The sequence below is a fragment of the Mycobacterium sp. 94-17 genome, assembly GCF_035617725.1.
Classification (GTDB): Bacteria; Actinomycetota; Actinomycetes; order Mycobacteriales; family Mycobacteriaceae; genus Mycobacterium.
Genome location: NZ_JAPIYN010000030.1, coordinates 1 through 57,364, shown reverse-complemented (window position 1 = coordinate 57,364; position 57,364 = coordinate 1). Strand labels below are relative to the sequence as shown.

The window sequence follows — 57,364 nt, the reverse complement described above, 5'->3', positions numbered from 1 at the left end:
TGATCGCCGGCAATGCGTTTTTGGGACTGTCGGGCCAGGTATGCGTTTGCCAGTCACGTGTCCTGGTACACCGTGATGTCTACGACGAGGTGGTCGCTACGCTCGTCGGATTCGCGTCGGCAGCGACATTTGGCAATCCGTTCGACCCGGGCGTCTCGGCAGCCCCGATGATCAGCACGCAACATATGGAACGCGTATTGGGGCACATCGAAGCTGCGATCAAGAACGGTGTTCAGGTGGCGACCGGCGGCGGCCGCGCGGACGGTGCGCCGTCTAGTGGCAACTTTGTGGCGCCGACAGTGCTGGTGGATGTCGACAACTCGATGGCCGTGGCGCAAAACGAAATCTTCGGGCCGGTGTTGTGCGTGATCAAGTTCGACGACGAAGAGGAGGCCATACGGCTGGCGAATGACACCCCGTACGGTTTGGCAGCCGCGGTTTACACCCGCGACGTGACTCGGGCGGTGCGGGTTAGCCGCGCCATCCGGGCGGGAAACGTCGGTGTGAACACGTGGACATTGCAGGCGCATGCCCCGTTCGGCGGCATGAAGCAGTCGGGGCTGGGCCGCGAGAATGGCCGTGCCGGCATCTTGGAGTACCTCGACACCAAAACCACTTTCCTCGGCTGACACCGGGAGTACAAAAGTGACGCCGCGGACGTCGAGCTGTAACAGCGCGACATCGAGTGTCAAGTAGCATAAGGACAACAAGTGTGGCGATCAGGCACCTAAGGAGTGAGATGTCGACTGCCCGAGCCGCTAGCGAAGTTGAGACCGCCGACGAGTTCGATCGGCGCGAACAGATTCTGGATGCCGCCAACGAATGCTTCACACAGTTGGGTATCCAGCGCACAAGCGTTCAAGACGTGGCGCGGATGGCCAGGGTCTCTCGAGGCACGATCTATCGCTACTTCGTCGACCGCGATGTGCTCATTGAGGCCGCCATCGAGCATGGGGCTCAACGCTTCTACAGCGAAGTCGCAGTCGCAATGGAAAACAGATCCACCCTCGCCGAGCAGCTCGGCGCGATGGCCGAGACACACGCGACAATCTTGCTCGACCACCGCACACGCAACCGATTGATGGCCGATGATGCCGAGTTGATGCGCCACATGATCGCCGACGGCGACGCCGCCGTCAGGCGTACAACGAAGTTCTTGGAGCCGTATGTGCGCGATGCGCAAAAGCGAGGCGAGGTGGGTGCCCGGCTCGATGTCACCGCCGCCAGCGAGTGGCTGGCCCGTATCGTTTATTCCTTCTCGACGGTCAATCAAGGCCTGAGCTTCGACATGGCGAAGCCTGAAACGGTACGCAAGTATGTCGAGAAGTTTGCGATCAACGGCCTACGGTAAGACGGGCGCGGACGCGGTTTCCTGATAGATAGCACACGTATCCGACGGCGAGTGACCTCGGATAGCTGCGCGTCAAGGGGTCCGCCGTGATCAAACCGAGTGCCGTCTCGAAGCCCCCCATTGTGCAAGTTTAAAGTCGCGGCCGCTCGGGGAACGCCAGCTGGTTAACTGGATCGAAGCGGAAATGCGAAGTGCACCAAGGCGACGGGTGCAACGGCCAGGCCTACAACGAGCCGGCGATGCTCATTGACTTGATCGCGGGACGTCAACCAAAGCACCTCTTCGGCAACATGTTTCGTAAAGACACGCGCGTCACGCGGGCGTTAGCCGGACGGGCAGCCGCGTAGGACCGCGGAGCGAACTGTTGGTCGACCACGTTGTTTCTCCGTCCAAGTTGATCGCGGAGACGTTCTGGACCAGTTCGCGCAGAACGGCCTGGGCTTCCAGTCGGGCAAGCGGAGCCCCTAGACACATGTGTGCTCCATAGCCAAATGCGACATGCATGCGCGGATTGCGATCGGCGCGAAATTCGTCAGGACTGTCGTACACCAAGGGGTCGCGGTTGGCCGCACCGAACGAGAGCATGACACGCGAACCGTTGGGGATCGTGACGTCGCCAACCGTGTAGTCGGCGACGGTGTACCGGTAAAGATTCTGGATCGGAGTGGAGAACCGCAGCTGCTCTTCGACAGCCATGGGGATAAGGTCGGGGTTCTCGCGAATCAACTCGTACTGTCCAGGATTGCGCGCCAGCGTGTCGAACATGCCGCCCAGCAGGTTGGTTGTCGTCTCGTTGCCCGCTATCAGCAATAGCAACGCGATGAAGAACAGGTCGTCGTCGCTCATCGCACCGTCAGTATTCGCGTCGACCAGTCGCCCGAGTGCCGTGTTGGAACCCTTCATCCCTCCGGCGGCGAACTGATCCATGAAGTAACGCCGCAAAGCCATCACTGCGGCCGTAGCTTTGATCGACCTTTTCGCGGCTTCGACATTCGGCTCGAAGTCGAGGATGCGGATAGCCGCTTCCGACCATTGCCGGAAGCGGTCGACATCCGCGTCAGGAATGCCGAGAACGTGGGCGATCATCCTGATCGGCATCGGAACGGCAAGCTTCTGCACTGCGTCGCAACCCGGGTTTTTCAGCACGTCGGCGACGAGATCGCGGGCGAGTCCGTCGATCATCAGGGTCCAGTTGTCAAGCGCGCGCTTGGTAAATGCCGGCTGCACCTTCCTGCGAAGTTGTGAATGTTGCTCACCGTCGGTCATCACAAGTACGGGCATGGAGAACTTCATGCGGGTGACGCCCTGCGTGCTGTTGATCTTGTCCGTATCCGTTAGCGCCGCACGGACATCGGCGTGCCTAGCGAGGATCCAGGTCTTCCGCTTCGGGCTGTAGTGAACTCGGCCGGTGGAGTGCAGCATCCGGTAAGCGCCGTACGGCTGCGCTGAGATGGAGGGATCCAACGGGTCATAATCGGTGATGTGAGCCCCGATGTAGGCATTGACGTCGAGATGTCGCACCCGGACCGCATCAGCAAGGCCGAGCCCTGCCGAAACTATCAAAGGCTTGATGACCGATCCGGCGGCCCGGGCATGACGGGAGACAGCGTCTGTCGCGGCCATGCCGTAATAGTACACTAAGACAGCTGTTGTTCTTCTGTTCTGTCGCCAGACTTTGGCAAAACCATCACATCGCCGTCCGACTGTCATGGCCCATCCGGTCCGGAGCAGCCGCGAAATCGCGGACCATCGCCTGGACCGTGTATGAGGCCGCCAAACGGCCCTCGCGCGTGAAGACGCGGCCGTCGCCTTGCACCAAACCGCGTCCGGACCAGAAGGCGTGATTGGCATAGAGGAGCCAGTCAGTGACGTCAACATCATCATGAAAGGCAATGGTGGCCTTCATGATTCCCGTCGAAATGGTTACATGTGCGCGGGCCTCACCCAGACCTCGGTGCGGCAGCATACCCGCGGCAATGCTCCAATGCGTCGTCGACTGCGCCAGCAGTGCAGCCTGCAAATACGGCTCCGGTGGTGCGTCACGAAATCGGACCCATGCATTGATGACCGGAGGCCCAACGCGATCAGGGTCTGGGTCGTACGCCCCATCGACCACCCGGATGTCACGGCCGGTCATCCCAAAGCCCGCAAATGGCACCGCAACATCCGGTCCCGGGACCTCCGGCATCTGTTCAACATCGCGCATCACATCTCCGGCCCCAGAGTCCGCCAAGACGACACCTGCACTACGAAGCACGCCATGCTGGCTCACCCGCACCTCGGCCGAGGAGAAAGTTCTGCCCCGACGCAGCACGTCGACGTCAACATCGACGGGAGCCTCGAATGACGCCGCCTTGACGAAAATCATCGATGCCGACGTGACTCGCTGGCCCGGAAACACTTTCGAGGCCGCCACGATAGCCTCGCCCAAGAGTTGTCCGCCTTCGACGACATTGCGACGAGTTGGTCCATGAGCAGGCCCGATGAAACGGCCGTCGCCTGACTCCTGGACGTCGATAAGCCTGCGTAGTTCATCGGCGTCGCCCCAGACCGGAAAGGTTGCTGGAATAGTGGAGCCGTCGGGCCAGACTTCGACGACGACCACACGAAGGAGCTCGTGGTAGAAGGAAACGTGTCCCGCGATCGCGGCGACTTCCGGCAATGGGGTGGGGTATGTCCAGACCACGTCGCGGATGGCCGGCTCGGCACCGGTCAGTGTCCAATAAGTCGCGCGTCCCTTGAATGGGCACACGGTGCTGTGCTCCGACGGCACAAAGAGTTCCCAATGCACGTCAGACATCGGGAAGTAGAGCCGGTCGTCGTGGTCGGTCTCGCTGACCAGCAGGCAGTGTTCGCTCTCAGCCAGCAGCACATCGCCGAACCAGACCTGGCCACGGTATGGGCATGGAGTCGCCTCGATGCGGTAGTCCGGATGGTCGGGCCACGCCGACTTGACTTGCGCCGTCATTGGGTCCTCACTCACGCCGTCTGGACTCCGCGTATGGATGAGGGTGGACGCAGGACAAGCTGTTCGAGCCCAACGATGGGACAGCTCAACGCACTAGCAAAAGCTCCGGCCAGTACGTCGGCCACGTCGTCCGGCGACATCATGGTCTCCTGCAACAAACCGCGCGCGATCCAGTCCGGAACGACGGCACCTAGTAGATCAGGGTCGAAAGCAGCCGTGAACTCCGTCGGCACAGTTCCACCCACGGTTACGCAGCAGAACCGGACGGCCGGGTGCTCAGTGCGCCAAGCGTTGAGGCTTTCCGAAAGCGCGGCTTTGCTCGAGGAGTAGGCACCCAGCGCGGTCCGCGGTTGACCGACCGTTTCGGACGACAGCGCGCTCACGATCGCGGCCGGCGCCAGCACCGGCAGGCAGGATCTGATCACCTGATGCACGCTAACAACATTGGTCTGCATCACGTCGAGCCAGTCCGCCCCAGAGGTCTCCGCGAACCTGCGTAAGGGGGCGTACCCCACCGAGATGAAAAGTAAGTCCAGGCCACCCAGGCGATCGTGGACAACGTCGGCTATCCGAGCGCAATCGTCCGCGTCTCGGACATCCGCGGTCACGGCCGTGCCGCAGCCGGCCTCAGCGGCGACTTCGCCCAGGCGGTCCCGTCGGCGCGCCGCGATGAGCAGGTCCGCTCCTTCTTTGCCTGCACGCACTGCGAACGCGCGCCCGATTCCCGCCGAGGCGCCTATCACGGCGACGCGTTTTCCGGCCAACGTCCGTTCACTCATCTGCTGCCTTTGATCGTCGACCCAGCTTGGGTATGGGGAACAATAGTACATATATTGTCTAGTTGAATCAGAGAAAGGATGCGCAGTGGATCTCGGCATCACGGACCGCAACTTCATCGTGATCGGGGGCAGCACCGGGATGGGGTTCGCCGCCGCCGAACAACTCGCGGCCAACGGCGGCAATGTCGCGCTGCTGGCCCGCGACGGCGATCGCGCCCGGGATCGTGCACACCGGCTGACCACTGAGTATGGGGTACGCGCGATCGGCATCTCGGTCGATGCTGCTGCCGCCGGCGACGGCATCGATCGCGCCGTCGACCAGGCGGCCGAGAACCTCGGTCCGCTGCGAGGCCTCGCGGTCACCGCCGGACCGATGAACCAGCAGGGCCCGTTTCTCGAGCACGGCGACGAGTCCTGGGACTGGTATTACCAGCTGATTCTGATGGGCACGGTCCGCTCCTGCCGCGCCGTGATACCGCATCTGCAACGCAACGGCGGCGGGACGATCGTGACGACGGCCGCGTACTCTGTACGGGCACCCAAGATTCTCATTCCGCCGTACAACGCGCTCAAGGCCGCCGTGCTGACGCTATCGAAGATACTGGCCAAAACGCACGGACCCGACGGCATCAGGGTGAACACCGTGTGCCCGGGGCTGTTCGATACCGAAGTGAACGACTTCGTCCGCGCCCGACGCGCAGCCGAATATGCTGTGCCCCTAGAGGATGCGATCTATACGCATTTGGCGAGCAATCCGGACTGGAATATGCGCGTCGCTCTGGGCCGGGGCGGAAGGCCGGCCGAAGCAGGCGAGCTGATCGCGTTCCTACTCGGTGAAAGGGCAGCCTTCATGACGGGTGCGGCCATCAACATCGATGGCGGCACCGATTTCTGAGCTTCCCTGCATCAGAGCCCGATCCGGTCGGCCAGCAGGCCGCGGTGGAAGGTGGCGTCACCCAGCAGGTGTCCCGAGGACCGTGCTCGCTTGAAGTACAAATGCGCCGGATGCTCCCAGGTGAACCCGATCCCTCCGTGAATCTGGACGTTGGCCGTCGCGGCGTGCACGTATGCATCCGAACTGTGGGCCTTGGCCAACGACGCCGCGGCGGGTAATTCCTCCGCCAGTTCGGCGGCCGCGCCCACGGCGTAATAGGCTGCACCTCGCGCACATTCGATGTCGAGAAAGACATCGGCGCACTTGTGCCGGATAGCTTGGAACGATCCGATGGGCTTACCGAATTGTCTGCGCGCCTTGGCATAATCGACGGCCATCTCGAGGCAGCGCTGCGCCCCACCGATCTGCTCGGCGGCCAGCGCGGCAGAGCCCAGCGCAAAGACACGCATCAGCAACGGCCATGCCTCGCCGTCACGACCGACCAAAGTCGCCGGGGCATTGTTGAATTCGATGCGGGCCTGCTTGCGGGTCTGATCCAATGTCGACAGCGGCCGGCGCGTGACTCGATCGAACTCATCGACCGCAAACAGAGATATCCCCGCTCCGGTCCGGGCGACCACCAACAGCACACCGGCGCTGCACCCGTCAAGCACATAAGACTTGGCCCCGTTCAGAACCCACTCGCCACCCGCGTCGTGAGCTTGCAGATCGATTGCACCGGATTCCCAGCGGCCCGACGCTTCGGTGACCGCCAGCGTCGCCAGGGTGGCACCGGAGGCGATACCCGGCAGGTAGCGCTTCTGGGCAGCGTCGTCGCCACAGTGCAGAAGTACGTTGGCCGCCAGTACGATGGACGCGAAATAGGGTGCGGGAAGCAGTGCTCTGCCCATTTCCTCAACGACGATGCCGAGTTCGACGAACGTGAAACCCTGGCCGCCGAATTTCTCGGGGATGGCCAGTCCGGTCAGCCCGAGCTGGTCGGATAGCTGACCCCACACCGCCGGGTCATAACCTTGCGGAGATTCCATTTGTCTGCGCACCTGCGCCTCATCGGCCTTGCCCGCCAAAAAAGAACGCACAGTGTGACGGAGTTCGAGTTGTTCGTCGGTGAGATTGAAACCGGTTGCGGTGCTTGCCACGTCAGGGTGCCTCAGTCGCGCGACCCGTGGGGCTGACTCGCGGCACATCGTCGCCCCGGCGCAACGTACGCAGCCACTCACCGACACCCGCGGGTGCCGGAACTGGTGCATCGAAACGCCCTGGATCGGCGGCCCAGAACGACGCCCATGAGGGGAACGCATCATGGAATGTGCCGTCGTGGTGTTCGACCCCTGGCCAGCGGAGTTTGTTGGCGCCGACGGGAGGGTCCGTGATGTCGCTTTGAAACCAGAAAAGTGGTGTGCGGCGCACAAAGTACCAATGCCCGTTGCGGCGCTGATAGCTGTCGAGGTAAGCCAACAGCTCGATGACCCACGTCGACTCGGTCTCCAAATCGTTGCGCGAGTACACCAGTCCGCTGGCGTGGTCCGCGTCATGGACATCGATCACGTGGCCGAGGACGCCGTGGGCACTGCCCAACAGCGACCGACGGATCTCCGCGTCGTACCACTGTCGCAGCGCGGCACGTCCCTGGCGCTTGCCCGGTACGCCGACATCATCAACAAAAAGGTTTGCCAGAGCGTCGAAGTCGCGCATGTCCAGTGCTACGGCATATTTGGCGGCCAGTTGCCGGATCTCGTCGAGGGCCTCCAGCCGTGCGACACGCGTGGCGAGGTCCGCCGATTGCTCGGTCACGCCAGCTCTCCCGCCGTGAGCAGCTTGACCAACAGATTCTTGTCAATCTTGTTGGTGGTGGTGTAAGGCAGCGCATCGGCGTCAGACAGGATCGTCCACCGCTTCGGAACCTTATAGGCGGCAAGTTCATTTCGACAGGCGGCGATGAGCTCCTGCTGCGACACTTGCCGCGCCTCGTCGAGCACAACGACCGCGCAGACCAGCGCTCCCTTGTCGGTGTCCGGAACACCGACAACGTAAGCGACCCGCACTCCGTCGACCAGTCCGAGCACTGCTTCGATCTCGACGGGCGCGACGTTGGCTCCCGCGGTCTTGATCATGTCGTCGATGCGCCCCGTGAAGTACAGGTGACCGTCGTCGTCTCGGTATCCGGCATCCTTGGTGTGATACCAGCCGTCGGCGTCGAACAGCTCGCCGCGCTGCCGGCCGACCATCCCGCGCATCATTGCCACACCGCGGACGCAGATCTCCCCCGCGACGCCGTCGGGCACGTCGACGCCGAATTCGTCGACTATCCGGTGCTCGTATCCGGGTGCGGACACACCGAGCGATCCCCGTTTACTCTGGGGCACCGATTCGTGGGGCGGCCACCATGTGTGCGAACTGCAAGTCTCCGTCATCCCGAGCTGAGTCACCCGCAGCGAGGGGTCGGCTGCGCGTAGATCAGGTCGCAAGAGTGCCTGGTGGTATCCGGCACGCAGGCACGACAGATCCGTCGATGCGAAATCCGGGTGATTCGTCAATGCCGGTCCGATATGAGGGAAACCTGTTGCATAAGTTGCCCGTTCGGACTCAAGCAGGCGCAGTACGTCGCCGGGCTCGAACCGGTGCTCGGTTAAGATCGTCACCCCTGTCTGCATTGGCCCCAGGAGACCGAAGACGAGGCCGCCCACCCAGAAGAACGCCATGGGAACGTAGACCCGGTCGCATGGTTTCCACTCGTGCTGCGTGGCGATGAACCGAGAGTGTGTGATCGCAGTGGCATGCGTGTGGATGATCCCTTTGGGATCTGATGTACTGCCCGACGTGTAGATAACGACCAAGTCGTCCGCGCCGCGAACGGTCGATTCACACGCTCGCAGGAGCGCCTGCGGTACCGGTCGCGGCCACGTGCTCGGCCAGGTTCGGTCGGTGTTACCGAGTGGAAAAACGTTGCGCAGCTGCGGGAGTCGCTCAACGACCAAGTGTCCATCGAAGATGGGAAACCCTTTGGCGGTTTCGGCGACTCGTGCCAGCATGTCCTTGCCCAGCATGCTGTCGACCGACAGCAGCGTGTGGATGTCGGCGTCGCGCAGCACCCAGCGCAGTTCCTGCGGCTGGAAAAAGGTGTTGATGGGCACCGCCACCGCGCCGATGCGGGTGGCGGCAAGAAATCCGACGGCGAAGTCGGGACCATTGGGCGCCATGATCCCGACACGCACTCCTTTGGTGACCCCTGCCGCGATCAGCCGACGGGCCATCTCTGCGGACTGAGCATCGGCCTGCGCGTAAGTGATCCGCTCGACAGTTCCTCCCCCGACCGAAGAGACGACGAAGTCGTTGTCTCCATAGTCCGAGACCAGGCCGCTCAGCATCGCCGAAACCACCGGCGCGTATGGCAGCGGGTCGTAAGCGAATCTCCGCACGGACCCGCTCATACCAGACTCACTCCACCACCCACTGAGGTTCGCGCTTTTCAGCGAACGCCAGCATCCCTTCCCGGTAGTCGGGGTGTGTCAGCTGGTGTTGCAACACGTACCGGTAGGCGACGTCATTAGCCGCGTGCAGCCCCACGTCCAGGCTGGTCCACATGGCCTTGATCGACGCCTGGACCGTCGCCGGTGAAAGTTTCGCGATATCCAGTGCGATCTCCCGCGCCCGTTGCTGCAGCTGAACCGCGGGCACGACCTCGTTGATCAATCCAATCTCATAGCCTCGTTGCGCGCTGATGCGGCCTTGCTTGGTCATCAATCCCAGTTGCATGACCATCGACAGCGGCATTCTTCGCAGTAGAACGGCGGGTTCCAGCGCGAAGACGTTGCCGACCTTCAGATGCGTGTCGATCAGCTCCGCGTGTTCGGCCGCGATGATCAGGTCGGCGTCGGCGACCTGATGTAGTCCGCCTCCGACGACCATCCCGTTGAGGGCGCAGATGACCGGCTTCCACACGTTGTGGTGCAGCCGCGAGCCCGGGACCTTGTTGCGGATGCCGCCCTCAGCGGTGGCCCGGATGTCCTGGCCCGCAGAGAATGCCCGATCGCCGGCCCCGGTGATGATGGCAACCCGGATGTTCGGATCATCACGAACACGTCCCCAGGCGATGCCCAGTTCGGTCCGGGTCAGGTCATCGGTGGCGTTGAGCCGTTCCGGACGGTTGATCGTGATCGTGGCGATGTGCTCACTGACCTCGAACAGGATCCTCTTGAGCTCCACGACATCCCCTGGCATCGTTCCGTAGCAACTAAACACTGTAGCAGATATTGTCTTACCGTCCCGTCTTGTTCATGGCATCCATTGTCCACCCGACACCGAAATCAGCTGTCCGGTGATGTGTTTGGCGGCCGGCGAACACAAGAATGCGACGGTAGTCGAGACATCACCAGGGTCACCGATTCGTCCCGTCAGCGTCGTCGAACGCATCTGCTGCAGCTCGCCTTCGCTCTTGCGGCTCAGCAACCAAGGGGTCGCCGTGGTCCCTACCACCACCGTGTTGACGCGGACACCGTGCTCGCCCAACTGGACGGCCATTGCCCGGCTCAGCCCCTCCACACCCGCCTTGGCCGCCGCATACGCCGGCGGCCCGGTCCGCACTCCGTGTGCCGATACCGAACTGATGTTCACGATCGCTCCATCCCGTCGCGCCACCATCTGGCGAGCGGCAACCTGTGACATCACGAACGTGCCCTTGAGGTTGACGTCGACGATGCGATCCCAGTCCTCGTCGGTCTGGTCGAGAAAAGAGCCGGGCAGGGTCATCCCGGCGTTGTTGACCAATGCGCGAACCGCCCCGTGGGCATCGGCCAAATCGCTCAGAGCATGCTCGACCGCGTCACGATCGGTGATGGAGATGAGGACGGGGATAAGTAGACCTTGCCGAGCTGCGTCCGAATCACCAATCTTTTCAATCGCTTTGGCATTCACGTCGATGGCGGCCACCCGGTGGCCAGTGGATATCAACTCGGTGACGATGGCTGCACCGATACCGCGCCCGCCGCCGGTGACGATCGCGAGCGGATGCGACTCAGCCGACACGCCGACCGCCTCTGCTGCCGGCGGTGTGCTCGATCGCGGCGATGGAGGGCCGCACCAGCTGCACGGACTCGTCCATCAATTCCAGCAGATTGCCCAGACCTCCGCCGCCCACCCAAACATCGATGGCCGCGCGATTGGCGCTGTTGATCAGCGTCGCGGCCAGCCGGGGCCGTACGTCTGAGTCCACATCCGTGTTCAGCCACCGCGCGACTTCCGTCGTGAGCTGATCGATCCAATCTTCGTTTATCCGAAGCATCGTCGCGCGTAGGGCCGGCACGCTGTGGTACATCCTGGCGCGGGCGAGGAAAATCTCGGGTTGTTCGACGATTGCCAGCGCTACCGCTGACGAGGTCTCGGCGAGCGCTTCCCACAACGAGTCCGACTGAGCGGCGCGGAACCGCCTCGTGGCTTCCTGCAGCCGGTCGGCATAGCCGTCGAACAAGATGTCGTCCTTGGTGGCGAAGTGATGGAAAAACGTGCGAGGCGCCACGCCCGCAGCCGTGGAGATCTCTTCGAGAGTGGTCTCCTCGTAGCCGCGGGCCGTGAACAGCTCGATCGCCGCATGAATCAGAGCCTGCCGGGTGCGCACTCCCCTTGCCCGTCGTTGATCCATCAAAAGCCTCCCAGCGTCGCCTGGCCCGAACTCAACGCGACGACATTGCCCTGCAACGTCCGGAACCGCACGGCATCGCCCATCCGCCACATCTCGGTACGAATCGGGGCCCCGAGTCGCACCGGCTTGGCGAATCGGCAGCTCAGGGACCTCAACGATTGCGGCTCTCCCTGACCGGCCTTGTTGATCACCGCCCTGGCCGCGAATCCTAGGGTGCACAATCCGTGCAAGAACACGTCGTCGAAGCCGAACTTGCGCGCCGCCGCAGGGTCAATGTGGAGCTGGTTGCGGTCGCCGGACAGTCGGTAGATCGCGGCCTGTTCCGGCCGGATCGTATCGTCGGACACGTCATCCGGCTGGCCGTCCGGGTCCGGGTCGGCCGCGGGTCCGCGCTGGCCGCCAAAGCCGCCGGCACCGAGGACCATAGTCTGAGATCGGGCGATGAACACGGGGCCTGCCGCATCGGCGCCGCGGCTGGTCACTTCGACGGCACCGTGCTTGCCCTTGTCCCACACCGCCGAAACCTGGGCCGCGACGCTGAGTTCCCCGTTCGAACCGATCGGCCTGAGCAACTCGAGCGACTGCGCCGCGTGCACGATCGGATATGCGCCCAGGCCTAGCACGCTGCGCAGGTCCTTGACGGCCCACCAGTTGGCGATGAGCGCAAACGTCGGAAGTACCGCGGGACCGCACGCCTCGTTGAGCAACGCCAGCTCCGCCGGCGGACGCGCGCCAACCCCCAGCGCGTACAGAATCACATCGGTTTGATCCCACTGAAAGGTCGTCGGCCTCAGCGCTATTCCGACCACGGAGTCGGATAGGACCACGGCACCTCCTCGACTAAACGAATTGACGATATCTGTTCTATCGTGCAATATAGTGGCAGTTACTGCAACTAGTTTATGCGGACGGGAAGGACCGACATGAAGTTCGGCGTGTTCATCCTTGGCGACAAGCCCAACCACCTCAGCGGGCAGGAGGTACTGGCCAACGTGCTGCAGGAGGCGCGCTGGGCAGAAGAACTCGGCTATGACGAGGTCTGGCTGGCCGAGCACCACTTCTCGCCATACGGCATGCTCCCGGACCTGCCCCAGGTCGCCACCGCGATCGCCGCGCAAACGGAGCGCATTCGCATCGGAACCGCATGCATGGTCGCGCCCTTTCATGATCCGATCCAGTTGGCCGAACGTATCGCCATGGTCGACGTGGTGTCGGGCGGACGGTTCGACGCCGGCTTCGGCCGCGGCTACCAGGCGCACGAGTTCAAAGGCTTCGGCATCTCGATGGACGAGGCAACTGGCCGCTACCAGGAGTGTGTGGAGATCGTCAACCGCCTCCTGACCGAAGAAAATGTCAGCTATCAGGGCAAGTACTTCGACCTCGAGGACGTCACCATTTACCCGCGGCCCGCACAGCAGACGATTCCGGTGTGGGGCACTGTGATGAAGACACCGTCGAGCTTCGAGTGGCTCGCCGAGAAGGGCTTCGGCGCGATAATCGGCAACCCCTACCAGGTGGATCCGGATCTACAAGGAGCCTTGGACATTTACTTGGACGTGCAGGCGAAAAAGGGGCTCGAGGCGGCGACCGGGAACGTCTGGGCGCTGCTCAACGCGTTCTGCCACCAGGACGACGCTTTCGCCCGCAGCTATCCGCGTGAGAGTGTCGAGCTGTCTATCCAGACCCACCGCAAGTATTCCAACCCATTTGAACGTGGCGGTGAGATTCCGGCCGATTACAAGGCCTACTCGGATTGGTTCGACAAGCATGACAAGCAGAGCTACGAACAGGTGCTGAATTCACACCTGACACTGATGGGAGACCCCGACCGGATCGTGGAGAAGATGCGCACCGTCATCGACATGGGTTGGCGCAACATCATATTGCGGATGTCTCGGGGCGGCGCGATGGACCGCTCGAAGGTTTACGAGTCGATGAAACTATTCGCCCAAGAGGTGATCCCGGCGGCCTCCGAACTCGCGGCAGCAGCGGCTTGAGTCAGCATCTGGCCGAGCGTATCCGCGCGGTACTGGCGCTCGACCCGCAAGCACCTGCGATCGAGCACCAGGGCGTGTGGACCAATTGGCATGCACTGGCGGACATCGCTAAGGCAGTCGAAAGTCAGCTCACGGCGAGCGGTTTGGGCAGCGGGTGCCCCGTAGGATTGGTACTTCGCAATCATCCGGCGATTGTCGGCGCGATGCTTGGCGTGCTGCAAGCCGACGCTTGCATCGTCACGATCAATCCGTCCCATGGAGATGCCGGATTGGCATCCGATATCGGTGATCTGAGATGCCCTGTGCTGGTCGCACTGGACACCGACTGGCGGCGCCCCGGTGTCATGGAGGCCGCCGCCGGGTCGCTGGGACTGCAAGTCGGGACCGCCCCGGCGAGCGCAACAGTGGTGACCGGGCTGGAAAGGCCCGGAGCGGCTCCGTTCCGCGAAGTATCCGGCGGCATCGCCGTCGAGATGCTGACCAGCGGCACGACTGGCCCACCGAAGCGAGTGCCACTGGCCTACACCTCTTTCGAACGCACGATCAAAGCGGCAGGCGCGCACTATGGCTCCGTTGACGAGCAGGACACAAGACTGCGTTCGGGTGTCGCGATCGTCTCCGCACCGCTCGTCCATATGTCCGGCCTGTTTCGCACCCTGCTCAACATCTGCGAAGGCAGAAAGGTCGCGCTGATGGAGCGATTCCGGGTCGCAGAGTTCGTGGATCTGGTGGTACGACACCAGCCGCGTGCGGTGAGCCTGGTTCCCTCGGCGCTCGCTATGGTGCTCGATGCCGGGGTGCCGCCGGAGGTACTCGCCAGCGTCCAAGTGGTGACCTCGGGCACCGCGCATCTGCCCGCTGATCTCCAGGCCGCGTTCGAGGAGCGTTACGGCGTTGCGGTGCTGCCATCTTACGGCGCAACGGAATTCGCAGGTGGAGTGGCGGGTTGGAATCTCGCCCTGCACCGTCAGTGGGCGGATACCAAGCGTGGCAGCGTGGGACGGCCGCAGCAGGGTCGCGAGATCCGTGTGACATCCACGCACGACGGCACCGTGCTGCCCGCCGGGGCTCAGGGCCGCATCGAGGTGCGCACAGCCGGTGGGGACTGGGTGTCGACGACGGACCTCGGCCGTGTCGATGCCGATGGGTTTGTATTCGTCGATGGCCGCACGGACGATGTCATCGTCCGCGGGGGGTTCAAGATCACACCTGCCGACATCGTGGATGTCCTGCGCAGCCATCCTGCGGTCCGCGATGCCGGTGTCACCGGTCTGCCCGATGAACGACTCGGCCAATTGCCGGTCGCGGCGGTTGAATTGGCGGCCGACGCGGTGGCCACTCCGGAGGAGCTCTTGGCTTATGTGCGCGAGCGAATGAGCCGTTATCAGGTTCCGGTCCGACTGCTCGTGGTCGAGGAATTGCCTCGCACGCCTTCGCTCAAGGTGAGCCAGCCGGGACTGCGCAAGCTGTTCGAAGAGGTACATCAATGACATCCGCGACATCTCTGACAACCGACATCCGAGGTGCGGCCGCCATCGTCGGTGTGGCCGACGAGGTTTCACCGACTGGCGTCATCGATGTTCCATTGCGGGAGCTCGAGGCCCGGGTCATCACCACCGCACTGGCCGATGCGGGGTTGTCCCTGAGCGATGTCGACGGGCTGTGCACCTGCACCGGCGGCACCTTGATGCACTCGGTCGAGCTCGCCGAATACCTGGGAATAGCTCCGCGATTCACCGACGCGACGCAGACAGGGGGCTCGAGCTACGGTCTTTACGTCGAGCACGCGGCGGCGGCGATCGCGGCAGGTGCGGCAGAGACCGTGGTGATCGTCTATGCATCGACACCGCGGGCCGCGCGCAAACGCGGTGAAAAGGGCCTCGGCATCTTCGCGACTCCGGAGCGCCTGGAATGGGAGACGCCATTCGGGGTGATGCTCCCGATCAGTGCGTACGCGCTGGCAGCCAACCGCCACATGGCGACGTACGGGACCACCGCGACCCAGCTCGCTCAAATCGCCGTCGACACCCGACGCTGGGCGGCGATGAATCCTCGCGCGCACCTGCGCGAGGAGATCACCGTGGACGAAGTCCTGGAGTCGGGCTTCATCGCCGAGCCGCTACACAAGTTGGAGTGCTGCCTTGTCACCGACGGCGCGGCGGCGCTCGTGATCACCAGCGCCGAGCGTGCCCGAAACCTGGCCGGTCGCTCTGCCTTCGTACTTGGCGCCGCATCGGCGGCGTCTCACGCGATGATCTCCCAGATGCCAGATCTCACAGTCACTCCCGCCGCAGTCTCCGGTCCGGCGGCCTTCAAGGCCGCGCAGCTCAACCCGAGCGACATCGATGTGGTGCAGCTGTACGACTCGTTCACCATCACGGTGCTCCTGGCACTCGAAGACCTAGGCTTCTGCCCCAAGGGCGACGGCGGGCCATTCGTCGGCGACGGGGCGCTCGGTCCCGGCGGAATCCTGCCCGGTCAGACGACCGGCGGCGGCCTTGCCTACACCCATCCGGGGGCATTCGGCGCTTTTCTGCTTGTCGAGGCCACCCGGCAATTGCGTGGGGAATGCGCCGACCGTCAGGTGCCCGGCGCCCAGACTGCCGTGGCACACGGAACCGGTGGGGTGTTGTCGGCGACGTCCACGGTGATCCTGGGAACGGAGGCCACCCTGTGACTGAGACCCTGCCGGTGCCCCAACCCAGTGCCGTGTCAGCCCCTTTTTGGGAAGCAACTCGCCGACGTGAGTTGACAATTCAACGATGCGAAGCGTGTAGCCAGCTCGTCTGGTATCCGCGGTTTGTCTGCCCGCATTGTGGTGGGCAGGCACTGCGCTGGGAACGGCTCAGCGGAAACGGCACCGTGTACGCGGTCAGCGTGCATCACCGCGCGGCACTGCCGGCTCTGGCCGAAAGGGTGCCCTATTCGGTCGTGCTGGTGGATCTGGTCGAAGGAGTTCGACTGATGTCCAACGTTTTCGGCCCAGCTCCCTCAGTCGGCGACCGGGTTGTCGTGACCTGGGAACCACTCGACGACGGCCGCAACCTCCCGGTCTTCGAGGCCACGTGAGTGGCCCTGCAACTGACCCGCGAGGACTTGGTGATGAGACACATCGCCGCCGAGAATGCACGCGACTTGGACGCAGCGATGGCCACGTTCACCTATCCGCGTTACGAAATCATACCCACCGCAATGATTTTCGATGGCGACGAAGCCGTGCGCGCGATGCTACTTCAGCAGTGGGCGGAGCTGCCGTTGCTGCAGTATTCCGCTGCGGCCGTTTATCACGGCGACGACGGTTTGATAGTGGAGACAAGGACTACTGCACCGGGCACGCCCATCGACATGCTCAGCATCAATCTCTTCGGCTTCCGCGGCTCCGAACTCATCCTGGAGCGCTGCTACTTCGACCGAATGCTGCTGGCAGAGCAGCTGCAAACCATCCCGTGACACGACAGACACCAGATAGAACGATTGAACATATTTCGTCATATTGTAGACTCGTTGGCTAAAGCGGAGGTCGCGAAGGAGCAGTGATGGCTACACAGGTAGACGCCGAGATCCAGTCGCTGAGCAGCGATCGTGCCCTCGCTTTGTACCGCCTGATGAGCAAGGTCCACCACTGCGACAGGCGCGTCCGGAAGGGCCTCTCGTCCGGCGAGATTGCGATGAGCTACTGGCCCGTAGAGGGCCAGGAGGCCATGTCCGCGGGTGCGGGCCTGGCATTAATGGACACAGACCAACTGGTTACCACCTATCGCGGACTCGGTGACGTGGTGGCCAAGGGCATTGATCTGAGCGGCTACTTCGCCGAAATTCTCGGCAAGAGCACGGGTTTGTCCAAAGGCAAGGCCGGAGCGATGGGCATCTTCGACCCGGAGCACGGCGTCGCGTGGACCACCGGCATCGTCGGGGCGGGACCGCTGATCGCCAACGGCATCGCGTTGGCCGCAGCGCTGAAAGCCACCGGCCAGGTGGTATTGGTGAGCTTCGGCGATGGCGCAACGAGTATCGGCTACCTGCATGAGGCCCTGAACCTGGCGGCGCTGTGGTCGCTCCCCGTGATCTTCTTCTGTCAGAACAACGCATGGGCGGAATCCACGCCGGTGGCCGGCTACACACGCTCGGGGCGGCTCTCCGATCGCGCCGAGGGTTACTCGATGCCGGGGGCCACCGTCGATGGAAACGATCCGGTGGCGGTGTATGCCGCAGTGGCCGAGGCCGCAGAGCGCGCTCGGTCTGGCCACGGCCCAACCTTCATCGAGGCGGTCGGCTACCGCCTGCAAGGGCACTACTTCGGCGATCAGATGTCCTACGCCGACCCGGACGAGCTCGCGGCCCGCCGGGCCGACCCTCCTTTTGCGCGTTATCGCCGGCGCATCATCAACGGCGGCTCCGCCGCGGAGGACGAGCTCGACCGGATCGACGCAGACCTGGTCGCCGAGATCGACGCCGCCTTCTCGGCCGCCCGCGACGCGGATCCTCCCCCGGCAGACGAACTCACCCACGACGTGTTCGCGCGCGGCACGGAAATAGCCGTGCCGCCCGTCGGGCGCCGGGCCGCGGTGCCCGACGGTAAGACAGAAAGCCTGGGCCTGGTGCAGGCCATCAACCGCACCCTCGACCGCGCCATGGCGGCAGATGATTCGATCATCTTGTTGGGCGAAGACATCGCGGACGCCGCGGGCGGCGGCATGTTCAAGATCACCGCGGGGCTGTCCACCAAATACGGTGCCGCCCGGGTGCGTGACACACCGATCGCGGAGTCTTCGATCATCGGCGCCGCCATCGGTGCGTCGTTGGGCGGGCTGAGACCGGTGGCCGAACTGATGTTCATGGATTTCCTCGGTGTGGCAATGGATCAAATCGCCAACCACGCCGCGAAGATCCGATACATGTCCGGTGGTCGGCAGGGCGCGCCGATGGTCATCCGGGCAATGGTGGGCACCGGCGCCGGGCCGCAGCATTCCCAGGCTTTCGAGGCCTGGGCGATGCACACACCCGGTGTCAAGGTGGTGTGGCCCAGCACCGCCGCCGATGCGGTCGGTCTGCTCAATGCCTGTTTGGCGGACGACGATCCGTGCCTGTTTGTGGAATCGATGAAGCTGTACTACGGGGGCGGAAAGGGTCCCGTGCCTATCGCCGACTATGCGATCCCGTTGGGGCAGGCCGACATCAAACGCCCGGGCAATGACGTCACCATCTGCACCTACGGCACCGTGGTGCACACCGCGCTCGACGTGGCCGATCAACTGGATGCCGAGGGTGTTTCGGTCGAGGTTGTCGACCTGCGGACGTTGGTTCCGTTGGACCTGGCGACGGTCATCGATTCCGTCCGCAAGACCCGTCGTTTGGTGGTGGCCCACGAATCTGTTGGATTCTGTGGCCCGGGCGCCGAAATAGCTGCGGCCGTGGCAACCGAACTGTTCGGGGTATTGGTCAGCCCCATCCAACGGGTGGCGGGCAGTTATACGCCGGTGCCGCGCGCGGCCACCCTCGAGGCCGCCTGCCGGCCGGACGCTGCGCGACTCATCGAAGCCGTCAGGAGAATCGTGTGATCGAGGTACGGATGCCCAAACCGGGCGACGCGATCACCGAAGCGGAGTTGACCGAGCTCTACGTTGTGGACGGCGCTCACGTTGCCGAAGGTGATCCGCTGTACCAGATCGCTACTGACAAGGTGGAGATGGATATCGAGGCGCCGGCCAGCGGCGTCGTGGCCTGGAAGGTCGCCGTCGGCGAAACGTACAACGTCGGTGAGCTTCTCGCCGTGATTGACGACCAATGACAGCGCTACCGGAATCGATCGATGTCGATCTGGGCACCAGTGAACTCGTCGGTCGAATCGACGGCGACACCCTGACCGTCACCATCAATCGTCCCGAGAAGAAGAACGCCGTGACCGCCGACGGATACCACGGGATCAAGCGTGCTGCAATGATCGTCGCCGACGAGGCCCGGCTGAGCTTCCTGGTGCTGACCGGTACCGGCGACACGTTCTGCGCCGGCGGCGACATGAACGCCATCGGAAATCCGGACCGACGGTGGGACGCCTTCACCGAAGCCTATGACGGCACTCCCTTCGAAACTCTTGGAAGGATCCCGAAACTCGTCGTGTGTGCGGTCAACGGGATCGCGCTCGGTGGCGGCCTGGTGATGACGTTGTTCGCCGACTTGGTGGTTGCCTCCGATAAAGCTCGATTCCGGGTCCCGGACCTCACTCGCGGAGTCTACGAGGCATTCGTCGCCGCCCGCTTGCCGCAGCGGCTGGGCACGCTACGCGCCAATCATCTGATTTACGGCAATGATTGGATCGACGCACAGGAAGCCGAACGGCTCGGTCTGGTCGGCAAAGTTGTGCCACATGACTCGCTGACGTCTGAGGTCGACGCGCTGCTGGCACGCGTACGGAAAACGGGTCCAGTCGCTCGCGCTGCCGTCAAACGGGAGATGAGCCGTGCGCTGCCGCCCGTCGACGTCACGGGTTATTGGTCGTCGATCGGCACGACCGAACAGATCGAGGCCTTCACCGCCTTCCTGCAGAAGAGGTCACCTCAATGGCCGATGAGCCAAGACCGCGACGCATTCGTGCAGACGCGTCGACCGGAGTGGCTACCGGAACAACACGAGAGCTGACCTGAGGACTTTCCGCCGGTACCGTCACGGCGTGGGTTGACCAGCGTGCGAGCGAGATTCGCGTGCCATCCGGTCGTCATGAATGCGAACCAGTTCCCGGAATCCCAGCCGCCGGTAGTGCGGTTGCGGTTGCACTCCCCACCGGTCTTGCGCGGTCGCCTGCCCCCCGGCCTCCGACGGCCCACCGAACGGCGCCCCACTCAGCGGGTAGGGGAACTGGCATGTTCGGGTGTCGTCTGAGTAGGCGACCTTCTGCAATTCGTCGCAGATCTGGTGCATCGACAGCGTCGGCCAGCCGTACCAGACCACCAGGAATGGGACGAACAACGTGCCCTCGATGACCAAAGCGAACATGCACACGTAGATAGCCCGTCGCAGCCAGGTGTGCATCCGCTTGTAGTAAGGGGTGGTACCCGGCGGCAGGCTGTCGCGTTCGTCGGCAAGCGGAATTTCCAGATCCGATTCCTGCTTTTCCATGTCAGTACTCCTGGTCAGTCAGTGAAGATTTCGCGGTTGACGGTGTGCAAGTAGGGAATTGCGAGAAACGGTGTGATGTAGAAGATGTCGTAGATCCACCACGCGATTACCGGGAAGCCGATGTGCGTGTAGCGCAGATCGCCATATATCGTCATGTTGAAGGTGTAGCCGACCCAGATCACCACGCCGAACCAACAAGTGACGATCAGCCACTGGTGGCCCCACCGCTTCATCTGCAGGAAGGCGTACGCCGCAGCCATGCGCATCGGGAACACCACCAGGATGCAGGCCAGCTCCCACGACTTCTCGCCGGGAGCACCCGCGCCACCTATCCGCAGTTCGTTGTAGTGCCAGAAGTAGCCCGCATCGAAGAAGTTTCCCCACGCGACGGTGACTGTTCTGTTGATCAGCGTGTGGTTGGCGACCAGGTCCAGCGCCCAGCCGAAGCTGTTGAGCGCCGCGTCGATGAACACCAAAAAGCCGATCAGGGTGACCATCATGGGGCGCACCGACAAACCCGATCTTCCGGCGCGACGCAGAATCGTCAACCCGTACATGAAGATCGGGAAGCCGATGACGCCGAGCACCAGGGTGCCCATGCAGAACGCGCCCACCATGAGCCAGCGATCCGCTTTCTTCTGAATGCGCCGCGACTGGTCGATATGGTCGCCGTAGGTTGTCGATCCGGTCACACCCTCGACCAACCCGGTACGCCCCTGGGCCCTCGGAAAGTTCATCGATACCTCCTACCAGCCTCGTCCGATACCCATGTACAGCTGAATGAGGAACTGCGACAGCAGAAATCCGTAGATGAAGACCTGAAAGGCGATGAGCGCCCGTTTACGCTTTCTGTCCTGCTGGTTCATGTCGTTCATTCCCTTCCACACATGGTGGCCGTCGCGATCTCGCGCAGACCGTCGGTGATCGCGCCGTCCGTACTCAGCGGCGCCAGTACCGAAGCAACAACCGCCTCCAGCTCGTCGGCGCCGCTCGCGATGAGCCGCGCCGCGGTCACCACTACCCGGGTCGACGGTGGCTCGAAGTGGAATATCCCGTCGGCGCTGCGAATGCTATTGGCACACTTGACGAGACGTGCCGCCACCTCCGTCAGGACGCCGGATTCGCTGACCACCACCTCGACCTCGCGGTCGGATGGCAGGTAGTCCAGGGCGATGGTCACGAATCGCTGCCGGAAGGAAGGCTTGAGCTCCTTGAGCGAGCTGCGGTAAGCGGGGTTGTAGGAGCACACGAGCATGAACGAGTCCGGGGCCGGTACAACCTCGTTGGCGCGATCGAGATACAAGGTGCGCCGGTGATCCGTGAGCGAGTGCAGCACGGCCAGCGAGTCGTGCCGGGCCTCCACTACCTCGTCGAGGTAACAGATCGCACCGGCGCGCACCGCCCGGGTCAGCGGACCGTCGTTCCACACCACGTCACCGCCGGTGACCATGAAACGACCCACCAGGTCCGAACTGGTCAGGTCGTCATGACAACTAATCGTGACGAATGGACGGCCCAATAGACCTGCTACGTACTCGACCAACCGGGTCTTCCCACAGCCGGTGGGGCCGGTCAACATGACCGGCAGATTGCTTTCGTAGGCCTGATCGAACAGCTTCACCTCGTTGCCGGTCACACAGTAGAAGTCGGTGGTCATCAATCACCCCTGGTAGGTCGGAGATTTCGGTTACGCCGCGATCAGCTCGCGGTGCACTTGACCCAACACCCGCGGCAGGTCCTGCACCCTGCGGATCCGGCAATACCGGCGTGGACCGAAGACCTCGGGTAGCGGATCGACGCGCGTGGGGCCGACGCCGATGTAGAAGACGAAGACGCCGGCGTCCTCGGCCTCCTCGACGGCATGGTTGACGTCGGCCCACGCGTAGCGCCCCTCGTAGCCCTCATCGGACATCAACCCGTCACCGATGACGAGTAGCAAGCGCCGCCGCGAAGGTTGGCCCAGCAGCCGGTTGGTCAGGTGGCGCAGCGGCGCGCCGAGCCGCGTATATCCGGCCGTCCGCAGACCCTGTGTGCTGGGCGCGATGAAGCGACGGTCATCAAAGTCCTTCAGACAGTTCACTTCCACACGATGACGCGTGTTGCCGGTGAAGATGAAAACGCCGTGGCGTTCGCGGGCCGCCGTCATCGCCTGCGACAGCGCATCAGCACACTGCAGCTCCAAGTGGAAGATCCTGCCCTGATGAGTTCCGAGCGAGGAGCTGCCGTCCAGCAACAGACATGTCGTCACGTCCCGGTACGCCGGTACCAAGTCGCGGAACACCCGCCCGTCGGAACTATGCCCACAGGTGGTATCGATGAAGTGGTCTATGTAGCGATCGATGTCGAGATCGCAGCCGTCTTCGAGCCGGTTGCGCATCGTCCGATTCGTCCTCTCCTCGAAGAACCGACGCAGATCCGCGGGCGGCCGGCTGGGCAGCCGCGAACTATGAACATGTTTGCGCTCCAACACCGCAACATGGTTGGGCAGGAACCGCTCGGTCCAGGCGTTCCACTCGGGATATGGCACACCGGCACGTTCGTCAGGAGAGAACTCGATCTCTTCGTCCTCGGGCCGGCTCGGCGGCGGTAGGTTCGGATTCTTCACACCGCCGTCGCCCCCGACGGGGACGGAATAGATGCGGTACGCATCCTGGCGCCGTGATGTCCACGGCATGCGGCCCCACATCCGGTGCGCGGTGGCCAACGGTCCGGTGTGTACCGCACGCACCGGCAGTCGGCCCAGCAGCGGGAACACCGGAAGGGCCGCTCCCGAATCGGCAAGCTCCATAGCTTGATCCAGCATCGCGGCAGCATCGATCTGGCTTGTATTCGGATCGAGGCCGGCCAGGTGCCGGCCGCATTCGGCAAGCAGGCCGGGCCAGTTGACACTGACCCACCCCAACGCCACACCACCCTCGACCAGTGTTAAGGCCCTAAGCTCCTTGGCGGTAAGCTCTTCGATCGAGCGTTGAGCGATAACGTCTTTCGACGGCGAGCACTGCAGCGCAACCCCACAGGCCAGGGTTCGTCGGGTCCAACAGGCATACTGTGCGGGGTACGGAACGTTGACCACGGTACGGCCGGGATTCAGGCCGAAGCTGCGCTGCTCGCCCGATACCAGCCGCACGTTCTCGCGCCGTCCGGCCGAGAGCGCCACCGCAATGACGGCGCACGAGTGTTCAACTGAAAGTGCCTCTGGGGCATTGCTATTCATGGATAACACCATTAGTCAGAAGGTACCTATGTTGCCCATCACCCAGTACCAGAAGAACACCAGCGCGGCGCACCCGCCCCACGCCACTACGAAGCGAACGATGTCCTCGATCATGGCTCAACCTCCTCGTTGATCAGCGGACCGCCAGCCCGCGGCAAAAACTGGACAAGTAGTCATCGAGAACGGCATCGCGCAGTGCGACGGGATCACGGTTCGTGATCAACAGGCCATACAGGCCCAACAGGAAGAATTTCGCGCTGTTGCCCGGGTTCACCTCGGCATAGATCTCGCCGCGTTCCCGCGACTTCTCCAGCTGCTCGACAACCAGGACTGCGACCGGGTGCCGCGACGCATCGTTCATCTCGAGATCCGTTGCCGTGAAATAAATGCTCAGCACATCGCGGAACAGCACGCTGCCGAGATGATCCTCTTCGTCGACCACCCGTCGTGTCACGACCTTCAGCGTTGATTTGATGTCCGGCGCAGCCTCGACCGCCTCTCGAAGCTCGGCAGCGATCTTGTCCTCCTCGCGCGTCATCAATTCGAATACCACGTGTTCTTTGGTCGGGAAGTGAAAATAGAAGGTCCCGCGCACAACCCTTGCCGCCGCTGCTATCGACGCGACGTCGGCACTGTTCATGCCGATCCGTTTGAACTCGGCAATGGCCGCGTCGTAAACGCGCTCGCGGGTTTCGAGGCGCTGCGCCTCACGGCCAACCGCCCTCTCGTGTGCAGATGTCATGGGTGATGACGATAGGCTCGCTCGCCCGGCCACCTCAACGACCGCCGTCCCTGATGTGCGCACCCCTGAGTCAGCCATGAGTAGTGCTCGGGCCATTACTTGTTCCACCGGCGCTTATCCAGCGCGTACAACCACGGCAGTTGAATGAACGGCGTCATGTAGAAGATATCGAAAACCCACCAGCCGGTCACGCCATAAAGCGTGTTTCCGAACCGATGTGGGAAGTTCATCATCAGGTTCGCGAGGTATCCGACCCACAAGAACACGTATGCCCAGCCCGTGATGATCATCCAGCGCAGACCCCAGCGCCTCAGCTTGAGAAACGCCCATGCTGCCGCCATCCTGGCCGGGAAGATGCACAGCACCGAGAACAATGCCATGGCCTTTTCGGCACGGTCGAACGTGCCGCCGATGTGGGTGGAGTTGTAGTTCCAGTAGTATCCCCCGTCGATCATCTTGCCGAAGCCCGTAGACATAGCCCGCAAGACGTGGGTGTCATGGGCGAACACATCCAAAGACCAACCGAGCCAATTGATTCCGCCATCAACAAGGGCGAACACCGCGATCAGCGTGACTGCGAGGGGACGCACCCAGCCCAGGCTGCGGGCACGGTGCAGCTTGACCGTGCCGATGAGCAGCAATACCAGCCCGGCAGGGGCGAGGACGATGCTGCCGCAACAGAGCGTTCCGGCCAGCAGCCAGCGATCCGCACGGTCGACGGCCGACTGCGCAAAAGCCTCCGAATCCGGCTCAACGCGAACCCGCGGAACAGCGACGGTCATCTCACGACCACCCATAGCGCAGCAGCGCGAGCGGAAGAATCGCCGCCGCCCCCACCGACAACCCGACGATGCAGGCGACCGCAATGCCCATGATCACCTTGGTCAGAACGGGAACCCGTACGTAGTACCAGCTTTCGTTGCGGGTGAGATCCCCGCCGTCGTCCGGCGCCAGCGGATCATCGGCCGACACCGAATCCAGCCGGGTGATCAGCCAGCACCACGCACCGAGCAGCAAGGCGTCGATGACGAAGGTGCCGAACAGGATTGCGGCGTCACCGAGAAATCCATGACCGCTCCGGACATCGCCGGTGCCCGCTGGTAGCAGGTGGCCGTCACCGAATCCGGTGCCGTACCCATAGCGCGCGGCGAGGACGTAGGTGATGATCATGCCGCCACCGAAGAACACCGCACAGAACCCGGTCAGCGCGTAAATGCCCTGCCGACGCCTGCGGATCACTTCGTCCTCGTCACTGGGAAGCCTTTGACCTGTTGCCACCAAGCCCTCCCATCCCGCTGCACCGCTGGGCCCTGCCGGCGCCTATACGCCAGGGAACCTTACCCAGACCAATTGACGTCTGTCAATGACGGGCGTCAATTAAGTGGCGGACGGGGAGGCCCGTGTGACAGATATACACAAAGTGTTCTACTATTCACCGTGATGACGGAACTGCCGGAGGGGACACCCGAATTGACCGGGTGCCACGAGATCCTTGTGGCGCGGGATGGTCCGGTCCGGATCGTGACATTGAACGATCCGGACAACGCCAACGCAGTCAACAACACGATGCACACAGCATTCACCCGGCTGTGGACCGCGCTCGCCGACGACCCCGAAGCTCGAGCAGTACTGATCACCGGCGCCGGCGACTACTTCTCCGCCGGCGGAAACTTAGTCGAGTGGCTGGAAACCCACGTCAACAACCCGGTGACCCGCCGTGCTGGAATGCGCGACGCCCGCCGCATCGTGCGCGACATGATCGACTTTCCACTACCGGTCGTGGCGGCCGTCAACGGACCCGCGGTCGGATTCGGTTGCAGCATCGCGGTGTTATGCGACATCGTGCTGATGTCGGACCGGGCTTTCTTCGCCGACACCCACGTCGCGAGCGGTCTGGTCGCCGGCGACGGAGGGTCAGTGTTGTGGCCCTTACTCATGAGCCTGCTCAAAGCCAAGGAGTATCTGATGCTGGGCGAACGCATCAAGGCCGACAAAGCCGTCGAACTCGGCTTGGCCAACCGCGTCGTGCCGCACGAGCAGATCAAGCGAGAGGGCCTGGCGATAGCACACCGCCTCGCGGAGCTGCCTGCCCGGGCGGTGCAGGACACCAAGCGCACACTAAACCTGCATGCCCAGCGTGCCATCACCGGCATCCTCGAGTATGGAATCTCGGCCGAGACAGAATGTTTCACCACACCCGAGCACCGAGCCGCGATCGATAAGTTCCTCAACCGGTGAGCGACCCCCTGGTTCGACGCGAAAACCGTGACGGCGTCTCGCTGATCCTGCTCAACCGGCCGACCCAGCGCAACGCGTTGCGCTACGAGTCGTGGACGGAACTTTCAGCGGTGCTCAGCGAAGTCGTCGCCGATCGCGCCGACGGCGTTGTCCTCGCTGGTGCCGACGGATTCTTTTGTGCCGGTGGCGATTTGAAAACCGGCCCGGCGCACGGCGCGGGCCCATTGGCCGCAGCGGGACGCGTCGAACATGCGCAGCGGGTGATGGAGCAACTCAAGGCGGTCCCCGTCCCAACGATCGCGGCAATTGAAGGAGCGGCCGTCGGTCTGGGCTGGAGCCTGGCCCTGTCGTGCGACTTGGTGGTGTGCGCGACGGATGCATTCTTCGCCGCACCGTTCGTCGCGCGTGCCGTGGTGCCCGACGGCGGCCTGGCCTGGCGTTTGTCCCAGCAGTTGGGCCGACACCGAGCGGCATCCCTGCTATTGCGTGGCGTGCGTCTGTCGGCCACCGAAGCCGAACATCTCGGGCTGGTGACCGACGTCGTGCCTTCCGGCTCGGCGATTCATCGCGCCCTGGAGGTCGCCAATGAGCTGGCGCAAGCGGATACTGGCGCAATCGAGATGACCAAAAGGCTTATCAATTCGGCCGAAAGCGCTCAACTTGCCGCCTTCCATCCGCTTGAACTGGCGATGGCGGCTGTGGCACAGCACCGATCGGTGGCCGCGCAGGGGCGGGACGCCTTTTCCTAGTTTTCGACCATCAGCGCGGCATGCCCAACCCCGCCGTGGAGATCAGATCGCGCTGAATCTCACTTGTACCTCCACCGATCGAGTGCAGCAGCGATAGCAGCAGCCCCTCGGAGAAGTGCCCGTCGAGCACCGCGCCGGGATCATCCGGCATGAGTTCGCCTGCGAGACCGAGGATCTGTGCGCCCAGTGCACGCAACTCGGCGGTCAGTTCGGAGTGATACAGCTTCGACAACGACGGCAACGCCGGGTCCAGGGCGTCCGCGGCTTGTAGGTGTGCCACCCGATACGAGAGCGCGCGACCCACCTCGACGCGTTCGACGGCTCGGGCCACGGCCATCCGAGTGATCGGATCCGCGAGCGGATCGTGTGTTGAGCCCTTCTGCGCATGGCACCAGTCGATCAGCTCGTCCAGATAACGTTGAGCTTGCGCCGCCCTGGTGATGTTCGACCGCTCGACATCCAGCAACGCCTTGCCGACCTTCCACCCTTCCCCCTCGGCCCCAACGAGATTGGCAGCGGGTACTCGAACGTCATCGAAGAATTCCTCGGCGAACGTCGGGTAGCCAATCATGGATCGAATGGGCCGGCGGGTGATTCCCGGCGTGGCCATGTCGACGAGGAAGAAGGAGATTCCGGCTTGACGCTTGCCGGCCACCGGTGACGTACGAGCCAGCACAAAGATCCAGTCCGCGAGTACCCCGTTGCTCGTCCACGTCTTCTGCCCATCGAGGACGTATTCGTCATCCTCCCGTCGGGCGGTCATGCGAAGCGCGGCCAAGTCCGAACCGGCTTCGGGCTCGGAATAGCCCTGCGCCCACATACGTTCCGAGCGTGCGATGAGTGGAAGGTGTTCGGCCTGCTGCTCAGGGGTGCCGAACTTGAATAGGATCGGAGCCAACATGTTGACGCCGTTTGTATTCACCAGAGGCGCGCCCGCGTAGGCCAGCTCCTCACGGATGACAACCTGCTCGACGATGCTGCGACCGCCCCCCTCGTAATGGGCCGGCCAATGCGGCACGAACCAGCCTCGGGCATGTAACGCTCGACAGAAGGCAACCGCGCGATCATGCGCTTCCCGGGGCAGGTAGTCGGGGTTGGCCGCAGTGCGCCGGAATTCGCCGGGCAGATTCTGCGCCAGCCAATTACGCACCTCAGCCCTAAGCAATTCGGCGTTGTCGTCGCCGCCGAACCGGATGATCGGAGTGAGGGGCATGGCTCAGATGCGCTCGCTGGGTTTGGAGCCCTTCTTCATCAGCTCCGCCACGAACTGCTGAAACTCCTTGCTGCCGGTGACCATTGCCTGCAGGTCGTTGCTCGCTTGCTGATGAGTGCGGAATCCCATGGTCTCCCATGCGCGAATGATGCCCGACTTGGTTGCCTGCAACGTGATCAACGGCGCCTTGGCAATCTTGGCAGCCAACGCCTCGACGGTGGCCTCCAGCTCATCGGCCGGCACTACGCGATTGACCAGGCCGAAGTCGAGCGCTTCGGCGGCTGTCAGCCGCTGCGCGGTGTACAGGTACTCGGCGGCCCGTTTGTAGTTCATGAACACCCACGGCTCGAACATCGTCTCGGCACCCGGGAGCCCGAACCCGGGTACCAGAGGCATCTGGAACCATGCATCGTCAGAGCAGACGGTGATCTCGGGTATCAGCGCCCACGTTGTTCCGCCACCGATCGCGTACCCGTGGACCTGGGCGATCAACGGCTTGGGAAACTCCCACAGCTTGAGGACCGGCCACAGGAACAACTGCGCGGCAGACCGCCATACTTTTCCGGACGCGTCAAGCTCTGCCTTGAATTCGGGGTACGCACCGGTCGGGACATGCCCGGAGCAGAAACCCTTGCCATTGGCCTTGATAATGACGACCTTGATGTCGTAGTCGTATTGCGCATCGTCGAGAGCTGCATCGACACTGTGCACCATCTCGGAGGTCTGAGCATTGGCCGCGTTCGGGTTGTTCAGGATGATCCGCGCGATCGGGCCATCCTTCTCGTAGATAACGTGCTCGAGATCTCGGGTTTCCACGCTTGCGTCCTCCTAGACGGCCGACAGTCGCACCTTGATGGCGTAGTGCAACTATACAGATAATGTAATACTGTTCCTCATGAAAGGACGGTGCTGATGACGGCAACGGACCTCCGTTGGGATCCCTTCGACCGCACGCTGCACAAGGACCCGTACGCGGTCTGGAAGCGGTTGCGCGACGAAGCACCCGTTTACCACAACGAGGATTACAACTTTTATGCCTTGAGCAGGTTCTCCGACGTCATGGAAGCGTCGCTGGACACCGACAGCTTTTCCTCGGAGCACGGCGTCACCCTGGACGCAATCACCGACGAACCATGGGCCTCGCCGAAGGCGATGATCATGATGGATCCACCCGATCACACCGCGCTACGAAAGATGGTCAACCGCACGTTCTTTCGTTCGAAGGTCGCCCATCTCGAGGATCGCATTCGCACACTGTGCCGCGGCTATCTGGACGGCTATGCCGGCACAGACGGCTTCGACTACGTGCGGGACTTCTCGATGAAGCTGCCGGTGATGGTGATCAGCTCGCTGCTGGGCTTTCCTCAGGAAGACCATGACAACCTGCGGGTATGGTCTGATGCCCAGCTTCACCGCGACGAAGGCGCGCCCCAGCTGGGCGAAGAAGGTCAGGAAGCCAACACCAAACTGCTCGGTTATTACGCCGAACAGATCCAAAAGCGCCGGGCCGCACCGACCGACGACATCGTGGGCAACCTGATGGGATCCGATCTCGTCCAACAGGGGCACGAGACCCGCCGCCTGGACGACGGCGAACTGCTGATGTTCATCGCACTGATCAACGTTGCGGGGAACGAGACGGTGGCACGGCTACTGGGCTGGGCGGCGCTGACGCTGGCCCGCCACCCCGGCCAGCGGGCCAAACTGGTCGACAACCCAGGGCTCATCGCCAATGCTGTCGAGGAATTGTTGCGCTACGAGGCTCCGTCGCCAGTGCAAGGCCGATACGCAGTGCGCGACACGACTTACCACGGGACACTCATTCCGGCGGGTTCACGGGTGGCCCTGATCACCGGATCGGCCGGCCGCGACGAACGCCAGTACGAGAACGCCGATGAGTTCGACGTCGAGCGTGCCGGAATCCGCCATGTCAGTTTCGGGCACGGCTCGCACTTCTGCCTGGGCGCCGCATTGGCGCGGTTGGAGGCCCGCGTGGCGCTCGAAGAAACATTGGCACGGTTTCCGGTGTGGGATGTCGACGAAGAATCGGTTACGTACGTACACACCAACTCGGTGCGCGGCCCCGCTGGCGTGCCAATCCGGCTGTGACTTCCGATCTCGTAGTACGCACTGAGGGTGCCGTGCGCTGGTTGCTGCTGGACCGGCCGAATGTTGGAAACTCAGTGACACGTGCGATGCAGCGCAAGCTCATCGGGACTCTTGCGGACGCGTCGGAGGATCCCAACGTGAGGGCCGTCGTGCTGACCGGTTGCGGCGACAGGCATTTCTGCACCGGACCGGACCTGAAGGACCCTCAGATGCAGCCCAGAAACGACCGGGTCACCGGCGACGCGGCGCGCATCCTTCGCACGGGATCCCAGGCGGTGGTATCGGCAATACTCGACTGCGAAAAGCCGGTGCTGTGCGCGCTGAACGGTGTCGCCGCCGGGGTGGGCGCGAGCATGGTGCTGGCCTGTGACCTGATCGTAGCCGCCGAAAGTGCCAGGATCATTGAGCTTTTCGCACGCCGCGGGCTTGCGCCCGATGGCGGCGCCGCCTACCTGCTGAGCCGCAAGGTGCCGTTCAACCTCGCCAAACAGCTGCTGTTTTTTGGTGCGGAGCTTTCGGCCGCCGAGGCTCACCGGATCGGGCTGGTCAACAAGGTGGTCGCCGATGACGACCTGGAGGGCGAGGCGAGGGAGTGGGCACAGAGACTGGCGCGCGGGCCGACGCGCGCTCTCAACGCGGCCAAAGTCATGCTCAATCAGGCGCTCGACGTCGACCGGGATGTGGCATTTCGTACCGAGGCCGTGTTGGTGGAACAGGTCGCGGGAACCGAAGATGTCACCGAGGGGATGGCCGCGTTCGCCGAAAAGCGCGATCCGCAGTTCCGCGGCCGTTAGGGATAATCGGTTATCACAAACCAAGTTTCAGGCCAGCGCCCGCGTCTACGAACAATTGCTGACCGGTGACGTAACGGGATTCATCCGCAGCGAGGTACACCACCAGATGGGAGACATCCTCGGGTTCGATCCAGGGGACGTCCATCGCCTGCAATACCGGAAAGACGAGTTCGGCATCTTCGCGGCTGGGTTCTGGTAGATCGGGACGGAATGTCCGATACATCGGGAGATTGTGCAGCATACCGGTATTGACATTCGTCGGGTGCACGGTGTTGATCCGGATCCCTTCAGGTGCAAGTGTGAGCGCCAGTCCCTTTGTGTACTCGCGCAGCATTTTCTTGGCCAACCCGTAGCCCGCCCCACCCGGCCCCTGCGGCCCTCCGCCGGTGGCCAAGTCCTTCTGTTCGACCAGACCCGCGATGGAACCGGTCACGATGATCGATGCACCCGCACGCAGGTGCTCGAGGCCGACATGCACCGCATTGACGACGCCGATGAAGTCGACGTCGAACGCGTCGATGAACCCGCGGGACGGCACGTGATTGCCCAGCGGGCAGATGCCGGCGTTGGCGACGACGACATGCAAACCGCCGAGCTCGGCCACTGCTTCATCGATCGCTTTCTTCAGTGAGATGCGGTCGCGGACGTCGACAACGGCAGATACTGCTCGCCGGCCGGATTTCTCTACCAGCTTGACGGTTTCTTCCAGGTCCGTGCGCGTGGCGAGGGGGTATTCGTTGGTCTCGATGTCAGCGCAGATGTCGAGCGCGATGATGTCGGCGCCCTCATCGGCGAGGTGAACGGCATGGCTGCGGCCTTGCCCGCGCGCCGCTCCGGTGATGACGGCAACCTTGCCGCTCAGACGCTGCATTACTCATCCTCTCGATTGGGCAGTGAGCTTAACAGTAGTACATGATGTGTACTCTTGTAGAGGCCTGTGTTGGTCGACGGGACCGGAGGTTGAGCCGTGGCGGAGCCCGATGGCGTGCCCAAGGCAGACGTTCAGAATCTGCTCGCGCGCGAAGAGATTCGCCAACTGCCCCACCTCTATGCCGCCGCAATCGAAACCCGCGACATCGAGGCGATGGCGACCCTTTTCGTGCCACACGCACGCTTCGGCGATTACGGCGACGGGCACAACGGTCTGCGCCGACTGATGTCCGAGAGCGTCGAGGCCAGCGTTTTCGTGGTGATTCTGGTCGCGAACCACCTCATCGAACTCGAGGGTGAGGATCGCGCCGCCGGACAGGTCTGGGCGCAGTGCGTCGCGCAGACTCGTGACGGATTCATCGAGCAACTCCTCAAATACGAGGACCGGTACGAAAAATACGAGGGGCGTTGGCGCTTTGTGCAGAGACGACATCGCCTGTACTACGGCGTTCGCCGCCTCGCGTCGCCGCTGGCGCAGCGGGCCGCCGACTGGCCGCAGAGCCAGACCGGCGTCGGCGACCTGCCGTTGGCAGATCCGGTGTTCGCCGAGTGGTGGAGGGCAGCGGAAATCCCAGCACCCAAACCGGAATGGCCCCAGTGAGTTCCTACCGTCTCCTGGCCGAAGGGCTGGCGTTCCCGGAGAGCCCCGTCCCGTGTGATGACGGGTCCGTCATGGTCTCTGAAATTGCGGCCGGCCGAATCACCCGGGTCGGGTCCGACGGCACGACCCGCACGATCGCCCACACGGGCGGCGGCCCCAACGGGGTGGCCAGGTTGGCCGAGGATCGACTGGTGGTCTGCCAGAACGGCGGGTCCAGGTTCGGGATCGGACCGTGGCCGTACGACTTGGAGGGATGCGTACAGCTTTTCCGCCCGGTGGGTCCGCCGCGCCATCCGATACCTCCTGCCGTCCAGGTCGTCGACCACGACGGCAGCGTCAGCACCCTTGCCACCCAATTCACCACCCGATCGGGCGAAGCCGCGCCGTTGGTGCGGCCAAGCGATGTCTGCGTCGACGGTCACGGCGGCTTCTACTTGACCGACGCTGGAACGGTGCGCGGCCGCAGTCGCAGCGTGACCGGACTGCTGTACGGGACCACCGGCGGTGGACTGCGTGAAATCGTCTACCCATTGGAGATGCCAAACGGGGTGGCGCTGTCACCCGACGGAGCCGTGCTCTATGTGGCCGAGACGCGCACCCGGCGGATCTGGGAATTCGAACTCATCGCGCCGGGCGTAGTGGGCCGCGCAAAGGGGCTTGCCACCGTGCCTAGCGGCGGCCCCCTCAATGTCGGTGGCGCCGATGGAGTCTGCGTCGATGGCGACGGCAGAGTTCTGGTCGCAACCCTGGGTACTGGTGGTGTGACCGTATTTTCCGCGACCGGCGAGCCGCTGGGGGCGATTCCCGCCGACGACCCGTTGACTACCAACGTGGCGTTGAGCACCGACGGAGAAACAATGTTGATGACGCTCGCTTCGTCCGGCCGTCTTGTCGCCGTCGATAATTGGCGCGAGGTTGCCGGCATAACCCGCCTCGGTGCGTCGCGGTGACAATGTCCGGCAAGTTCCGTCGACGCCAGTATCCGCTGCAGTGGGCGGGCAGGGCGCTGCTGGTTTCGGGTGCGGTATTACCAACCGCGGTGGGGTCCGCGGTGATCGCCACCATGACCTTCTGGGCGCTGCCGACCGGTGGCGATTTGAGCCACCGTCACGTTTTGCTGCTCAATATCATTGCCGGTGCTGTCTATTCAGCGATCGCTATCCCCCTTGCTATCGTCTGGGGCTACTTCTGGTTGACCTTCCCCGCCGCCGCCCCCGACGGGGCCGCCCGCCGCACACTGTTGACCGCACCGGACCGAATGGCTTTCATCCACGGCACAGTGTGGGTCTGCGCGACGCTCGTACTGGTGCTGATCAATCTCCGTAGGCCCTGGCTTGCCACAACACTGGGCATCAGCACCGTATTGGGCGGAACGGTGACGACGGCGATCTCCTACTGGCTGTGTACTCGGGCGTTACGACCATCCGTAGCCAAGTTGCTGACCGAGGATCCGCCGACGCTGCCACGAGGTCCCGGGCTGCGGTTGCGCGGGATAAGCGCTTGGGTAGTCGGAACCGGCGTTCCGCTGCTCGGCCTGATGCTGGTCGCCGGGAGTGCCTTGGTAGTCGATTACCCGCCGCGCCGGTTGGCCATAGTGGTCCTGGTGCTCGGGACATCCGCGATAGCCAGTGGACTCGTCATCTCCGCGTTCGTCGCCGCCACCACCGCCGACCCCGTCGACGAGGTTCGGCGGGGCATGGAAAGCGTTCAGCGTGGCGACTTCGACGTGTCGGTCTCCGTCTTCGATGCTTCCGAACTCGGTTTGCTGCAAGCCGGATTCAACATCATGGCCGGCGGACTTCGGGAACGTGAACGACTACGTGATCTGTTTGGTCGCCATGTCGGTCGCGACGTTGCCCACCGCGCCGAGCAACTCGCATCTCGTGATGACCTTGCCAGCACGATGGGCGGTGTGAATTGCGACGTGGCCGTGCTTTTCGTCGACCTGATCGGCTCAACCAAAATGGCCGCGACCCTTGAGCCCGACGAACTGGTCACAGTTCTCAACGAGTTTTTCGCGATCGTCGTCAGCGTGGTCGAGAAGAACAAGGGCCTGATCAACAAATTCGAGGGCGATGCGGTGTTGGCGATCTTCGGCGCGCCCATTCCAGACCCCGACAGCGCCACTCATGCGCTGGCGACGGCGCGCGAACTGGATGCGCAGCTGAATCCCGCTGGCATCAAAGCCGGCATCGGGGTCTCGGCCGGCATGGTAGTAGCCGGCAATCTCGGCGACCCCAGCCGGTACGAGTACACGGTGATCGGCGACCCGGTCAACGAAGCGGCCCGGCTCACCGAGATCGCTAAGTCGTCGGGCGGTGTCACCGCCTCGGGGGCGGCGCTCAAGCGGGCAGAGGGGTCAGAGTCGTGCCGGTGGCGGGTTATCGAATCGAAAACCCTTCGCGGTCGCGACAACTCGACCGAAATCGCCGTACCGGCCGATTGATCGCTCAGGCCTTCTGGGCCTTTTGTTCTTCAATCTTGCTCATGAACGCTTCGATACCGACTCCACCGTGGCCCGCCATGACTTCGTCGTAGTCATAGTCAGGCGGGTTGCCGTCGTTCGGGCGCCAGCCGGAATCAGCGGTGCAGGACTTGAAGCCCTCCTCGGGGAAGGCATACCAGCGGCGCGTGTTGAGTTCGACGATCTTGGCTGCCTCTTCGTCAGGCACATCCGCCAGCATCTCTTCGGCGCGCGCACGGCTCTTTGGCCAGAATGAGTCGGAATGTGGATAGTCGCATTCCCACGTTATGTTGTCGATTCCGATCTGGTGACGCATCGACATCCCGACTTCGTCCTCGATGAAACATCCGGCGATGTTGCGCCGGAACAACTCCGACGGCGCGACCGTAGGATGGATGTTTTGATAGAACTTGTGCTTTCGCCAGACGTAATCGGCGCGCTCAACGAGATACGGCATCCAACCCACCCCGCCCTCGGAGAAGGCGACTTTGAGGTTCGGATGCTTGTGAAACACCGGCGAGAAGATGAGTTCGGTTGCCGCCGCCATCGATGTGGTTCCCATCAAAGTGATCATCACCGCGAACGGGGCTTCCGGCGCGGTTTGCGGCGGGAATCCACCACTGCCGAAATGCATCACCGCGGTCATGTTGGTCGCTTCCAAAGCCGACCAGACGGGCTCCCAGTAAGCGGTGTGATAGCTGGGCAACTTGAGATTCGTTGGGTTATCCGGTAGGCCGATGGCCCGGGCGCCCTTGGCTGCGACCCGTTCGATCTCGGCCACAATGAGCGCCGCGTCCCATAGCGGCGTGATCGCCATGGGAATGAACCGAGCCGGGTCTGTTGCGCACCACTCATCGAGGGAGAAGTCATTCCACGCCTTCACGCCGAGTAATGCGAGCTCCTTGTCCTCGCCCTCGAGGAAAACCGTGCCACAAAAACGTGGAAACGACGGGAAGCACAACATCGCGTGCACTCCGTCGATATCCATGTCAGCCAGTCGGGCCTTCGGGTCATAACATCCGGGAATCATGTCGGCGAAGCGGATCGGGTCCACACCGAACTCCTCCGGCGACTTGCCCGCGACCGCGTTGAGCCCGATGTTCGGATAGGGACGGCCCTCGTAGACCCATTGCTGCATCGGCGGGGCGCCGTCACGGGGAAAGTCGACGATCCGCGGCCCTTGGTCGGCATACTTCTTCGGCAACCTGTCGGCCCAGACGTGTGGTGGTTCGATGAGGTGATCGTCGACGGACAAGAGCTTCATCCATGATTGCAGCGGCATCGTCGCGTCCTCAGTTTCTCGGGTTTTTGCGGTACAGTACAGATAAACACTTTCTGCTTAGTTGACTATAGCGCCGATGATGATCTGAGCTCAAACAGGCAGCGCTGAGGAGCCACATGACGCCATCCCCGACCCCCGAGCCCCGCATACCGCATGACGATTGGGCTGACCAGGATCTGCTCACCAAAAGCGAGGCTGCACAGCGACTCGCTGCCGAAATAGCCGAAGTCACCGACAAACTCAGCGGCTCTCCAGCGGGAGGAGATGCCGAGATTTTGGAACGCCGACTCAACGGGCTCAAACAGGCGTATCAGCACATGACCGAGGATGCGCAGGATTGAGCCGGCGCCTCAAGAGCGTGGCAGGCCAAGCACCCGTTGCGCGACGATGTTGCGCTGAATCTGCGCAGTTCCGCCATAAATGCCGGCCGCACGCGACCAGACATAGATGTCCCATTCTAAACCCTCGGTGAGCAAGGGATGATGTGTGCGCAGATCCAGCATTGTGTGACCGAAGAACTGATCGGCACGGGACATGAGCAACTTGTCTACAGACCCCTCCGGCCCCGGAAGTTTCCCGTGTTGCCGCTCGGTCAGCGACCGTTGCACCTTGACTTGCAGCGCGCGCAACTCCACGTACGCCCGCCCCAGGCGAACTCGCGTTGCCGGCGTGTTTTCCAGCCAGCCGGTGCGGACGTCGTCTTCCAACCGCCGCAACTGTGTCGATAACCGGCTGATCCAGTTGATGTCGCTGGGACCGCGTTCGTAGGCGAGCAGCTGGTTGGCGATGGACCACCCCTGCCCGCGCTCCCCGAGTAGGTTTCCTGCGGGAACGTCCACATCGTCAAAGGTGATCTCGGTGAACTCGCGGTTGCGCGCGGCGTTGACTATTGGTTGCACTTCGATACCCGGAGTCGACATCGGCACCAGCAGCACCGAGATGCCCGCGTGCTTCGGTGCGGCATGCTCGGTGCGGCACAGCAGAAAACACCAGTCGGATACGGCACCGAAGCTGGTCCAGATCTTGCGACCGTTGATGCGGAACATCGGCACACCGTCGACGTCGACCAATTCCGCCCGCGTCTTGAGGCCGGCCAGATCGGATCCGGCCTCGGGTTCGGAGAACCCTTGGCACCAGCGCACCTGACCCGACAGCAAACCGGGCAGTAACGCATCGCGTTGACTCTCGGTACCGAACAGCCGCAATGCATTGCTGAGGTGCCCGACGCCCTCGATGGGCGGCGCGCTCGCACGCCCGAGTTCGTCGTTGAGAATCGCTTCGTAAATGGGCGCTTTACCATGACCCCCGCAATCCACAGGAAACGACAGCCCGATGTATCCGGCTCGGTACAGCGTTTGATGCCAGGCGTTCTGCGCGTCGGCGCGCGCCGCGGGGTCGTCGGGGATCGCTGCGTCGGTTGCATGTTCGCTCAGCCATTCGCGTAACTCGTTGCGGAACTGCGCCTCCGCGGTGGTGTCGTTGAAGTCCACGGCTACGCCAATTCCTGATTCGCCAACCGCATCGCCGCGATGTTCTCGTAATGGATCGACTCGTCGCCGAACAAACTGCGGTCGAGCAGTGTGCGTCGCAGCCGTATATGCGAGAGGTGCTCCCAGGTGATCGCGATTCCGCCGAACACCTGCACGCTTGTTTCCACCACCTCGCGGCCCGCCGCCGCGGCGTAGGCCTTCGCTGTCATGGCGGCCAGCCGTGCTTCGTCCACCGGCAGATTGTCGATTGCCCACGCCGCGTGCCACAAGCAACTGCGAGCCCCCTCGACCTGAACGAGGGCGTCCGCCAGCAGATGTCCGACCGCTTGAAACGAGCCGATCTTGACCCCGAACTGACTGCGTTCGCCCGCGTAGCGCACGGCGTCGTCGAGCGCGCCCTGCATGACACCGACCAAATCGGCGGCAACCACCGTCATCGCCAGCGACTCGGCTCGCTGCCAACGTTCGTCATCAATCGGATCTCCGGTCACCACGGCAGAGGCTGCGAAATCTGCTGGCGCATAACGAAACAGACGGGTGAGATCGAGGGCTTCGGCGGCGTCACCGCTGAGCGGTCCGCAGACCAGCCTGCGTTGGCCGTCGAGGTTTACTGTCGCGAGTGCATGGGTGGCCCCGGCCGCATCGAACGCCACTCCGTGCTGGCTCGCCGTCCCGAAACCCGACAGATCCGGGCTCAACACCGGCGCAACCCTCAAGCCACCTTCCGCGACGAGCTCGACCTCCTTCTCGGCGCAGGCCGCCTGCAACAACTCGGCAGACAGCACCGCCTGCCCCAACACCGGAACCGCGCTCAGGGACTTTGCGAGTGCCTCTACAACGATGACGGTTTCCACACCGCTCGCCTCGAGCCCGCACAAGGCCGGCGAGCGCAGCATCGGCACACCGATGTCGACCAGCTGGCGCCACTGCGCGTCGAGAGGCTCCCCGACCGGAACATTGTCGGGATTGGCGACCCTGCAGCTCTCCGCCAGCCGACTCGCGGTGGCGAGCAGTAGCTGCTGCTCTTCAGTGAAGGAGACGTCCATGGTCAGCGCAACGTCATCTCCACGCTCGTGTAGCCGCGTACCGTTGCGGTCAACACACGTTCGCGTGCTCCGATGGCGTAGTCAGGGAACTTCTCGGCGACGTATTCGAACACCAGTTGCGCCTCTCGGCGCGCCAGCCACTGCCCGAGACAGATATGGATTCCCCAGCCGAAATACACATCCGTTCCGCGCGGGCGTCCGATGATGAAGCGATCGGGGTCGTCGTAGCGGCGTTCATCCCGGTTTGCACTGCCCAGCAACAACAAGACCCAGTCGCCGGCGTCCAAGCTGATGCCATGGCGCTCGATGGGCCTCGTCAGGGTTCGGGCCACCCAATGGCTCGGGGTGTCATAGCGCAACGCCTCATTGACTGCGGCGGGAACGAGGCTGCGGTCTTGGATGATTCGGTGCCATTGATCGCGGTGTTCTGCGAGGGCGACAAGGCCGTTGGAGATCAGTTTCTGGGTGGTCTCCGATCCCGCGGCCGAGAGCAGATTGCAGAACATCAGCACCTCGTGCGCAGTCAGCGAGCGCTCATTGCCGGTCTCGGCGTCGTCGAAGGTCGCCTGGAGCACGATGCTGATCAGGTCGTCACCAGGGTCGGTGCGTCGCCGTTCGATGAGCTCACCGATGTACTCGCTGATCATCCGGTTGGCTTCGATCGCCTTGGCCGGCATGGCGACTTCGCCCTCCTCGCGGGTGAGGAAAGCCTCCCACCACACACGTAGCTGAGCGCGATCGCCGTGCGGCACACCGAGTAGGTCGCCGATGACGTCGGTGGGGACCGAAAAAGCGAATGCCTCCATCGCATCGACGGTCGTTCCGGGGCGAAGCCGGCCCAGGTGCCTGTTGACCACCGCTTGCAAAGCAGATTCCATGGCGGCCACCGCCTTTGGTGTGAAAAAGCCCTTCAGCACACCACGAATACGGTCGTGGCGAGGCGGATCCATCGAGATCACGGAGTATTTGCGGCCGTCATTGTCAGGGTTCTCCGGTGCCGGACCGAGCTTTGACGAGAACGTCTCCCAATCTCGCAGCGCCTGCGAGACATCGTCAAACCTGGACAGCACCCACCAGCGGTCTTCGGGGTCTCGGTATACCGGCGCCTCGTCGCGCAATCGCCGGTAGACCGGGTACGGATCGTCAAAGATCGCCTTCGAGAAGGGCGAATACATCAACTCGCTGGTTGCGGGCACGATCACGACTTTATCATCTGATTGAACAGCAGAACGATTTGTGACTAGTTGATCAGTCGCTGTGGGTGCGCTCAATCAGTTCCAGCCAGTTCCCGTCGGGATCGGTGACCATCAGCCCGCGGTTGCCGCCGTCGAATGTCACCGTTCTGTCGGGCCACGGACTTCCGCCGGAGCGCTCGATCCGCCGCACCAGTTCGTCGACATCATCAACGCGAAACGACAGGTGGGTGAAGCCGACTGCGTTCATCGGTCGCGGTCGAGAGTCGTGGCGAACGCCCGGTTCGAGGTAGCTGAGCAATTCCAGGCGAAACCCATCGCGCTGCAGGTAGACCAGGTCGAGAACCAACCCGGGCACCGCCAGCAGCCTGGACGCTTCGGGACCCTCGACGTGCATGCGGCCAACCTCCTCGAATCCCAGCACGGCGCAGTAGAACTCGACTGATCTGTCGAGGTCGGTGACGCAAAGCCCGATATGGCTGAGCCGGTGACCTGCAGTCACTGGTCGTCGAGCAGGTCGGATAGTAGGTGATTGTGTTCGCCTAACAGGGGCGGTCGAGACGGCGGCGCAGTTGGACCGGAGCTGAACACGTAAGGCGTGCCCGGATACGCGAAGGTCTCGCCCAACTCCGGATGACTGACGGGGACCCGAAATCGGCGGGCGGCAACGTGTTCGTCCTCGAAAGCCTCGTCGGGCGACAGCACCGCACCGGCGGGGAATCCCCGCCGTTGGCTTTCCAGGAAGTAGTCCTTGGCCGGCAACCGAGAAGCGACCAACGTGATTGCGTCGCGAGCCGCGGTCAGAATTGCAGTGGTCTCGTCGTCGGCACCGATCAGTGCGATGTCTACGGGAGCGTCGCGCGACGCGGCCAGCTCCAAGAACACCACCTCGGGCAGTTCTTCGGCGAGACCGAGATCGTTGAGCCACGCGATTAAGTTGCCGAACTCCTGCGGTTTCCGGGGCAGCACGCCGGTGCTGGCATAGGCTCCGTCTGCGCACCGAACCTGCGTCGGCTGACTCGGCGTGAAGTAGGCATGACGTCCGGTTTGCCGAAAGCACGTCTCGTTATTGACAAGCCAGTGGTAGGTCACCTGCTCGGAGCTCACGTTGCAGACCGCGTTGACGTTGACGTCGACAAGCTGACCCTCGCCGGTGCGGTCGCGGTGCGCGAGGGCGACTAAAGCTCCAATGGCACAATACAACCCGCCGAGATTGGCCGATTGATCACCGGCACCACGGATCGGCGGCAGCGAGTGGTCGTCGTAGCCGCAGTTCCATACGGGGCCGCCCCCTGCAAGCATCGTGAGGTCGGTGACGGGGTCATTTGGGCGCTCACTGTTGAGGCCGAAGGGGCTTACCACAACCCAGATCTGGGGCCCGCCACGCTTGTCACCCGGAGCGTGGTCTGCGCCCGAGATAATGATGTCGGCCGTCGCGATCAGGTGCCACAGCACGTGCACATCGGTATCGAGAGCGATTGTCACCGAACGTTTTCCCACATTGCCGCTCCACCACCGCAGGCTGGCTTCAGGTTCGGGCGCATCGAGGACAAATGGCGGCCGTGACCGGTGTATGGACCCTTCGGGAGGCTCGACAACGATCACCTCCGCGCCGAGTTCAGCGAGCAACCGTCCACCGACGGCGGTGAACTGATCGCTGATTTCGACGACGCGAATCCCGGTTAGCGCGCTCAGATCACACCCTGCTTCGTCAGTTCGTCCAGTTCCTGGTCGCTGTGTCCAAGCAACCCGCCGAGGATCTTCCGGTTGTGCTCGCTCAGGCACGGCGCTGCCCGCGAAATCCTCCAAGGCGAAGCCGACATCCGCAGCGGCAGCCCCTCGACGCGCACTGTCCCGATTTCCGGGTGCTGCACGGTGGGAAAGAGCCCCCACGCGGCCAGGTCGGGGTCCTCGTCGATCCGCTCTCGCGGCGATTTGACCACGCTGGCGGGAATGCCGGCGGTGGCGAGCTCGCTTGCCAAAACGACGCCGTCGCGTGTGGCGGTGCATGCGGCGATCAGCGTGTCCAGTTCATCAGCGCGGGCCAGTCGCTGCCCTAAGGTGGCGAACCGATCGGCCGAAAGTTCGGGTTCGTCAAGGACCTTGGCGAGCATGGCGGCGTCACGGTCGTCCCGGCAGGCGATGGCGATCCACCTGTCTTCCCCCAGGCTGGGGTAGATCCCGTGTGGCGCCATCTCGCCGAAGTCGGAGTGGTTGGCGGCGGGACTTCCGGCCCGGCGCGCGGGCCTCCTGTTGACGGTCCAGTCGAGCACCTCTGCGGGCAGCATTGCGATACCGGCGGGCACAGTCGCCAGATCGACATGCTGACCCTCGCCGGTGCGTTCGCGGTGATGTACCGCGGCCAGAATCGCGATGACCATGTAATACGCGGCGACGTGGTCCATGTAGGAAAAGCCCCACCCGGCCGGTTCGTGGCCAGCAAGACCCGCAGTAAAGGTGAGGCCGCTCAGCGCCTGCACGATCGGGCCCCAGGTCTTGAAATCGCGGTACGGGCCGGTGTGGCCGAAACCGCAGTTGGACACGTAGATGATGTCCGGTTTGATCCGCCGCAGCTCGTCGTCGCCAAAGCCCATCCTGGCCAGCACGCCGGCCGCGAAGTTTTCGCAGACAATGTCGGACACGGCGATCAGCTCGCGGAGCAGTTGCTTGCCGGCATCGGCGCGCAAATTGATTGTGACTCCGAACTTGCCCACGTTGTGGTTGTTGAAGCCGGCACCCAGATTCACGCCCCTGCGCTCGTCGACGAATGGACCCACGCCGCGAAGAGCGTCCCACATCCCGCGTGTAGCTGGATCTTCCACGCGGATTACCTCGGCGCCGAAAGCGGCGAGGATCTTCGTCGCGCCCGCTCCGGCCAGTTGGCCGCCCAGGTCGCATACCCTGAGGTGAGACAAGCCGTGGGTCACCGTGCAACAATAAAACAAAATCTGTTCTGCTGCCAATCACAAGATGCGGGTCGTGATCGCTTCCAGCTGCTCGCAGATCGACAGGGAATGTTCTATTGTTCATCTCTATGGTAACGATCGCAGCCGCTCGGTTCGATGACCCGGCGTTCTACCTCGGCGACCCGAACGCGACCTTTGCGCAGTTGCGCGACAGCGATCCGGTGCATTGGTATGACGAAGGCAAGTTCTGGGTCATCACCAAGTACGAAGATATCAAGTCGATTTCGGCGCGTCCCGAGAAATTCAAGTCCGAGCGCATCGGCATCATGATGGATCTGATCGCGCACCGCGAGGGCCGGGACCCGCAGGGCTATCAGACCCGCGGAATCCTTTTCATGGATCCACCGGAGCATCGGGCCCACCGCAAGGCCATCGGTATCCGCTTCACACCGGGTGCAGTGGCAAAGATGGAGGCGCGGGTGCGACAGGTTGTCAATGACATCCTCGATGGTCTACCCGACGGCGAATTCGATTGGATCGAGCGGATCGCCGAGCCTATTCCTGTGTATGTGTTCGCTTATCTGCTCGGCGTACCCGAACCGGACTGGCCGAAGGTCGCCGGCTGGGCGACCACCATCGCCAACGTCGGCAGCGGTGTGGCCAGTGACGACGACATGACATTGATCTTCGACCAGATCGGCCCTTATTTGCTGGGCCTTGCCGCCGATCGCAAGGACCACCCCCAAGACGATTTGCTCACGTTGTTAACGGAGGTGACAGTCGACGGGGAGCCATTCAACGACGCGCAAGTGATGATCTACGCACTCACGCTCCTTGCGGCGGGCAGTGAGACGACGCAAAGCCTCATCGCGGGTATGGCCGATTGCCTGGACCAGCATCCCGACCAGGCCGACGAGTTGTTCAACGATCCGAGCCTGAGCGGCAACGCGGTCGAGGAGGTGCTGAGGTACTGGACTCCGGTGATGAGCATGGCTCGGCAGTGCGCTCACGATGTCGAAGTGCGGGGTGCCAGGATCAAGGAAGGCGATGGCCTGCTGCTGGCCTACGCTTCGGCCAACCGCGACGAGGACCATTGGGGAGTCACCGCAGAGCAATTCATCATCACCCGCGAAGACGCCGCGAGCCATCTCGGATTCGGGGTCGGCGAGCACTTCTGCATGGGTGCCGCGCTCGCGCGACGTGAGGCGCGCCTGCTGCTCGAAGAGATCATCAAGCGGGCTAACGGAATTCATGTTGTCGGCGAGCGGGCGCAGCGAGCATCAGCTCTGGTACACACGCACGACCACTTGCCGGTTGTGTTGGACTACCGCTGAGGGGTTAGCAAATGAGCGGGCCAATGGCCGGGGTGCGTGTGCTGGAAGTCGCGCAGTGGACGTTCGTCCCTGCTGCAGGTGCGGTGCTGGCCGATTGGGGTGCCGACGTGTTGAAAGTGGAGCACCCGCGCACCGGTGATTCTCAACGCGGTCTGCGACAGCTCGGGAATATCAGGGTGGAAGGCGCTCGTAATCCCGTGATGGAGCATGCCAATCGGGGTAAGCGATCCATTGCGCTGGATATCTCGACCCCCGACGGCCATGAACTGCTGATGGATATCGCGCGGACCAGTGATGTGTTTCTGACCAACTTCCTGCCGGATGCACGCACGCGGCTCAAGATCGACGTCGAAGACGTGCGGGCGGTCAATCCGCGAATAATCTACGCCCGCGGCAGCGCGTATGGTCCGCTCGGCGATGACGGCGGCAGGGGCGGATACGACATGACCGGCTTCTGGAGCCGCGCCGCCGGAGCGGCCAGCACCACGCCGAATGATCTGAAGGGCGTCGTGGCTCAGCCGGGTCCGGCTTACGGCGATTCGATCGGGGGCATGACCATCGCCGGCGGCATTGCCGCGGCACTGTTCGAGCGCGAGCGGACCGGTGTGGCGCGTCTGGTGGACATCTCGCTACTCGGCGTTGGCGTGTGGGCGATGGGGGTGGCCGTTAATGCCGCCCTGGTCAGCGGCCAGCCGTGGGTAGCCAATCCGGCCGGCGCCAACGTGGCGCCGCACAACCCGCTTACCGGCTTCTACCGCACCAGCGACAACCGATTCCTGGGGCTGTCGATGCTGCAGGCGTTTCGATACTTCGCAGACTTCTGCACGCGCGTTGGCGTTCCCGAACTTGCCACCGATGATCGGTTCGCGAGCCACCAGCTTCTCGCCGAGAACGCCGAAGCAGCGGCCACAGCACTACGCTCCGCAATCGCGGCGCAGCCGCTCGAGCATTGGCGAAAAGTGCTGGCAGACTTCGACGGTCAATGGGCTCCGGTGCTCAATACCGTCGAGGTGGCGGCGGACCCGCAGGTACGTGCCAACGGCGGCATCGTCGCAATCGAGGGGCACGGCGAGTCGTTCGATCTAGTGGCCAGCCCGGTACTGTTCGATGAAACTCCATTGCGGCTCGGTCCCGCACCAGAATTCGCCGAACACACGGAGACTGTGATCCTGGAACTCGGCGGGGATTGGGACCGGATCGCGACGCTGAAAGACACCGGTGCGATCGGGTGATTGCTACTCGCTAGTCCTTACAGGTCTCTGCCAGACTCAGCATCTCGCGACCGCTTGATCGCGAGTCGGTTTCACCCACGCAGGACAGTGACGACACAGGACCCGCCACCGCCCATCGCCTGGGCCAATCCGATCCTAGGGTTAGCGACCTGTCGCGAATCTGCCTCTCCCCTAAGCTGACTGACCACCTCGGCTACCTGCGCCAGGCCGGTCGCTCCGAATGCGTGGCCGCGCGCCAGGCACCCGCCGTCGGTATTAGTGGGTAACCGCCCGCCGGATGCCAGGTCGCCCGAGCTCGCCAGTCTTGCCGCTCCCCTGACATCGGTGAGACCCAGCGCGATCAACGCGGTGATCTCCTCGCTGGCGCACATGTCATGGAGCGAGACGACACCGACGTCGGCGGGCGCGGCTGACGCGGCGGCGAAAGCCCGGCTAGCGGTGAGGGTGATTTGTGACGGGGGGCCGACGCAGGGCCCGGCCAGCGGCCAATCCGGATCGCGGGGCCAACTGGTCTGCTCGATGGCGGCGACCGCTACAGATCGCCGCACCGCGTCGGCAGTCACCACGATAGCGGCGCCACCATCGACCGAGGCGTGACACATCATCTTCGTCAACGGCTCCGCGACCATACGGGCCGACATCACCTGTTCGACGGTGACCTCGTCGTCATTTCGCCGCGCCGCCAACGGATTGAGCCGAGCCTGGTTGTACGACTTAGCCGCGACCGCACCAATCACCTCGGACGGGCAGTCGGCGTCGTGCAACCAACGGCTGGCTTCAATGGCGTAGTGCACCTGGGGCGGGAATGTGTCCCAGAATTCGACGGCCGCAGGGACTACTCCGCCGGGTTCAAGTGCAGATGTCTTCTCGTAACCGATTGCCAACGCGATTCGGCAGCGTCCGGACGCGACCGCCCAGACGGCGTGTCGCAACGCGACCATGCCTCCGGCCGACGCGCTCTCGATCGCAGTAACCGGAATCCCGGTGCGGCCCAGACGATGTGCCACCTTCAGGCCGGTTTGTGGCGGCGCCATCGAAGAAGAGGTGAAAACCTCTCCGACCGCTTCATACTCGAGGTCCGCGTCAGCGAGCGCCTTCTCGGCCGCGGCGACACCGAGGTCGGCCAGTGCGGTGTCGCTGTGCTTGCCGAACGGTGTGACGCCGACACCGGCGATGTGCGTGCCCGTCATGCCGAGCCAGCCTCGAAAACCAGGGTTTTCGCGTCACCCATGATCTGCTCGACGAGCCTGCCAACAGCACCGGGCGCGGGACGCGGTCCGGACACCAGCACTTGGATGCGTCCGTCGGTGGTGTCGACCCATGCGACGCTATAGCCGTTCTGGCCGAAGCCGGGGACCGGCGACTTCGACGGCACGAAAGTCGAGGCCCACACGGTCGCAGCGAGCTCAGTAGGCACTAATCATCCTTTCCTGACTGCGTTTGCACTGCCCAACGCCGGTGGCGGCGCCAACGGTATCGGCCCGTGCGGTGTGAATCGCCACGGCAGTCCGACCAACCGGGCGGCACCAATATCGGGATCGGGATGGACGATTTCAGGGAAGAACCCTCGCGCGGCCAAATGCGGGTCAGCCACCAAGTCTTCGGCGCACTGGACGGGCGCGGCACGCAGACCCGCCTCGATAAGCTGTGCGGCGGCATCGTCAGCCGGCAATGCGGCGACCAACGTATTCAACTCTTGCAAGCCACCAATGAAATTCGTCAGGTTTGCCCATTCTTCGGGCTCGATCAATTCGACAGCCACCCAGCGTCCGTCCGCGCCGCAATAGATCCCGCGGTGCAGGGAGTCAGGGGGGTCGCACTCGAGCTCTTCAGCTACCGAGGCAGCGGCCACGAATTCGGAGATTGTCGACGCGACAACTTCCGCCATGGAGAGATCGATGACCGCACCGGTGTCATGTTGTGGCCCCACCGCCCACGCTGATATCACCGTGGCGGCTACCACCGATGACAATGGGTCAGCGATCACCGTTCCCAGTCGCGCCGGACTTCCATCATGGCTGGTGGTCAGCCCGGTCAGGCCGCCGTAGGACTGGACGTTGTTCGCGTACACGCGATATCCGGCCATCGGACCGGTCGAACCAAAACCCGAAACCCGCACCGAGAGCTTTCCCGCACCTGCGATGGCTTCGGGGTCGACTTCCAGCCGAGCCAGTCGTGACGTGCCGACGTTTTCGATCAGCACGTCCGCGTCGGCGAGTGCCGCGGCGACGTCCTGCGCCGCATGACCTGACTCGATGAGCGCGCTCTGCTTTGAGTGGTTGGCCACGGCGAAATAGGCACCGCGTTCCACGCCGGGCTTCCCCGCGGCGAAAGGGCCCGTCCGCCGGTAGATATCAAGTCGTTCAGGGTCTTCCAGCCGCAGCACCCTGGCTCCCATCCCGCCGAGGAGCGTGCCGATGATGGGGCCCGCGAGTACGTGCGTCAGTTCGACGATGCTCAGATCCGACAGACGGCCCGTGCGGCACCGCTCGGAGCGGCCCCCGGAATGCGCCAGCCATGGCTGGTTGAGGACGGAGATGTCGACACCAAGGAGTTGCGCCGCCGAAACCGCACCACGCCAGCCGAACTGGGTTGAAGTCAGAATTTCGTGTGCCGTATTCACCGGTGTCGAAGGCACACCATGGTCCTGCAACAACGCCGCGCATTCTTCCTTGTCGCGGGTTTCTGCCCACGCCGCGACGTGCTGGTTGATCAGATCGGCGTGGTCGATGCGGGCAGATCGTTCGTCCAGTCCCGCAGCCCATTCCGGATTTTTCAGCGCGGCGAGCAACCCCCGCCATTGATGATTCTCAACCGCGGTGATGCGCACCAATCCGTCCCGACATTTGAAAAGACCGGACGGGGCTAGGTAGCGCCCGCTACCGGCCCTTCCCGGGCAGGAATACAGGACGTGGGCGCATTCAGGGAGGGAGGCGGTGAATGCTACTGCCTCCTGCACGGAAACATCAACGTAAACCGGCGCTTTCGTGCTGTTGCGCCGATCCAGACCATGCAAAGCCGCCAGTGCTGTTACGGCACCCGCCGCTTTCAGCGCGACATAGCCGGGCGCAGGCACCGGCGCTCCGTCGGATCCCGTTATTGTGGCCAGCATCCCGCCTGCCGCCTGGGCGATCAGTTCGCCACCCGGCTGCGGAGCGCGCGGCCCATCCAGGCCGAATGGGCTAACACTGACCACGACACCGCTTTTCGTCTGAGGCGGAGTTACCGCGCGATCGTGGTCAATGACGACGATGTCGTACTCGTCTATGAACGTCGCCAGGTCGGCCGACTGTTCGATTACCCGCTTGGCGCGGTCGAGAGTCAGGTCGACGGCGGCGACAGGTCCTGCCGGCGTAGTAATTGTCGGACCGAATTTAGCAATCGCATTGCGTTCGAGTACCCGTGTCGCATCGGCGCCGAGGCTGACCAGCAACGCGGTAGCCGCCCCACCCGCGATCCCGTCACCGAGCTGTAGGACTCTGACGCCTGTCAAAAATGAGTTCACGCGCTGCCCTCCCGGCGAGCGGTGACCGGATACCGTGCGCTGAGCCAGCGCGCGACCACATTCCGGTGGAACCCACGCGTGCCGAGAGTGGCTACGCTGCTCGCAGCTCGCCGCAGGTGAATATGAGCTTCGTGCTCCCAGGTGTAGGCAATGCCACCGAAAACCTGGGTGACGCCCTCGGGCACTGCCCGGAGCCTGTCAATACCCCAAAATGCGGCCAGGGACACCAGCGCCGCAGCGTCGGAATGGTCATGTTGACACGCATCGGCCGCCCGATTGACCAGGGCGCGACCAACTTCGACGACGCACCTCTGGTCGACAAGACGATGCTTGATCGCCTGGAACGTGCCGATCGGACGGCCAAATGCAATCCGCAGTTTGGCATATTCGGTCGCGGCCTCGTTGGCAGCAGACACGGTACCGACCAACTCAGCCAGTTGTGCCACTTGTGCACGTAAGGCCGCGTCCCGGCACCGGGATTCAGCGGCGATACCTTCTTCGAAGACCTGAATTGGCACATCCTGCAGCGATATTCGTGCCGCTGGGTTGTGGTCTAGGGGGGTTATCGGCATGCGTTCCACCCCGGCGCTCGTCGGGTCGACGACGCCTAGAACAGCCTGTTCACCCGTGCCAGCGCAGACCACCAGTGTGTCCGCTACCGTACCGAAGGGAACCACCGGCCAGATGCCCGAAACGGTACCCGCAGAGAGCTCCCCGCGTCCCGGCAACATCAAGCTGATGCCGTCATGACATCGATCATCGCACCAGGCAGCTGCCGCCGCGGCGGCGAGTGGGACAGGCGCGGCAGCGGCACCAACTGCCTCGGCCAGCACACACAATTCCCGCAGACTCCCGCCTCCCCCGCCACTGGCTGCACCGACCAATACATCCGGCCACCCCAACTCCGAAACCGTCTGCCACAAATCGGGATCGAATACAGGGCCCGGGCCGTCGAGCAAGCTTTGGAATCTCGCGAGCGACCAACTCCGGCGCAGGACGTCGTTAGCCGCTTCGCGCAGCCGGGTGAGTTCTACTGTGGAATCGGCGATGTCGGTCAACGACGACAGCACATCATGGGTCACGAGGCAGCCCCAACAACTTCTCGGCGATTACGTTACGCTGGATCTCCGATGTGCCCGCTCCGAATGTTGCCGCCCGCATCAACAGATAGCTCTGAGCCACATTGCCACCCTTGGCGGCGCCCGCCGACCCGCGCTCGAGGGTTCCGGCGGGCCCGGCGAGATCAATCCCGAAGTTGGCCATCGCCTGGTCCACCTCCGAGGTGAGCAGCTTGGCCACCGACGACTCAGGCCCAGGATCTACGCCACGGATGCCGGCGGCCGTTGCCTGCGCCGAGATCTGACGCAGCGCCTCCACCTGCGCAGCGAACCCAACGATTCGATCCGCGACGAAGCTGTCATCAAAACCGTTACAGGCCAGTGCATTATCTTGCTGAGCCAGCTTGACCAGAATTCCAAGTCTCCGCTCGATACGATGAGTGCGGCTTTGACCGACGCGCTCGTAGCCCAGCGTGGACTTGGCCACCCTCCAGCCCTCATGCAGCGGACCGAGAACGTTGGTGAGCGGCACCCGCACCGAATCGAAGTAGACTTCGTTGAACTCTGCTCTGCCGGTGATCTGCCGAATGGGGCGCACCTCGACCCCGGGTGTTTGAAGCGGAACTAGGATGTAGCTGATTCCGTGGTGCTTCTCGGCGGCGGGATCGGTGCGCGCCAAAATGTAGATCCATCCCGCATAGTGCGCTTTGGACGTCCAGATCTTTTGGCCGGTGATTACCAGCTCATCACCGTCGATCTCGGCCTTGGTCCGCAGCGCAGCGAGGTCACTGCCCGCTTCCGGCTCGCTGAAGCCCTGACACCACACGTCGGCTGCCGAAAGGATTCTCGGCAGATAATAATCGCGTTGCTGGTCGGTTCCCCACTGAATGATGGTGGGCCCCAGCTGATTGATGGCGCTACGGTTGATGGGCTCGGGCGCGCCGGCGGCGGCCATCTCGGCGTTGTAGATCAGTTGCTGCACGACGGATGCGCCGCGGCCCCCGAACTGCACGGGCCAGGAGATCGCGGCCAGCCCGGCATCGTGAAGCCGCTGCTGCCATAACCTCATTCGGTCGAGACGCTCGTTCTCGTCGCGCACGGGACCGCGCACGTCGGCAGACAGCGCTGACGTCAGGAACGCGCGGACGTCGTCGCGGAATTCTCGGTCGGCCGCGCCGAGAACCACACCATAATCCGGTTCGGTCACGCTCCACCGCGAAGGATCGAGGCCATCCGCACCTTCATATCGCCGTAGGTGATTGCCGTCGCGCCCGCCTTCGGTGCCCGTCCCGCCGCTACCTTCGGGGCGGACATGTTCAAATCGGCTATCTGGTCTCGCAACGCGGCGACGGTACAGTGTTGCCTGCCGAGACGCTCAACGCCGGAATAGCCAAACGCGCGCGCGGCATTCTTCCATGTGATGGCCTCGACCTCTTCAGGTGTGCAGCCTTTCAACTGGGCGGCCAGTTGTTCGGGCGCGTCGGGCCAACTGCTGTCCGAGTGCGGGTAGTCCATTTCCCAGCAGATGGTTTCCACACCGATACGGTCCCGCATCTCGATTCCCACACGATCGCGGATGAAGCACGACATGAAGTTACGGCGAAAGACTTCGGTGGGACTCAGGCCTTCGCCGAGATCGTCCCCCGTCCACGCCCGCTGGCGAGAGTAGATGTCCTCAAAACGCTCTAAGAGGAACGGGATCCAGCCAATGCCGCCCTCGGATAGGGAGAACTTGATCGTGGGGAATTTGGCCAGCACCGGGGAGAACAGCAGATCTGCCGTGAACCTTTGAGTATCGATCGGCATCATCGAGTTGTAAGCGAGATACGAAGTCTGGTCCGACGGAACTGGCAGGCCGCCGCCGGTGCCGATGTGGATATTGACGATCGTGTTCTCTTCACACAGTGCCTCCCACAACGGATCCCAGTGTGGATCCTGCCAGGGCGGCTGACCGTAGTTGCCGATGTGTTGAGGAGCCGTGATTGCACGACAGCCAAGGCCCGCCAGCCGATGTACCTCACCGGCGGCCAGTGCTGGATCCCATAACGGCAAAATCCCCATCGGGATAAACCGGTCCGGATGACGCCCGCACCAATCCTCAATGTGCCAATCGTTGTAGGCCCGCACCATCACCTCGGAGATCTGACGGTCACCCCGGTAGGTGAACAGCGCGCCAGAGATAGTGGGAAATGATGGAAAGCACAGCGAAGCCAACACACCCGAGGCGTTCATGTCGTCCACCCTGGCGTCGACGTCGTAGCAGCCCGCCCGCATATCGGTGAATCTGGACGGCTCGAAGCCCCACTCATCGTTCGGCCTTCCGACCACCGCGTTGAGTCCGATGTTGGGTAGCTGCAGACCGTCGTACACCCAGAAGCAGACCCCGTCGGCGTCCTCGACGATGCGGGGGGCGTCGTCGGCGAAGCGGCTCGGAACATGCCCAGCGAACATATCGGGTGGCTCGACGGTGTGGTCGTCCACGCTGATCAACACGAGGTCGAGAGGATCAATCACCTGATAGATTTTAGACTAAGGAACAGTATCTGTCTAAGTGTTCAGTGGCGCCCGCGCGCATTGGCGAAGTCCTGAACCCACCCGGCCATGAGGCCGTAGACACCCTCAATGGCCTCGCGGGCCGCGGCGTCATTGCCGATCGGCGAGTAGTCGATGTCCCAGTCGACAGAGGATTCTTCGTCAGACTCCGTGTCGTGAACGGTGTTCACCACCACGAATCGGCTGACCGGCATCGGATTGTTGGCGATCTCGTAGGATAGTGCGCGCCGATCGGGGTCGATCCAGATGAGCGTCTCGATGACGGGCTTCTCGGAGCTCGCGGCGATGAACCGTCGCATTCCGGCCCCTTCGCCCTCGACCCTGACATCGCCGGGTCCAGGGATCCAGCCGACGTTGCCGAAATCTGCGAGAACCGCCCAAACCGCCTCGGGCGACGCCGTAAGCCGCCTGGTAACCGTGAATCTAGGCATCCGCTGACCGTACCATCCACAATGTAACAATTGATCGACTACTGTACCTATGTACCGTCTAGTGCGAGGAGAGTGGCGTGAGCACCGACGCCCCCGGCGAATCCGAATACGAGGTCGACGACGACTGGGTTCGGTACGAGGTGGTCGAGCCGCACATTGCCCAAATCACCATCGACCGGCAGGAGAGGCGCAACGCCATACTGTCGCCCGAAATGCACGACCTATTCAGGGAACGACTGACTCGCGCCGAAGATGACGACGAGATCAAAGTCATCATGTTGCTGGCCGAGGGCACCGACTTCTGCAGCGGCGACGACGTCCGCCGACTGCCGGTGGAACAGGCGGGATTACGCAAGGGAAAGCGGCTGCCGCAGACCGCGCGGCTGGGAAACGCCCGACGACTGCACCGACACCTGACTAACTGGCTGGAATTCCCGAAGACGGTCGTGGCAGCATGCCAGGGCGCCACTTTGGGCGCTGGCATGAACCTCGCTCTCGCCGCCGACATTCTGGTCGTTTCGGAGGACATGTACCTCGCGCGCCCGCAGGCGCGCATCGGATTCGCCGGGTTCTCGACGGCGATGCCATTGGCGCTACTCAAACTGGGCCCCAATCGCGGCTATGAGGCCATGATCACCGGGCGCAAGGTAAGCGCCGCAGAGTTGCGCGATTGGGGGGTAGCAGCGTCGGTGGTACCCGCGGAGTCTCTGCGCGATGAAGCACTCCGTTACGCCCGTGCGATCGCGCACCATTCCGCTGATGGCCTGATGGTGGGAAAACATGCTCTGATCTCGTTCTGGCACGCCGTTGGGATGGCCCAGTTCGGAGACTGGGTTCCGATGGGCCACACGGTGTTCAGCAATCTGCTGTGGCGTGAGGACGAGTTCAACTTCATGAAAGAGCGAAGCTCCCGCGGCGGGCGAGAAGCCATGGCCGAGTTGGAGCGCCGGTACGCGGAGTGGGGATTCGAATGAGTCAACCCTATGCGACAGTTATACACCTGATGTTGCTATGTTCTGTATGCCACAAGCTTTGGGAGCTGAATGACGATGGGTGTGCTTGACGGACGTACCGCACTGGTCACCGGTGCCGGTCGTGGAATCGGAGCGGCGGTCGCCGAAGGCTTGGCGGCGGAGGGCGCAACCGTTCTGGTTTCTGATGCCGGCGTCAAGGTCGACGGAACGGGCCACGACTCGGGTCCAGCCGAGAGCGTGGCCGCCGCGATCACCGAACGGGGCGGCAAGGCTTTCGCGGACACGACCGACATCACCGATTTCGCTGCTTCCGCGGACCTCATCGACCGCGCCGCTGAAACACTTGGCGGCTTGGATGTCGTCGTAAACGCTGCGGGGATCCTCCGCGACGGCATGGTGTTCAAGATGAGTGAGGACGATTGGGACACGGTGGTCTCAGTGCACCTCAAAGGCACGTTCAATATCACGCGCCACGCGTCGGCCTGGTGGCGAAACAATCGCGGCGGGCAGTACCGGCTGATCACCTTCACATCGATGTCAGGGCTACAGGGAGCGCCCAGCCAGCCCAACTATGCAGCGGCCAAAATGGGTATCGTCGGCCTGACGTTTTCCTGCGCCAACGCATTACGTAATTACGGTGTGCGTGCCAACGCGATCGCGCCGATCGCCGGCACCCGGATGACCCAAGGCATCAAGGGCGGCGGAAGCATGGACTACTCGGAGTCCAACGCACGGCTGTCGCCCAAGAATTGCGTGCCCCCGGTGGTGTATCTAGCCAGCGTGCGGTCCGACTGGCTGAACCGGCGGGTCATCTTCGCCGGCAACGGCCGCATCAGCCTGATGTCCAATCCTGTCGTCGAACGCGAGATCGTGTCGGCATCGGGAACCTGGGACATCCCAACCGCTTTCGCGGAGATCGAGACGTCCTTCAAGGAAGCCGTGCTGTATCCCAACATCTTCGACAAACCACCCGCAAGCTGACTGATCGAAGAGGGTAACCATGACCGAGCTCGCCACCGAACGGATACCCGAAAAGTTCGCGTGCGGTGAGACTTTCGTACCGAAGAGCCGCTACACCGATCCGGAGTTTCTGCAGCTCGAGCTGGACCGACTGTTCACCCAGGTCTGGCAACCCGCTTGTCGCGAAGAGGAAATTCCGACTCCTGGTTGCTACTACGAGTACACAATCGGTCGGCAGTCCATTGTGATCGTGCGCCAAAAGGACGACAGCATCAAGGCCTTCCATAACACCTGCGCCCACCGAGGCATGAAGATTATTCGCGGCACCGGATGCTCGTCGAACAAGGAGTTTCGCTGTGAGTTTCATGGTTGGCGCTACGGCTTAGACGGTCGGTCATCGTTCGTGCCGTGTCGTGAAGAATTCGCGTCTCGTCCGCGCGACCAGTGGAACCTACGTTCGGTAGCAGTCGGCATGTGGGGCGGATGGGTGTTCGTGAGCATGGCCTCGAAACCGCCGGATCTACTCGAGTGGCTCGACCCGATACCAACGGCACTGGCACCATTCCGGTTGCAGGACATGCGCTTCCGCTGGCGCAAGCGTACCTTCTTGCCCGCAAATTGGAAGACGGTGATCGACGCGTTCATCGAGGGCTACCACACCCCTGGCACCCACCCCCAAACGATGCGGTCCGCTCAGGGCCCACGGCCGACCGCGGAACCGGCCCAGCCGCAGGAGTACGCATACGCGCCCTACACACCGACCATGACCTACAAGAACCACTCCCGATTCGTCTATACGCAGCGCCCTGAGCACGCCGACCGCGACACGGGCCGGCAGGAACTGGCGGCGCGCCCGGAGGTGTTCGCCAATTCGATGCAGTACCAGTACCTCGAGGTCGGCTCGCTGGTCACCGAGCGCGACTACCGCGCCGCGCGGCAACTGGCCAAGACCGAGCCGGGCGGGATGCCGCCTTTTGTGCTCTACCACCAGATGTGCGAGGAACTCGCACGCGCCGAGGGCGTTGATTTCCCGCAGATGTCCATGGAGCAATACTTCGCGGGAAACGGAGACTGGCACGTTTTCCCCACCATGGTCATCCTGGTCGAAAAGTCGTGCCTGCTCGGCTACCGCATGCTGCCTGACGCCGAGGACCCGAATCGCTGCACGTTCGAGATGTTCTCGCTGGAGCATTTCGCGCGCGGGGAGGTTCCGCAGTCGGAGTGGCAAATCTTCGACACATGGCAGGACCATGATGGATGGGGCGAGTTGCCTTCTCAGGACCTGCGGAACATCGGAGCCATCCACGCCGGGATGCATTCCGCCGGGTTCGACGGGCTATGGCTGAATACCGCGCAAGAGATGTCGATCCGTAACGCTCACGCGATCGCCGACAGGTATCTGTTCGGCTCCGGTGAACAGGCGTAGTGGAGGAATCTGTTCCGGTTGATCCGTGACACTCGTGTTGCGGTCTAGCGCCCGTGCTGGTGCGTAGGACCTGCTTGTTTCACACCTTGCCGCGACTGGGTGAAGTCCAGGGACGTGGTGTACGACGTCGTCGTGTGATTCTTCGTTGTCGTGGTTAGGCGGTTAGTGCTGCGGGTGCG

At 63.1% G+C, this 57,364-nt stretch carries 59 protein-coding genes (1 of these 59 cut by a window edge); 24 read left to right on the top strand and 35 right to left on the bottom strand.

Annotated features, from left to right (window positions below; translation table 11 throughout):
* Both OQ789_RS24500 and OQ789_RS24495 read left to right on the top strand, forming a co-directional pair.
* On the top strand, nt 1-629 hold the end of the coding sequence (locus tag OQ789_RS24500; RefSeq protein WP_324688817.1) for an aldehyde dehydrogenase family protein. Its footprint begins 862 nt before the window's first position; the window shows 629 of its 1,491 coding nt (coding positions 863-1,491); its start codon lies off the left edge, out of view; its stop codon occupies nt 627-629.
* Nucleotides 630-739: 110 nt separating this feature from the next.
* Nucleotides 740-1,351 (top strand): TetR/AcrR family transcriptional regulator, encoded by a 612-nt coding sequence (locus OQ789_RS24495; RefSeq protein WP_324688815.1) that lies wholly within the window; start codon nt 740-742, stop codon nt 1,349-1,351.
* Between the two features lie 312 nt (nt 1,352-1,663).
* Here the strand turns inward: OQ789_RS24495 and OQ789_RS24490 are convergent, their stop codons facing one another.
* The 3 genes from OQ789_RS24490 to OQ789_RS24480 form a co-directional block, all read right to left on the bottom strand.
* Entirely contained in the window at nt 1,664-2,974 is a 1,311-nt protein-coding gene (locus OQ789_RS24490) for a cytochrome P450 (RefSeq protein WP_324688813.1), read from the bottom strand.
* Nucleotides 2,975-3,038: 64 nt separating this feature from the next.
* A complete protein-coding gene (locus OQ789_RS24485; RefSeq protein ID WP_324688811.1) occupies nt 3,039-4,319 on the bottom strand; it encodes a DUF427 domain-containing protein in 1,281 nt (426 codons plus the stop codon).
* A gap of 11 nt (nt 4,320-4,330) precedes the next feature.
* A complete protein-coding gene (locus OQ789_RS24480; protein WP_324688809.1) occupies nt 4,331-5,083 on the bottom strand; it encodes an SDR family oxidoreductase in 753 nt (250 codons plus the stop codon).
* A 100-nt stretch (nt 5,084-5,183) separates the two neighbouring features.
* On the opposite strand from OQ789_RS24480, the gene OQ789_RS24475 reads away from it, so the two are divergent.
* Nucleotides 5,184-5,993, top strand: a complete 810-nt coding sequence (locus OQ789_RS24475) for an SDR family NAD(P)-dependent oxidoreductase (protein ID WP_324688807.1) — start codon at nt 5,184-5,186, stop codon at nt 5,991-5,993.
* Between the two features lie 11 nt (nt 5,994-6,004).
* Here OQ789_RS24475 and OQ789_RS24470 read toward each other — a convergent pair whose 3' ends face one another.
* From OQ789_RS24470 to OQ789_RS24440, 7 genes are all read right to left on the bottom strand, one after another.
* Nucleotides 6,005-7,180, bottom strand: a complete 1,176-nt coding sequence (locus OQ789_RS24470; RefSeq protein WP_420716197.1) for an acyl-CoA dehydrogenase family protein — start codon at nt 7,178-7,180, stop codon at nt 6,005-6,007.
* Nucleotides 7,134-7,787: a nuclear transport factor 2 family protein gene (locus OQ789_RS24465; RefSeq protein ID WP_324688804.1), complete on the bottom strand. Its 654-nt coding sequence runs from the start codon at nt 7,785-7,787 to the stop codon at nt 7,134-7,136. The genes OQ789_RS24470 and OQ789_RS24465 overlap by 47 nt, the downstream gene beginning before the upstream one ends.
* Nucleotides 7,784-9,424, bottom strand: coding sequence for a class I adenylate-forming enzyme family protein (locus tag OQ789_RS24460; protein WP_324688802.1), 1,641 nt, complete (start codon nt 9,422-9,424; stop codon nt 7,784-7,786). The genes OQ789_RS24465 and OQ789_RS24460 overlap by 4 nt, the downstream gene beginning before the upstream one ends.
* A gap of 7 nt (nt 9,425-9,431) precedes the next feature.
* Entirely contained in the window at nt 9,432-10,199 is a 768-nt protein-coding gene (locus tag OQ789_RS24455) for an enoyl-CoA hydratase-related protein (RefSeq protein ID WP_324688800.1), read from the bottom strand.
* A 69-nt stretch (nt 10,200-10,268) separates the two neighbouring features.
* A complete protein-coding gene (locus OQ789_RS24450; protein ID WP_324688798.1) occupies nt 10,269-11,018 on the bottom strand; it encodes an SDR family oxidoreductase in 750 nt (249 codons plus the stop codon).
* Nucleotides 11,008-11,631 carry a TetR/AcrR family transcriptional regulator gene (locus OQ789_RS24445; protein WP_324688796.1) on the bottom strand — a complete coding sequence of 208 codons (624 nt, stop codon included), beginning with the start codon at nt 11,629-11,631 and terminating at the stop codon, nt 11,008-11,010. Before OQ789_RS24445 ends, OQ789_RS24450 begins: the two co-directional genes overlap by 11 nt.
* Nucleotides 11,631-12,458 (bottom strand): MaoC/PaaZ C-terminal domain-containing protein, encoded by an 828-nt coding sequence (locus OQ789_RS24440; RefSeq protein ID WP_324688794.1) that lies wholly within the window; start codon nt 12,456-12,458, stop codon nt 11,631-11,633. Before OQ789_RS24440 ends, OQ789_RS24445 begins: the two co-directional genes overlap by 1 nt.
* Before the next feature lie 96 nt (nt 12,459-12,554).
* Between OQ789_RS24440 and OQ789_RS24435 the strand changes: the two genes are divergently transcribed.
* The 8 genes from OQ789_RS24435 (at nt 12,555) to OQ789_RS24400 (ending at nt 20,264) form a co-directional block, all read left to right on the top strand.
* Complete coding sequence (locus tag OQ789_RS24435) at nt 12,555-13,628, top strand: LLM class flavin-dependent oxidoreductase (protein WP_324688792.1); 1,074 nt, start codon at nt 12,555-12,557, stop codon at nt 13,626-13,628.
* Nucleotides 13,625-15,118: a fatty acid--CoA ligase family protein gene (locus OQ789_RS24430; RefSeq protein WP_324688790.1), complete on the top strand. Its 1,494-nt coding sequence runs from the start codon at nt 13,625-13,627 to the stop codon at nt 15,116-15,118. Before OQ789_RS24435 ends, OQ789_RS24430 begins: the two co-directional genes overlap by 4 nt.
* Nucleotides 15,115-16,305 (top strand): acetyl-CoA acetyltransferase, encoded by a 1,191-nt coding sequence (locus tag OQ789_RS24425; RefSeq protein ID WP_324688788.1) that lies wholly within the window; start codon nt 15,115-15,117, stop codon nt 16,303-16,305. The genes OQ789_RS24430 and OQ789_RS24425 overlap by 4 nt, the downstream gene beginning before the upstream one ends.
* The gene (locus OQ789_RS24420) at nt 16,302-16,697 is read left to right on the top strand and encodes a Zn-ribbon domain-containing OB-fold protein (protein ID WP_324688786.1); all 396 of its coding nucleotides are present in this window, start codon (nt 16,302-16,304) and stop codon (nt 16,695-16,697) included. Before OQ789_RS24425 ends, OQ789_RS24420 begins: the two co-directional genes overlap by 4 nt.
* Entirely contained in the window at nt 16,698-17,078 is a 381-nt protein-coding gene (locus OQ789_RS24415; protein WP_324688784.1) for a nuclear transport factor 2 family protein, read from the top strand.
* A gap of 86 nt (nt 17,079-17,164) precedes the next feature.
* Nucleotides 17,165-19,186: a dehydrogenase E1 component subunit alpha/beta gene (locus tag OQ789_RS24410; protein ID WP_324688782.1), complete on the top strand. Its 2,022-nt coding sequence runs from the start codon at nt 17,165-17,167 to the stop codon at nt 19,184-19,186.
* The gene (locus OQ789_RS24405) at nt 19,183-19,416 is read left to right on the top strand and encodes a lipoyl domain-containing protein (protein ID WP_420716196.1); all 234 of its coding nucleotides are present in this window, start codon (nt 19,183-19,185) and stop codon (nt 19,414-19,416) included. The genes OQ789_RS24410 and OQ789_RS24405 overlap by 4 nt, the downstream gene beginning before the upstream one ends.
* A complete protein-coding gene (locus tag OQ789_RS24400; protein WP_324688780.1) occupies nt 19,413-20,264 on the top strand; it encodes an enoyl-CoA hydratase/isomerase family protein in 852 nt (283 codons plus the stop codon). Before OQ789_RS24405 ends, OQ789_RS24400 begins: the two co-directional genes overlap by 4 nt.
* A 24-nt stretch (nt 20,265-20,288) precedes the next feature.
* On the opposite strand, the gene OQ789_RS24395 is transcribed toward OQ789_RS24400, so the two are convergent.
* From OQ789_RS24395 to OQ789_RS24360, 8 genes are all read right to left on the bottom strand, one after another.
* Complete coding sequence (locus OQ789_RS24395; protein WP_324688778.1) at nt 20,289-20,741, bottom strand: hypothetical protein; 453 nt, start codon at nt 20,739-20,741, stop codon at nt 20,289-20,291.
* Between the two features lie 14 nt (nt 20,742-20,755).
* Complete coding sequence (locus OQ789_RS24390; protein ID WP_420716195.1) at nt 20,756-21,478, bottom strand: hypothetical protein; 723 nt, start codon at nt 21,476-21,478, stop codon at nt 20,756-20,758.
* 9 nt (nt 21,479-21,487) lie between these two features.
* Complete coding sequence (locus OQ789_RS24385; protein ID WP_324688838.1) at nt 21,488-21,616, bottom strand: hypothetical protein; 129 nt, start codon at nt 21,614-21,616, stop codon at nt 21,488-21,490.
* Nucleotides 21,613-22,398, bottom strand: coding sequence for a CbbQ/NirQ/NorQ/GpvN family protein (locus OQ789_RS24380; RefSeq protein ID WP_324688776.1), 786 nt, complete (start codon nt 22,396-22,398; stop codon nt 21,613-21,615). Before OQ789_RS24380 ends, OQ789_RS24385 begins: the two co-directional genes overlap by 4 nt.
* A 30-nt stretch (nt 22,399-22,428) precedes the next feature.
* On the bottom strand, nt 22,429-23,967 hold the full coding sequence (locus OQ789_RS24375; RefSeq protein WP_324688774.1) for a nitric oxide reductase activation protein NorD: 1,539 nt from the start codon (nt 23,965-23,967) through the stop codon (nt 22,429-22,431).
* A gap of 121 nt (nt 23,968-24,088) precedes the next feature.
* Nucleotides 24,089-24,697 carry a TetR/AcrR family transcriptional regulator gene (locus OQ789_RS24370; RefSeq protein ID WP_324688772.1) on the bottom strand — a complete coding sequence of 203 codons (609 nt, stop codon included), beginning with the start codon at nt 24,695-24,697 and terminating at the stop codon, nt 24,089-24,091.
* A gap of 95 nt (nt 24,698-24,792) precedes the next feature.
* The gene (locus tag OQ789_RS24365; RefSeq protein WP_324688770.1) at nt 24,793-25,479 is read right to left on the bottom strand and encodes a hypothetical protein; all 687 of its coding nucleotides are present in this window, start codon (nt 25,477-25,479) and stop codon (nt 24,793-24,795) included.
* A gap of 1 nt (nt 25,480) precedes the next feature.
* On the bottom strand, nt 25,481-25,975 hold the full coding sequence (locus OQ789_RS24360) for a hypothetical protein (RefSeq protein WP_324688768.1): 495 nt from the start codon (nt 25,973-25,975) through the stop codon (nt 25,481-25,483).
* 162 nt (nt 25,976-26,137) lie between these two features.
* On the opposite strand from OQ789_RS24360, the gene OQ789_RS24355 reads away from it, so the two are divergent.
* Together OQ789_RS24355 and OQ789_RS24350 are read left to right on the top strand one after the other, a co-directional pair.
* Nucleotides 26,138-26,935 carry an enoyl-CoA hydratase/isomerase family protein gene (locus OQ789_RS24355; protein WP_324688766.1) on the top strand — a complete coding sequence of 266 codons (798 nt, stop codon included), beginning with the start codon at nt 26,138-26,140 and terminating at the stop codon, nt 26,933-26,935.
* Nucleotides 26,932-27,684, top strand: coding sequence for an enoyl-CoA hydratase/isomerase family protein (locus OQ789_RS24350; RefSeq protein ID WP_324688764.1), 753 nt, complete (start codon nt 26,932-26,934; stop codon nt 27,682-27,684). The genes OQ789_RS24355 and OQ789_RS24350 overlap by 4 nt, the downstream gene beginning before the upstream one ends.
* A gap of 10 nt (nt 27,685-27,694) precedes the next feature.
* Here OQ789_RS24350 and OQ789_RS24345 read toward each other — a convergent pair whose 3' ends face one another.
* Together OQ789_RS24345 and OQ789_RS24340 are read right to left on the bottom strand one after the other, a co-directional pair.
* Nucleotides 27,695-28,897 (bottom strand): acyl-CoA dehydrogenase family protein, encoded by a 1,203-nt coding sequence (locus OQ789_RS24345; protein ID WP_324688763.1) that lies wholly within the window; start codon nt 28,895-28,897, stop codon nt 27,695-27,697.
* 3 nt (nt 28,898-28,900) lie between these two features.
* Nucleotides 28,901-29,713, bottom strand: a complete 813-nt coding sequence (locus OQ789_RS24340) for an enoyl-CoA hydratase-related protein (protein WP_324688761.1) — start codon at nt 29,711-29,713, stop codon at nt 28,901-28,903.
* Between the two features lie 96 nt (nt 29,714-29,809).
* On the opposite strand from OQ789_RS24340, the gene OQ789_RS24335 reads away from it, so the two are divergent.
* A complete protein-coding gene (locus tag OQ789_RS24335; protein ID WP_324688760.1) occupies nt 29,810-31,006 on the top strand; it encodes a cytochrome P450 in 1,197 nt (398 codons plus the stop codon).
* Entirely contained in the window at nt 31,003-31,800 is a 798-nt protein-coding gene (locus OQ789_RS24330; RefSeq protein WP_324688758.1) for an enoyl-CoA hydratase/isomerase family protein, read from the top strand. Before OQ789_RS24335 ends, OQ789_RS24330 begins: the two co-directional genes overlap by 4 nt.
* A gap of 13 nt (nt 31,801-31,813) precedes the next feature.
* Here the strand turns inward: OQ789_RS24330 and OQ789_RS24325 are convergent, their stop codons facing one another.
* Complete coding sequence (locus OQ789_RS24325) at nt 31,814-32,671, bottom strand: mycofactocin-coupled SDR family oxidoreductase (RefSeq protein WP_324688756.1); 858 nt, start codon at nt 32,669-32,671, stop codon at nt 31,814-31,816.
* 96 nt (nt 32,672-32,767) lie between these two features.
* On the opposite strand from OQ789_RS24325, the gene OQ789_RS24320 reads away from it, so the two are divergent.
* Genes OQ789_RS24320 through OQ789_RS24310 form a run of 3 tightly spaced genes read left to right on the top strand, consistent with a single transcriptional unit; the run spans nt 32,768 to nt 35,777 of the window.
* Nucleotides 32,768-33,331: a nuclear transport factor 2 family protein gene (locus OQ789_RS24320; RefSeq protein ID WP_324688755.1), complete on the top strand. Its 564-nt coding sequence runs from the start codon at nt 32,768-32,770 to the stop codon at nt 33,329-33,331.
* Entirely contained in the window at nt 33,328-34,281 is a 954-nt protein-coding gene (locus tag OQ789_RS24315) for an SMP-30/gluconolactonase/LRE family protein (RefSeq protein WP_324688753.1), read from the top strand. The genes OQ789_RS24320 and OQ789_RS24315 overlap by 4 nt, the downstream gene beginning before the upstream one ends.
* Nucleotides 34,282-34,283: 2 nt before the next feature.
* A complete protein-coding gene (locus OQ789_RS24310; RefSeq protein ID WP_324688830.1) occupies nt 34,284-35,777 on the top strand; it encodes an adenylate/guanylate cyclase domain-containing protein in 1,494 nt (497 codons plus the stop codon).
* 4 nt (nt 35,778-35,781) lie between these two features.
* On the opposite strand, the gene OQ789_RS24305 is transcribed toward OQ789_RS24310, so the two are convergent.
* Nucleotides 35,782-37,077 carry an amidohydrolase family protein gene (locus tag OQ789_RS24305; protein ID WP_324688751.1) on the bottom strand — a complete coding sequence of 432 codons (1,296 nt, stop codon included), beginning with the start codon at nt 37,075-37,077 and terminating at the stop codon, nt 35,782-35,784.
* A 116-nt stretch (nt 37,078-37,193) separates the two neighbouring features.
* Between OQ789_RS24305 and OQ789_RS24300 the strand changes: the two genes are divergently transcribed.
* Nucleotides 37,194-37,418 (top strand): hypothetical protein, encoded by a 225-nt coding sequence (locus OQ789_RS24300; RefSeq protein WP_324688750.1) that lies wholly within the window; start codon nt 37,194-37,196, stop codon nt 37,416-37,418.
* A 9-nt stretch (nt 37,419-37,427) separates the two neighbouring features.
* On the opposite strand, the gene OQ789_RS24295 is transcribed toward OQ789_RS24300, so the two are convergent.
* The 6 genes from OQ789_RS24295 to OQ789_RS24270 all read right to left on the bottom strand — a co-directional run bounded on the left by OQ789_RS24295 (nt 37,428) and on the right by OQ789_RS24270 (nt 43,769).
* The gene (locus OQ789_RS24295) at nt 37,428-38,567 is read right to left on the bottom strand and encodes an acyl-CoA dehydrogenase family protein (protein ID WP_324688748.1); all 1,140 of its coding nucleotides are present in this window, start codon (nt 38,565-38,567) and stop codon (nt 37,428-37,430) included.
* A 2-nt stretch (nt 38,568-38,569) separates the two neighbouring features.
* On the bottom strand, nt 38,570-39,463 hold the full coding sequence (locus OQ789_RS24290) for an acyl-CoA dehydrogenase family protein (RefSeq protein ID WP_324688747.1): 894 nt from the start codon (nt 39,461-39,463) through the stop codon (nt 38,570-38,572).
* A 152-nt stretch (nt 39,464-39,615) separates the two neighbouring features.
* On the bottom strand, nt 39,616-40,884 hold the full coding sequence (locus tag OQ789_RS24285) for a cytochrome P450 (RefSeq protein ID WP_324688745.1): 1,269 nt from the start codon (nt 40,882-40,884) through the stop codon (nt 39,616-39,618).
* Nucleotides 40,862-41,308 (bottom strand): VOC family protein, encoded by a 447-nt coding sequence (locus OQ789_RS24280; RefSeq protein ID WP_324688743.1) that lies wholly within the window; start codon nt 41,306-41,308, stop codon nt 40,862-40,864. Before OQ789_RS24280 ends, OQ789_RS24285 begins: the two co-directional genes overlap by 23 nt.
* Nucleotides 41,305-42,483 carry a CoA transferase gene (locus OQ789_RS24275; RefSeq protein ID WP_324688828.1) on the bottom strand — a complete coding sequence of 393 codons (1,179 nt, stop codon included), beginning with the start codon at nt 42,481-42,483 and terminating at the stop codon, nt 41,305-41,307. The genes OQ789_RS24280 and OQ789_RS24275 overlap by 4 nt, the downstream gene beginning before the upstream one ends.
* 14 nt (nt 42,484-42,497) lie before the next feature.
* Complete coding sequence (locus OQ789_RS24270; RefSeq protein ID WP_324688741.1) at nt 42,498-43,769, bottom strand: CoA transferase; 1,272 nt, start codon at nt 43,767-43,769, stop codon at nt 42,498-42,500.
* A gap of 146 nt (nt 43,770-43,915) precedes the next feature.
* Here OQ789_RS24270 and OQ789_RS24265 point away from each other — a divergent pair, with 146 nt between their 5' ends.
* Nucleotides 43,916-45,046 carry a cytochrome P450 gene (locus OQ789_RS24265; protein ID WP_324688740.1) on the top strand — a complete coding sequence of 377 codons (1,131 nt, stop codon included), beginning with the start codon at nt 43,916-43,918 and terminating at the stop codon, nt 45,044-45,046.
* A gap of 11 nt (nt 45,047-45,057) precedes the next feature.
* Nucleotides 45,058-46,278, top strand: a complete 1,221-nt coding sequence (locus tag OQ789_RS24260) for a CaiB/BaiF CoA-transferase family protein (protein ID WP_324688739.1) — start codon at nt 45,058-45,060, stop codon at nt 46,276-46,278.
* Nucleotides 46,279-46,349: 71 nt separating this feature from the next.
* Here the strand turns inward: OQ789_RS24260 and OQ789_RS24255 are convergent, their stop codons facing one another.
* The 7 genes from OQ789_RS24255 to OQ789_RS24225 are packed head-to-tail and all read right to left on the bottom strand — an operon-like array spanning nt 46,350 to nt 53,825.
* A complete protein-coding gene (locus OQ789_RS24255; protein ID WP_324688738.1) occupies nt 46,350-47,468 on the bottom strand; it encodes a thiolase family protein in 1,119 nt (372 codons plus the stop codon).
* Nucleotides 47,465-47,695 carry a hypothetical protein gene (locus tag OQ789_RS24250; RefSeq protein ID WP_324688736.1) on the bottom strand — a complete coding sequence of 77 codons (231 nt, stop codon included), beginning with the start codon at nt 47,693-47,695 and terminating at the stop codon, nt 47,465-47,467. Before OQ789_RS24250 ends, OQ789_RS24255 begins: the two co-directional genes overlap by 4 nt.
* A gap of 3 nt (nt 47,696-47,698) precedes the next feature.
* Nucleotides 47,699-49,783 (bottom strand): CoA transferase, encoded by a 2,085-nt coding sequence (locus OQ789_RS24245; protein WP_324688734.1) that lies wholly within the window; start codon nt 49,781-49,783, stop codon nt 47,699-47,701.
* Entirely contained in the window at nt 49,780-50,841 is a 1,062-nt protein-coding gene (locus OQ789_RS24240) for an acyl-CoA dehydrogenase family protein (protein ID WP_324688732.1), read from the bottom strand. Before OQ789_RS24240 ends, OQ789_RS24245 begins: the two co-directional genes overlap by 4 nt.
* Before the next feature lie 13 nt (nt 50,842-50,854).
* Complete coding sequence (locus OQ789_RS24235; RefSeq protein ID WP_324688730.1) at nt 50,855-52,048, bottom strand: acyl-CoA dehydrogenase family protein; 1,194 nt, start codon at nt 52,046-52,048, stop codon at nt 50,855-50,857.
* Entirely contained in the window at nt 52,045-53,355 is a 1,311-nt protein-coding gene (locus tag OQ789_RS24230) for an amidohydrolase family protein (protein ID WP_324688728.1), read from the bottom strand. The genes OQ789_RS24235 and OQ789_RS24230 overlap by 4 nt, the downstream gene beginning before the upstream one ends.
* A 41-nt stretch (nt 53,356-53,396) precedes the next feature.
* On the bottom strand, nt 53,397-53,825 hold the full coding sequence (locus tag OQ789_RS24225) for an SRPBCC family protein (protein ID WP_324688726.1): 429 nt from the start codon (nt 53,823-53,825) through the stop codon (nt 53,397-53,399).
* A 77-nt stretch (nt 53,826-53,902) separates the two neighbouring features.
* Here OQ789_RS24225 and OQ789_RS24220 point away from each other — a divergent pair, with 77 nt between their 5' ends.
* From OQ789_RS24220 to OQ789_RS24210, 3 genes are all read left to right on the top strand, one after another.
* Nucleotides 53,903-54,799 (top strand): enoyl-CoA hydratase/isomerase family protein, encoded by an 897-nt coding sequence (locus OQ789_RS24220; protein WP_324688724.1) that lies wholly within the window; start codon nt 53,903-53,905, stop codon nt 54,797-54,799.
* A 69-nt stretch (nt 54,800-54,868) separates the two neighbouring features.
* Nucleotides 54,869-55,780 carry an SDR family NAD(P)-dependent oxidoreductase gene (locus OQ789_RS24215; RefSeq protein WP_324688722.1) on the top strand — a complete coding sequence of 304 codons (912 nt, stop codon included), beginning with the start codon at nt 54,869-54,871 and terminating at the stop codon, nt 55,778-55,780.
* Between the two features lie 19 nt (nt 55,781-55,799).
* Nucleotides 55,800-57,185, top strand: a complete 1,386-nt coding sequence (locus tag OQ789_RS24210) for an aromatic ring-hydroxylating dioxygenase subunit alpha (protein WP_324688721.1) — start codon at nt 55,800-55,802, stop codon at nt 57,183-57,185.
* Nucleotides 57,186-57,364: the final 179 nt, after the last annotated feature.

What these genes read in the sequence shown, in the direction of transcription:
- OQ789_RS24305 (WP_324688751.1), bottom strand. Translation starts at nt 37,077, where the DNA reads ATGCCGCTGCAATCATGGATGAAGCTCTTGTCCGTCGACGATCACCTC.
- OQ789_RS24365 (WP_324688770.1), bottom strand. Translation starts at nt 25,479, where the DNA reads ATGACCGTCGCTGTTCCGCGGGTTCGCGTTGAGCCGGATTCGGAGGCT.
- OQ789_RS24470 (WP_420716197.1), bottom strand. Translation starts at nt 7,180, where the DNA reads ATGTGCCGCGAGTCAGCCCCACGGGTCGCGCGACTGAGGCACCCTGAC.
- OQ789_RS24375 (WP_324688774.1), bottom strand. Translation starts at nt 23,967, where the DNA reads ATGGTGTTATCCATGAATAGCAATGCCCCAGAGGCACTTTCAGTTGAA.
- OQ789_RS24490 (WP_324688813.1), bottom strand. Translation starts at nt 2,974, where the DNA reads ATGGCCGCGACAGACGCTGTCTCCCGTCATGCCCGGGCCGCCGGATCG.
- OQ789_RS24425 (WP_324688788.1), top strand. Translation starts at nt 15,115, where the DNA reads ATGACATCCGCGACATCTCTGACAACCGACATCCGAGGTGCGGCCGCC.
- OQ789_RS24485 (WP_324688811.1), bottom strand. Translation starts at nt 4,319, where the DNA reads ATGACGGCGCAAGTCAAGTCGGCGTGGCCCGACCATCCGGACTACCGC.
- OQ789_RS24435 (WP_324688792.1), top strand. Translation starts at nt 12,555, where the DNA reads ATGAAGTTCGGCGTGTTCATCCTTGGCGACAAGCCCAACCACCTCAGC.
- OQ789_RS24460 (WP_324688802.1), bottom strand. Translation starts at nt 9,424, where the DNA reads ATGAGCGGGTCCGTGCGGAGATTCGCTTACGACCCGCTGCCATACGCG.
- OQ789_RS24310 (WP_324688830.1), top strand. Translation starts at nt 34,284, where the DNA reads ATGTCCGGCAAGTTCCGTCGACGCCAGTATCCGCTGCAGTGGGCGGGC.
- OQ789_RS24370 (WP_324688772.1), bottom strand. Translation starts at nt 24,697, where the DNA reads ATGACATCTGCACACGAGAGGGCGGTTGGCCGTGAGGCGCAGCGCCTC.
- OQ789_RS24255 (WP_324688738.1), bottom strand. Translation starts at nt 47,468, where the DNA reads ATGACGGGCACGCACATCGCCGGTGTCGGCGTCACACCGTTCGGCAAG.
- OQ789_RS24260 (WP_324688739.1), top strand. Translation starts at nt 45,058, where the DNA reads ATGAGCGGGCCAATGGCCGGGGTGCGTGTGCTGGAAGTCGCGCAGTGG.
- OQ789_RS24215 (WP_324688722.1), top strand. Translation starts at nt 54,869, where the DNA reads ATGACGATGGGTGTGCTTGACGGACGTACCGCACTGGTCACCGGTGCC.
- OQ789_RS24410 (WP_324688782.1), top strand. Translation starts at nt 17,165, where the DNA reads ATGGCTACACAGGTAGACGCCGAGATCCAGTCGCTGAGCAGCGATCGT.
- OQ789_RS24355 (WP_324688766.1), top strand. Translation starts at nt 26,138, where the DNA reads ATGACGGAACTGCCGGAGGGGACACCCGAATTGACCGGGTGCCACGAG.
- OQ789_RS24495 (WP_324688815.1), top strand. Translation starts at nt 740, where the DNA reads ATGTCGACTGCCCGAGCCGCTAGCGAAGTTGAGACCGCCGACGAGTTC.
- OQ789_RS24325 (WP_324688756.1), bottom strand. Translation starts at nt 32,671, where the DNA reads ATGCAGCGTCTGAGCGGCAAGGTTGCCGTCATCACCGGAGCGGCGCGC.
- OQ789_RS24390 (WP_420716195.1), bottom strand. Translation starts at nt 21,478, where the DNA reads ATGAACTTTCCGAGGGCCCAGGGGCGTACCGGGTTGGTCGAGGGTGTG.
- OQ789_RS24210 (WP_324688721.1), top strand. Translation starts at nt 55,800, where the DNA reads ATGACCGAGCTCGCCACCGAACGGATACCCGAAAAGTTCGCGTGCGGT.
- OQ789_RS24385 (WP_324688838.1), bottom strand. Translation starts at nt 21,616, where the DNA reads ATGAACGACATGAACCAGCAGGACAGAAAGCGTAAACGGGCGCTCATC.
- OQ789_RS24225 (WP_324688726.1), bottom strand. Translation starts at nt 53,825, where the DNA reads ATGCCTAGATTCACGGTTACCAGGCGGCTTACGGCGTCGCCCGAGGCG.
- OQ789_RS24345 (WP_324688763.1), bottom strand. Translation starts at nt 28,897, where the DNA reads ATGCCCCTCACTCCGATCATCCGGTTCGGCGGCGACGACAACGCCGAA.
- OQ789_RS24400 (WP_324688780.1), top strand. Translation starts at nt 19,413, where the DNA reads ATGACAGCGCTACCGGAATCGATCGATGTCGATCTGGGCACCAGTGAA.
- OQ789_RS24380 (WP_324688776.1), bottom strand. Translation starts at nt 22,398, where the DNA reads ATGACCACCGACTTCTACTGTGTGACCGGCAACGAGGTGAAGCTGTTC.
- OQ789_RS24300 (WP_324688750.1), top strand. Translation starts at nt 37,194, where the DNA reads ATGACGCCATCCCCGACCCCCGAGCCCCGCATACCGCATGACGATTGG.
- OQ789_RS24290 (WP_324688747.1), bottom strand. Translation starts at nt 39,463, where the DNA reads ATGCTGCGCTCGCCGGCCTTGTGCGGGCTCGAGGCGAGCGGTGTGGAA.
- OQ789_RS24395 (WP_324688778.1), bottom strand. Translation starts at nt 20,741, where the DNA reads ATGGAAAAGCAGGAATCGGATCTGGAAATTCCGCTTGCCGACGAACGC.
- OQ789_RS24335 (WP_324688760.1), top strand. Translation starts at nt 29,810, where the DNA reads ATGACGGCAACGGACCTCCGTTGGGATCCCTTCGACCGCACGCTGCAC.
- OQ789_RS24445 (WP_324688796.1), bottom strand. Translation starts at nt 11,631, where the DNA reads ATGGATCAACGACGGGCAAGGGGAGTGCGCACCCGGCAGGCTCTGATT.